Annotated in this window: 54 protein-coding genes (2 of these 54 only partly in view); 33 read left to right on the top strand and 21 right to left on the bottom strand. The window is 36.1% G+C overall.

The features are described from left to right. Together MKS83_RS06840 and MKS83_RS06835 are read left to right on the top strand one after the other, a co-directional pair. Positions 1–551, top strand: partial view of a DUF6766 family protein gene (locus MKS83_RS06840; protein ID WP_240582524.1) — the 3' portion only. Its footprint begins 103 nt before the window's first position; only the last 551 of its 654 coding nucleotides appear in the window; its start codon lies off the left edge, out of view; its stop codon occupies positions 549–551. Between the two features lie 13 nt (positions 552–564). Beyond that, positions 565–1,179: a hypothetical protein gene (locus MKS83_RS06835; RefSeq protein ID WP_240582523.1), complete on the top strand. Its 615-nt coding sequence runs from the start codon at positions 565–567 to the stop codon at positions 1,177–1,179. 545 nt (positions 1,180–1,724) lie between these two features. On the opposite strand, the gene MKS83_RS06830 is transcribed toward MKS83_RS06835, so the two are convergent. The 5 genes from MKS83_RS06830 to MKS83_RS06810 form a co-directional block, all read right to left on the bottom strand. Beyond that, the gene (locus tag MKS83_RS06830) at positions 1,725–2,132 is read right to left on the bottom strand and encodes a cytochrome C (protein WP_240582522.1); all 408 of its coding nucleotides are present in this window, start codon (positions 2,130–2,132) and stop codon (positions 1,725–1,727) included. A gap of 10 nt (positions 2,133–2,142) precedes the next feature. After that, complete coding sequence (locus MKS83_RS06825) at positions 2,143–2,406, bottom strand: hypothetical protein (RefSeq protein ID WP_240582521.1); 264 nt, start codon at positions 2,404–2,406, stop codon at positions 2,143–2,145. Between the two features lie 2 nt (positions 2,407–2,408). After that, the gene (locus MKS83_RS06820; RefSeq protein WP_240582520.1) at positions 2,409–3,404 is read right to left on the bottom strand and encodes a cbb3-type cytochrome c oxidase subunit II; all 996 of its coding nucleotides are present in this window, start codon (positions 3,402–3,404) and stop codon (positions 2,409–2,411) included. A gap of 11 nt (positions 3,405–3,415) precedes the next feature. Beyond that, positions 3,416–5,167 carry a cbb3-type cytochrome c oxidase subunit I gene (locus tag MKS83_RS06815; RefSeq protein WP_240582519.1) on the bottom strand — a complete coding sequence of 584 codons (1,752 nt, stop codon included), beginning with the start codon at positions 5,165–5,167 and terminating at the stop codon, positions 3,416–3,418. A gap of 103 nt (positions 5,168–5,270) precedes the next feature. Further along, on the bottom strand, positions 5,271–5,486 hold the full coding sequence (locus tag MKS83_RS06810) for a hypothetical protein (RefSeq protein WP_240582518.1): 216 nt from the start codon (positions 5,484–5,486) through the stop codon (positions 5,271–5,273). A 180-nt stretch (positions 5,487–5,666) separates the two neighbouring features. On the opposite strand from MKS83_RS06810, the gene MKS83_RS06805 reads away from it, so the two are divergent. Continuing rightward, positions 5,667–7,142 carry an alpha-amylase gene (locus tag MKS83_RS06805; protein WP_240582517.1) on the top strand — a complete coding sequence of 492 codons (1,476 nt, stop codon included), beginning with the start codon at positions 5,667–5,669 and terminating at the stop codon, positions 7,140–7,142. Between the two features lie 2 nt (positions 7,143–7,144). On the opposite strand, the gene MKS83_RS06800 is transcribed toward MKS83_RS06805, so the two are convergent. Both MKS83_RS06800 and MKS83_RS06795 read right to left on the bottom strand, forming a co-directional pair. Next, entirely contained in the window at positions 7,145–7,225 is an 81-nt protein-coding gene (locus tag MKS83_RS06800; RefSeq protein ID WP_240583171.1) for a hypothetical protein, read from the bottom strand. Between the two features lie 44 nt (positions 7,226–7,269). Beyond that, positions 7,270–7,740: a Crp/Fnr family transcriptional regulator gene (locus MKS83_RS06795; RefSeq protein ID WP_240582516.1), complete on the bottom strand. Its 471-nt coding sequence runs from the start codon at positions 7,738–7,740 to the stop codon at positions 7,270–7,272. Positions 7,741–8,044: 304 nt separating this feature from the next. Here MKS83_RS06795 and MKS83_RS06790 point away from each other — a divergent pair, with 304 nt between their 5' ends. From MKS83_RS06790 to MKS83_RS06775, 4 genes are all read left to right on the top strand, one after another. Then, positions 8,045–9,214 carry a zinc-dependent alcohol dehydrogenase gene (locus MKS83_RS06790; protein ID WP_240582515.1) on the top strand — a complete coding sequence of 390 codons (1,170 nt, stop codon included), beginning with the start codon at positions 8,045–8,047 and terminating at the stop codon, positions 9,212–9,214. A 38-nt stretch (positions 9,215–9,252) separates the two neighbouring features. Then, entirely contained in the window at positions 9,253–10,050 is a 798-nt protein-coding gene (locus MKS83_RS06785; RefSeq protein ID WP_240582514.1) for an SDR family NAD(P)-dependent oxidoreductase, read from the top strand. 123 nt (positions 10,051–10,173) lie between these two features. Next, a complete protein-coding gene (locus MKS83_RS06780) occupies positions 10,174–11,436 on the top strand; it encodes an NAD(P)/FAD-dependent oxidoreductase (RefSeq protein WP_240582513.1) in 1,263 nt (420 codons plus the stop codon). A 123-nt stretch (positions 11,437–11,559) separates the two neighbouring features. Beyond that, the gene (locus MKS83_RS06775) at positions 11,560–11,730 is read left to right on the top strand and encodes a lmo0937 family membrane protein (protein ID WP_157798743.1); all 171 of its coding nucleotides are present in this window, start codon (positions 11,560–11,562) and stop codon (positions 11,728–11,730) included. A 180-nt stretch (positions 11,731–11,910) separates the two neighbouring features. Here the strand turns inward: MKS83_RS06775 and MKS83_RS06770 are convergent, their stop codons facing one another. Both MKS83_RS06770 and MKS83_RS06765 read right to left on the bottom strand, forming a co-directional pair. Then, positions 11,911–12,297, bottom strand: coding sequence for a low affinity iron permease family protein (locus MKS83_RS06770; protein ID WP_240582512.1), 387 nt, complete (start codon positions 12,295–12,297; stop codon positions 11,911–11,913). Between the two features lie 271 nt (positions 12,298–12,568). Then, positions 12,569–12,979 carry an NUDIX hydrolase gene (locus MKS83_RS06765; RefSeq protein WP_240582511.1) on the bottom strand — a complete coding sequence of 137 codons (411 nt, stop codon included), beginning with the start codon at positions 12,977–12,979 and terminating at the stop codon, positions 12,569–12,571. Positions 12,980–13,189: 210 nt separating this feature from the next. On the opposite strand from MKS83_RS06765, the gene MKS83_RS06760 reads away from it, so the two are divergent. Genes MKS83_RS06760 through MKS83_RS06735 form a run of 6 tightly spaced genes read left to right on the top strand, consistent with a single transcriptional unit; the run spans position 13,190 to position 20,472 of the window. Continuing rightward, positions 13,190–14,665 (top strand): response regulator, encoded by a 1,476-nt coding sequence (locus MKS83_RS06760; protein WP_240582510.1) that lies wholly within the window; start codon positions 13,190–13,192, stop codon positions 14,663–14,665. 4 nt (positions 14,666–14,669) lie between these two features. Further along, positions 14,670–18,278, top strand: a complete 3,609-nt coding sequence (locus MKS83_RS06755; RefSeq protein ID WP_240582509.1) for a response regulator — start codon at positions 14,670–14,672, stop codon at positions 18,276–18,278. Between the two features lie 15 nt (positions 18,279–18,293). Beyond that, positions 18,294–18,659 (top strand): response regulator, encoded by a 366-nt coding sequence (locus MKS83_RS06750; protein ID WP_240582508.1) that lies wholly within the window; start codon positions 18,294–18,296, stop codon positions 18,657–18,659. Then, positions 18,660–19,490 (top strand): CheR family methyltransferase, encoded by an 831-nt coding sequence (locus tag MKS83_RS06745; protein WP_240582507.1) that lies wholly within the window; start codon positions 18,660–18,662, stop codon positions 19,488–19,490. Between the two features lie 13 nt (positions 19,491–19,503). Beyond that, a complete protein-coding gene (locus MKS83_RS06740) occupies positions 19,504–20,073 on the top strand; it encodes a chemotaxis protein CheB (protein ID WP_100376126.1) in 570 nt (189 codons plus the stop codon). Between the two features lie 27 nt (positions 20,074–20,100). Continuing rightward, entirely contained in the window at positions 20,101–20,472 is a 372-nt protein-coding gene (locus tag MKS83_RS06735) for a response regulator (protein ID WP_100376125.1), read from the top strand. A gap of 91 nt (positions 20,473–20,563) precedes the next feature. Here the strand turns inward: MKS83_RS06735 and MKS83_RS06730 are convergent, their stop codons facing one another. The 4 genes from MKS83_RS06730 to MKS83_RS06715 form a co-directional block, all read right to left on the bottom strand. Further along, on the bottom strand, positions 20,564–22,684 hold the full coding sequence (locus tag MKS83_RS06730) for a cation:proton antiporter (protein ID WP_240582506.1): 2,121 nt from the start codon (positions 22,682–22,684) through the stop codon (positions 20,564–20,566). Positions 22,685–22,690: 6 nt separating this feature from the next. Next, entirely contained in the window at positions 22,691–23,254 is a 564-nt protein-coding gene (locus MKS83_RS06725) for a hypothetical protein (protein ID WP_240582505.1), read from the bottom strand. Positions 23,255–23,402: 148 nt separating this feature from the next. Next, positions 23,403–23,708 carry a hypothetical protein gene (locus MKS83_RS06720; RefSeq protein WP_240582504.1) on the bottom strand — a complete coding sequence of 102 codons (306 nt, stop codon included), beginning with the start codon at positions 23,706–23,708 and terminating at the stop codon, positions 23,403–23,405. Between the two features lie 157 nt (positions 23,709–23,865). Next, positions 23,866–25,185 (bottom strand): aspartate kinase, encoded by a 1,320-nt coding sequence (locus tag MKS83_RS06715; protein WP_240582503.1) that lies wholly within the window; start codon positions 25,183–25,185, stop codon positions 23,866–23,868. Positions 25,186–25,829: 644 nt separating this feature from the next. Here MKS83_RS06715 and MKS83_RS06710 point away from each other — a divergent pair. Genes MKS83_RS06710 through MKS83_RS06700 form a run of 3 tightly spaced genes read left to right on the top strand, consistent with a single transcriptional unit; the run spans position 25,830 to position 32,093 of the window. Continuing rightward, positions 25,830–26,678: a hypothetical protein gene (locus tag MKS83_RS06710; RefSeq protein ID WP_240582502.1), complete on the top strand. Its 849-nt coding sequence runs from the start codon at positions 25,830–25,832 to the stop codon at positions 26,676–26,678. Positions 26,679–26,680: 2 nt separating this feature from the next. Continuing rightward, positions 26,681–28,099, top strand: a complete 1,419-nt coding sequence (locus tag MKS83_RS06705) for a hypothetical protein (protein WP_240582501.1) — start codon at positions 26,681–26,683, stop codon at positions 28,097–28,099. A gap of 1 nt (position 28,100) precedes the next feature. After that, positions 28,101–32,093, top strand: a complete 3,993-nt coding sequence (locus MKS83_RS06700) for a hypothetical protein (protein ID WP_240582500.1) — start codon at positions 28,101–28,103, stop codon at positions 32,091–32,093. A gap of 633 nt (positions 32,094–32,726) precedes the next feature. Here MKS83_RS06700 and MKS83_RS06695 read toward each other — a convergent pair. Further along, positions 32,727–34,268, bottom strand: coding sequence for a membrane-binding protein (locus MKS83_RS06695; protein WP_240582499.1), 1,542 nt, complete (start codon positions 34,266–34,268; stop codon positions 32,727–32,729). A 120-nt stretch (positions 34,269–34,388) separates the two neighbouring features. Continuing rightward, positions 34,389–35,195: a hypothetical protein gene (locus MKS83_RS06690; protein ID WP_240582498.1), complete on the bottom strand. Its 807-nt coding sequence runs from the start codon at positions 35,193–35,195 to the stop codon at positions 34,389–34,391. Between the two features lie 363 nt (positions 35,196–35,558). Between MKS83_RS06690 and MKS83_RS06685 the strand changes: the two genes are divergently transcribed. The 13 genes from MKS83_RS06685 to MKS83_RS06625 all read left to right on the top strand — a co-directional run bounded on the left by MKS83_RS06685 (position 35,559) and on the right by MKS83_RS06625 (position 50,097). Continuing rightward, entirely contained in the window at positions 35,559–37,796 is a 2,238-nt protein-coding gene (locus MKS83_RS06685; protein ID WP_240582497.1) for a histidine kinase, read from the top strand. Positions 37,797–37,803: 7 nt separating this feature from the next. Further along, positions 37,804–38,427: a response regulator transcription factor gene (locus MKS83_RS06680; protein ID WP_240582496.1), complete on the top strand. Its 624-nt coding sequence runs from the start codon at positions 37,804–37,806 to the stop codon at positions 38,425–38,427. A 277-nt stretch (positions 38,428–38,704) separates the two neighbouring features. Next, on the top strand, positions 38,705–39,583 hold the full coding sequence (locus MKS83_RS06675) for an ROK family protein (RefSeq protein WP_240582495.1): 879 nt from the start codon (positions 38,705–38,707) through the stop codon (positions 39,581–39,583). Continuing rightward, the gene (locus MKS83_RS06670; RefSeq protein ID WP_240582494.1) at positions 39,583–41,856 is read left to right on the top strand and encodes a GH92 family glycosyl hydrolase; all 2,274 of its coding nucleotides are present in this window, start codon (positions 39,583–39,585) and stop codon (positions 41,854–41,856) included. Before MKS83_RS06675 ends, MKS83_RS06670 begins: the two co-directional genes overlap by 1 nt. A 40-nt stretch (positions 41,857–41,896) precedes the next feature. Next, entirely contained in the window at positions 41,897–42,394 is a 498-nt protein-coding gene (locus MKS83_RS06665) for a phosphoheptose isomerase (RefSeq protein WP_240582493.1), read from the top strand. Between the two features lie 104 nt (positions 42,395–42,498). Next, positions 42,499–43,395, top strand: coding sequence for a helix-turn-helix domain-containing protein (locus MKS83_RS06660; protein ID WP_240582492.1), 897 nt, complete (start codon positions 42,499–42,501; stop codon positions 43,393–43,395). A gap of 101 nt (positions 43,396–43,496) precedes the next feature. Next, positions 43,497–44,300 (top strand): enoyl-CoA hydratase/isomerase family protein, encoded by an 804-nt coding sequence (locus tag MKS83_RS06655; protein ID WP_240582491.1) that lies wholly within the window; start codon positions 43,497–43,499, stop codon positions 44,298–44,300. 4 nt (positions 44,301–44,304) lie between these two features. Further along, positions 44,305–44,871 carry an NAD(P)H-dependent oxidoreductase gene (locus MKS83_RS06650; RefSeq protein ID WP_240582490.1) on the top strand — a complete coding sequence of 189 codons (567 nt, stop codon included), beginning with the start codon at positions 44,305–44,307 and terminating at the stop codon, positions 44,869–44,871. 337 nt (positions 44,872–45,208) lie between these two features. Then, positions 45,209–46,030, top strand: coding sequence for an SDR family NAD(P)-dependent oxidoreductase (locus tag MKS83_RS06645; RefSeq protein WP_240582489.1), 822 nt, complete (start codon positions 45,209–45,211; stop codon positions 46,028–46,030). A 108-nt stretch (positions 46,031–46,138) separates the two neighbouring features. Then, on the top strand, positions 46,139–47,047 hold the full coding sequence (locus MKS83_RS06640; protein WP_240582488.1) for a helix-turn-helix domain-containing protein: 909 nt from the start codon (positions 46,139–46,141) through the stop codon (positions 47,045–47,047). A 102-nt stretch (positions 47,048–47,149) separates the two neighbouring features. Next, positions 47,150–48,565: an aldehyde dehydrogenase family protein gene (locus MKS83_RS06635; RefSeq protein ID WP_240582487.1), complete on the top strand. Its 1,416-nt coding sequence runs from the start codon at positions 47,150–47,152 to the stop codon at positions 48,563–48,565. 66 nt (positions 48,566–48,631) lie between these two features. Then, the gene (locus tag MKS83_RS06630) at positions 48,632–49,441 is read left to right on the top strand and encodes a helix-turn-helix domain-containing protein (protein ID WP_240582486.1); all 810 of its coding nucleotides are present in this window, start codon (positions 48,632–48,634) and stop codon (positions 49,439–49,441) included. A gap of 116 nt (positions 49,442–49,557) precedes the next feature. Beyond that, entirely contained in the window at positions 49,558–50,097 is a 540-nt protein-coding gene (locus tag MKS83_RS06625; RefSeq protein ID WP_240582485.1) for a carboxymuconolactone decarboxylase family protein, read from the top strand. Positions 50,098–50,195: 98 nt separating this feature from the next. Here the strand turns inward: MKS83_RS06625 and MKS83_RS06620 are convergent, their stop codons facing one another. From MKS83_RS06620 to MKS83_RS06595, 6 genes are all read right to left on the bottom strand, one after another. Next, a complete protein-coding gene (locus MKS83_RS06620) occupies positions 50,196–50,828 on the bottom strand; it encodes a nitroreductase family protein (protein WP_240582484.1) in 633 nt (210 codons plus the stop codon). A gap of 64 nt (positions 50,829–50,892) precedes the next feature. Next, on the bottom strand, positions 50,893–51,336 hold the full coding sequence (locus MKS83_RS06615) for a nuclear transport factor 2 family protein (protein WP_240582483.1): 444 nt from the start codon (positions 51,334–51,336) through the stop codon (positions 50,893–50,895). 188 nt (positions 51,337–51,524) lie between these two features. Beyond that, entirely contained in the window at positions 51,525–52,067 is a 543-nt protein-coding gene (locus MKS83_RS06610) for a nuclear transport factor 2 family protein (RefSeq protein WP_240582482.1), read from the bottom strand. Between the two features lie 138 nt (positions 52,068–52,205). After that, a complete protein-coding gene (locus MKS83_RS06605; protein WP_240582481.1) occupies positions 52,206–52,532 on the bottom strand; it encodes a VOC family protein in 327 nt (108 codons plus the stop codon). Between the two features lie 306 nt (positions 52,533–52,838). Beyond that, positions 52,839–53,696, bottom strand: a complete 858-nt coding sequence (locus MKS83_RS06600; RefSeq protein WP_240582480.1) for an SDR family oxidoreductase — start codon at positions 53,694–53,696, stop codon at positions 52,839–52,841. Positions 53,697–53,813: 117 nt separating this feature from the next. Beyond that, positions 53,814–54,392, bottom strand: a complete 579-nt coding sequence (locus MKS83_RS06595) for a Crp/Fnr family transcriptional regulator (RefSeq protein ID WP_240582479.1) — start codon at positions 54,390–54,392, stop codon at positions 53,814–53,816. Positions 54,393–54,554: 162 nt separating this feature from the next. Here MKS83_RS06595 and MKS83_RS06590 point away from each other — a divergent pair, with 162 nt between their 5' ends. From MKS83_RS06590 to MKS83_RS06575, 4 genes are all read left to right on the top strand, one after another. Beyond that, positions 54,555–55,379 (top strand): SDR family NAD(P)-dependent oxidoreductase, encoded by an 825-nt coding sequence (locus MKS83_RS06590; protein WP_240582478.1) that lies wholly within the window; start codon positions 54,555–54,557, stop codon positions 55,377–55,379. Positions 55,380–55,637: 258 nt separating this feature from the next. Further along, positions 55,638–56,471 (top strand): alpha/beta fold hydrolase, encoded by an 834-nt coding sequence (locus MKS83_RS06585; protein WP_240582477.1) that lies wholly within the window; start codon positions 55,638–55,640, stop codon positions 56,469–56,471. Positions 56,472–56,527: 56 nt separating this feature from the next. Beyond that, complete coding sequence (locus MKS83_RS06580) at positions 56,528–57,418, top strand: helix-turn-helix domain-containing protein (RefSeq protein WP_240582476.1); 891 nt, start codon at positions 56,528–56,530, stop codon at positions 57,416–57,418. Positions 57,419–57,599: 181 nt separating this feature from the next. Further along, on the top strand, positions 57,600–57,671 hold the start of the coding sequence (locus tag MKS83_RS06575; protein WP_240582475.1) for an NADP-dependent oxidoreductase. The gene runs 864 nt beyond the window's last position; 72 of the gene's 936 nt are visible here — the first part of the coding sequence; its start codon is at positions 57,600–57,602; its stop codon lies beyond the right edge, outside the window.

Below are 57,671 nucleotides of genomic sequence, written 5' to 3'. Positions count from 1 at the left end.
AGAATAAGGAATTGATGGAAAATGGAGAACAAGCATTGAATATAACGCAATACCTTCAAAGTGGCCATTTTATTCAGGCTACATTTGAAAACTGGGAAAGTGAATTTCTACAGATGATGCTGTATGTATTACTCACAGTCTCTTTACGACAGAAAGGCTCCAGCGAATCCAAGCCTTTGGAAGGAGAAGAGGAGGTGGATAAAGAACCTCAACCTCATCCCAATGCTCCATGGCCCGTAAAGAAAGGAGGAATATGGCTCAAAATATATAAACATTCATTATCATTAGCCTTTGGTATATTGTTTTTGATAAGTTTTATCCTGCATTTCTACGGAAGTCTTAAAGATTATAATACGGAGCAGATTTCAAAGAATGAACCTGTAGTTTCTGCATTGGAGTATATTTCAGAATCCAGGTTCTGGTTCGAATCTTTCCAGAATTGGCAAAGCGAATTTTTAGCCGTGGCATCTCTGGTGATTTTATCCATATGGCTGCGGGAAAAAGGCTCTCCGGAATCTAAACCGGTGGATATGGCCTACGATGAAAATTAAAAATAATACGATTATGAAACCTAAAGAAATATTTGGAGTACCTGTTCATAAGAAAGGAAGCTTCCATGATACGGAAGCTAAGAAAGACTATGCCAATCCGGAAGAAGTACACGAAGGATTCAATAGATTAAAAGAAAGATTCATGCTGATAAACAATTGGAAAAGCTATTGTGGTGAAGGCTTCGCCGATTTTAAACTTTTTGATTCAGAAGGTGAAATGGTGGACAGGTATCCATTAATTGGAGATTATGTAAGAATAGATATTCCGGGTCCGGGAACGGTTGAAGCCAAAGGTTATGACTGGGTAGAGATTACAGATCTGTTTGAAGAACGTACGCATGGTATTTGCCTTGATTTTGTAATGATGACGTGCAGACCTTCGAAAAATCCACAGGATAAAACTTCTGGTCATATTTTACACTTTTACTCAGATGAGGCTACCTCTACATTTGGAATCTTTAAAGGAAGAGATTTTATCCAGGCCGGAATTTATGGCAGAAATGAAACACCAAATATGGATGCAGAGTTTATAGACAAGGCAAGAAATCTCCTGATTGCTGCAGGCGGAATGATTGGAATTTCAAAGATTCAGTGGAAGACATTAGTAAATGGATTTCTGGATTTCTAATGCAGATTGAATATTTAATAAAATAGAGACAAAGATATTAGTTATTGAAAAAAATAATTTCCAATCAGAATACAGGATTGAAAATCTTCTAAAGATCTACTGAACTGTAGTGGATTATAAAGAAAAAATTACCGAATTTTTCTTATAGATAGAAAATAAAGCCAGTATCCCATAAACAGGAGTTGAAATCCGGCATCAATAAGATAACTTCCATTAATAACACCGTTTAAATAATAGTAAATATCAATAATAAATAGTCCCAGACAACAGGATATAATGCTTAATATAATAACCGGATTTTTTTATCATTAAACGTAAGATAGAAAATAAGCAGGCAATAAGGAAGAAGTAAAATACTTACTGTTTTTACTAGCCATAAATCTGTTTTTTCACCGGTTATCATCAAAAAGCTTTTCATATGGATAAGGGGCCATATCAAGGTAAATAAATAATAAATTGCCTGAAAGCAAGGAAATATTTTGAACTTTTTCATACCGTATGGTCTTAAGATTATTCTTACAATAGGCAGTTATCAATGTCATAATTTACTGGATATTGGCACTGGTTATTTCGTAATAAAGAGCCCAGCCGATAAATAAAATAATAATTATCCATATCCAGAAAGGGATTGTTTGTGGAGTTTCGCTTCCGTTAATGAGGAAACTCTTTTGATTCCCTTTATCATAAGCGTTAATCATTAATGACAGGGTGCCATCTACAACATCTTTATTTTTTAGCCCTTCTATTCTTATGGCCGGCCCATTGGCTACTGTAAAATGAATGGTTCTGATACCCTCTCTTCCTGTAGGCGAATGGCTTATAATCTTTAGAATATGTTCTCCGTCGGTCAGTTTTTTAGTATCCAGATCAAAGACAATAGGAGTGTCCAGCTCGGCAATAGGTGCCGGATCATTATCTATGAAAAGGAAAACCTTACTTTTGTCTTTAGTCATAATTCATTTTTTAGGGTAAAACAGAATATTTGATATGGTCTTTATTCTTTTCTCCGGGTTTAATCAGGTACTTTACCGAATAAAAAAAAGCTAAAATTGTTATCAGGGCAACAATACCTATGATAAACCAGTCCCAATCGCTTTCAGGGCCTGTTCCATGGGTATATTCCTGAGTTATCTTCGGTTGTCTGAGCTTGCATGCATCACAGGCAAACGTATAGATTGTAAAAAAGACCGAGATCCACGTGATGAGGTATTTTACAGAAAATTTCATAATTATTTAATTTTATCCATGATTACTTTTACTTCTTCTACAGTCACTTTTTTGGCATTATTGCCCCAGCTTGTCCGTTCATGGTTCATAATGGCCGTAAGGTCTTCCGGGGTGAAATTGGCATTTGTCCCTACAGGCGGCATGGTTGCAAACTCGGGTCTCGGATCGTAACCTTTCATAATGATAGTGACATATAGTTCCAAATCTCCGCCGTTGACTACAGGACTTCCTTTTAATGGTGGAAATGCTCCGGGAACACCTTCACCGTTTGCCTGATGACAGGATGCACAATTGGCTGTGAACAGTTCTCCGCCATCAGGCAGATTTTCTCCTCCCTGACTTCCTCCAGCTTCTTTTTTCTGCTGTTTATAGAGAAACGCAGGAACCATTGATTTGTCCGTATAATCAGTTTGTTTTAATGATTTCAAATAAGCCACCAGCCATAGAGCTTTTGGGGTGGCTACAATTTTTTTCCTTTTATTTTTTAAAAATTTCTCCGGGACTTTTACTTCTACATCTCCTGGCTGTAAATAGTCTCTTTCGATAAAAAGAAATTCATAAGAAGGCATAATAGAAGCTTCTACCGCCGCTCTGGGCTGATAAAGATGAATGAGATGCCATTCTGAGCTGGGTTGTCGCTCTCCTACATTCGTGAGGTCGGGGCCGGCTCTTTGGGTTCCCATAAGGTTGGCCGTGTTTCTCCAGAAATCGGTTCTTCTGTTAATGGCAAAATCTGCAGGAATACTCGGTCTTTTACCAAAAACATTATCCATTTCCACACTTCTTACCTGCTGGGTATGACAGGCAACACAGCCATTTTCTATATAAACCATTTTTCCGGCTCTCTCATCTTTTGTTAGCATTTTTGCCTGTCTGGGTAAAGGCTGATTAATCTTCTGATTTTCCATAGCAGGAATAATCGCGATATAGAACGTAAGAAATAAGAACAAGCCTAATGCCGAGCCGAAAAGGATTCTATGGTCATTGAGAAGCATCATAACTGTAATTTTTAAGATTTAAACTCTGTATTTCCAAGCTGTCTTTTGGTGGCCAAAATTTCGGCAGGAGTTCGGGGAATCCGGAGATTCTCCTTTATCCTTACCATCCGGTAAAAATTGTAAGCAAAAATGAGATGGGAAATCCACATAAATGTTCCGCCGATTGCTCTCCACAGCCAGAAAGGAAACATATTGATAACTCCGTCTATAAAAGGTTTTTTCTTAATCCACATCAGGCCGGTCTGTGTTCCCCCTATCATAAGAGCAATCACGTACATCAATAATCCGATCAGGGCTAACCAAAAATGAATACCAACCAATAATTTGGGTGGTTCTTTTCCTGTAAGTCTCGGAATTAGCGTGTAAGAAAATCCCCAGATCATAAAGGTGATAATTCCGTACATGGTAAGATGTGAATGTGAAACGGTAAAATCTGTAAAATGCCACAGAAGATTTGTGTACCGGAAAGCTTCTACAGTTCCCTGAAACGAACCTGTAAAATAAAAGATGATAGCCATGAAATAAAAAGGCAGGGTATAGCTGGTCTTTAGCTGATACCACGCTCCGTTAAAGGTCAGAAGAAAATTGGTGGTTCCTGCTGCAACGGGAATCAGCATTCCCATGCTGGCAATAATAGCGGTGGTCTGCAGTCTCCAGGGAATGGCGCTGAAAATAAAATGATGTGTTCCAATCAAAGTATAGAACAAAATGTGGGTCCAGAATGCCAATGCTCCAAGACTGTAAGAGTAGATAGGCTTATTAAGCTGTTGGGGAAGAAAATAATACATCAGACCGAGATTGATCATCATAAACCACATACCGATCGCCTGATGCATATAATATCCCTGGGTAATGGTTTCTCCGACGCCGTTCTGCCATACAGGAATATAACCTACTAAAATAACGACCACAATGAACATAAAGCCGGAAATAATATACCAGTTTGAAATATAAATTTCTTTAACAATTCTTTTGGCAACAGGCTTAAAAAGATGATGTGTCGAGGTAGCTACTCCTATTCCAAAGGTGATCATAATAGGCCAAATATATTCACGGTATTCTCCTCCGCCATTATTAATTCCTGAAAGCAACGATATTGTTCCGGCAAGAACGGCAGTATTCATGAGAATTAATGAAACATATCCCTGTTTAATATTATAATTTTCAATATTGCTGACCCTGGTTACAACGTAATAGGATAGCCCAACCATCGCAAGAGAAGCCCATCCCCAGAATACAGCATTGGTATGTGCCGGACGGAGCCTTCCGAAGCTTAGCCAGCTCGTGTGCTCAACATCAGGAGCTACATATTTTATTCCGGCATACAATCCGAAAGAGGTCCCTATAAGAAGCCAAAATATGGCAGTTCCTAAAAACCAGAGAATAAGCCGGGTAAGCTCCGGAGATACATAATTAAGAAAAGATGAGGTTCTCCTTTTAGTAGGAAAAAAACGAAATTCTTCTACCGAATTAATATTCCGGATGACTCCCTTTTCATCAGTAGCAGGAACATGTCCGGAAAGTTGATTTTCAGGCTGCTGAAAATCAAGCTCTTTTTCTCTTCGTTCATATTCATTAAGTTCTTCAGGGCTGAGATTTTTTATTTTTTTTTGAATTTCTGAATATTCTTTTCTTCGTAATATCTGGGAATAGACGGATAAAAACTTCAGCACAACGATAACCAGACCAGCAATAATGATGATCAGCAGTAAAACAATGGTAATCTGAATTCCGGGCTGATTAAATAATGAGGTTTCTGCCATAACGAAATAGTATAGAAGGTACGGAGAGTTTCTAAATCATAGGTGCCTTTGAGAGATAGAGCATCAATTTCGTTTTCATAATAAGAAAAACGTGGGCGAATTCCTATTTACTGTTTTTAATGGAATCTACATCGTAAGAGACACTATCCATAGGAAGTGTCTGATCCCCGGAATCAGGCGTTATAGGAGCAGTACCCGAAACCATGCTGTCTCCTGTATTTAAACTGTCAATGTTGGTAGCTCTGGGTTGGGGATCTTTGGTACAGCTGACAAAAGTAAGACAGCACGTAAATACCATGAATAAGAATAATGATTTCATAACTATATTTTTTTGGTGTTGATCAAAGATAGAAATTGAAAGAAATGTAGTTTTATGACTGGCGTCATATCAGACCGAATTGTTTTTTATGGATTAAAAAGTAAACAATATGATTGGAATCATTTTTTTTAAATTTTTTATGTAGGAAATTTATTTGATGAATTTTAATAGAAAAAATTTATGAACGGAGTGATCATACAATACTTTCATTGGTACCATTCTGGTGAACTGTGGAATGAATTTTCAGAAAACGTACAGTATTTAAAAGACTTGGGATTTACGGCTGTTTGGCTGCCTCCGGCAATGAAATGTAGCTTAGGAAAAGAAGGAAGAGGGTATGATGTTTATGATTTGTATGATTTAGGCGAATTTGATCAGAAAGGAGGAATCGCAACTAAATATGGGACAAAGGATGAATATCTTAATGCAATAAAAGTAGCGCAAAAAGCGGGAATTTCTGTCTATGCTGATATTGTACTCAACCACAGAATGGGAGGAGATGAAGAAGAAGAGATCACCATACACGAAGCAAATAGTGAAAATCGGAATGAAATAATTGATGATCCCATCCAGGCAACTGCATATACCAAGTTCACATTTCCTGCCAGACAAGGAAAATATTCTGGTTTTATATGGAATTACATGTGCTTTAGCGGTATAGATATTATTAATAAAGATGGAGAAGAGCGAAAAGGGATCTTTAAGATTCACAATGGATATAGTACCGAATGGGCGAAAGATGTAAGTTATCAGCTGGGCAATTATGATTATCTGATGGGCGCAGATGTAGAATATCGGAATCCTGAGGTAGTAAAGGAAATGAAAAACTGGATAAAATGGTATCTGGAAACAACTGGAGTAGATGGTTTTCGTTTAGATGCTTTAAAGCATATTTCTTCAGATTTTTTACAAGACTGGATTTCCTATATAAAGAATGAGCTCAAAGCCGATTGTTATATATTAGGTGAATTTTGGAAAGATGAAGCGGAGAAAATAGCCTTTTTTTCAGATCATATGAATGATCTGGTTTCTTGTTTCGATGCGCCTTTGCATTATAATTTTTTTACAGCCTCAAAAGAAGGAAAATATTATGATCTTAGCCAGATTTTGAAAGGAAGTTTCCTGGAGAAAAAGCCCGTATTTTCCGTCTCCTTCGTAGAAAATCATGATACCCAGCAGCTACAGGCTCTGGAGTCTTCAGTTCAAAACTGGTTCAAGCCAATCGCTTATGCAATTATTTTATTATCAGAAGAGGCATATCCATGCGTATTTTATCCGGATCTTTTTGGGGCAGAATATACCGATATGAAAGATGGAGAAGAAATAAATATCGTTATCCCAAAAGTAGAAATTTTACCAAAGCTATTAAAGGTAAGGCAATACTTTGCCTATGGGGAACAGGTAAATTATTTTGATCACCCGAATTGTATTGCATGGGTGAGAAGAGGAACTCCGGACAACCCCGGTTGTGTTGTCATATTATCCAATAGTGAAGATGGATACAAAGAAATTGATTTAGGAACACAGCATTCCAATACCATATATATTGATTTTTTGGAACAAAGAAAAGAGCAGGTAAAGACGGACGAAACCGGAAAAGCTGTTTTTTGTGTCAACCCGCCTCGGTCTCCGTTTGGGTTAAAAAAGAGTAGATAATACTAATAATATATTTTTCTGTTTTCTATTTTTAAAATCTTTTCCTTTTCCATTTTCTTAATGGTCCGGATTACCGTTTCTATTCTAAGCCCCGTAAGGTTTGCTATTTGACGACGGGTAAAGGGAACTAAAATGAACGCTTGGGAATGGCAGAATTATAGCCTTTCACATAATCCATGAGTGCCCTGATTTTATATGCAGGATTTGAAGAAGTAATGCTAAACAGCATCAGATATTTGTAATACAACCTGTCCGATAAGCATTTGAACATGTCAGAAGATACTTTTTTATTTTCGTTGACCAGGTTAAGGAAATCCGATTTTGAAAGTTTTATAATGCGACACTCTGTGGTAGCTATAGCATTCATGGGATAAGGCTGGTCACTAAAAAGCAGAGATTCTCCAAAACTTTGACCGTCAGAAAGAATATTTTGTGTAAATTCTTTTCCGTCTTCATGATAATTGTTTAATTCAACATTACCATTCACAATCTGAAAATAAAATTTCGGCTGGCTTCCTTCACTAAAAATAACTGTATTAGCAGGGTAGGTCTCGTATTCGCCACCGAAAGCTATTAAAAGATCTTCACTGATAATCATATGTTAATGTTTTGTAGGTGGTTTTTAAGGGGATTAGTGTTGTACTTATCAAAAAATAAGCCAAATAGTTGGAAATAAAGTAAGCTGAAATATATTATGAGCATGGGGTAATAAAAAGAAATGATGAGCGGTTCTGAAAAAATGAAGGGTTGACCGTCAAAATTTCCAAAGGGAACCGATAATGATGATAATGTATCCAATTATGACTCCAGTCATAGTGAAAAAAATCAGCCTGTTGTAATTTTGAGTAACAATAGATGTCAGAATATAGCGACACACCAGTATCACACCAAAACATTAAAATATGAAAGCAGCAGTTATTCATTCACCAGGAGTCATTACATGCGATACCGTAGATGACCCAATGATTAAAGAATCTCATGATATCATTCTGAAAGTTACTTCAACGGCTATTTGCGGAAGTGATCTCCATATGTATTCCGGAGGTATTCCCCAGGCAAGACCTATGGTAATGGGGCACGAATTTATGGGTATCGTGGAAGAAGTAGGGCAGCATATTACCAATCTCAAAGTGGGAGATAGAGTAGTAGTTCCGTTTCCCATCTCATGCGGAACTTGTTTTTTCTGTCAACATGATCTTCCGACAGCCTGTGAACGCAGCAATCCTGAACACTATGGACCGGAAGGAGGAATACTGACGGATAAAGGCGGTGCTCTTTTTGGGTACTCAGATCTGTATGGAGGATATGATGGAGGACAGGCTCAATATGTAAGAGTGCCGTATGCACATATTGGCCCAAGAAAAGTACCGGAAAATCTTACTGATGAGCAGGTATTATTTCTTACAGACATTTTTCCTACAGGCTATACCGGGGTTATGTGGGGCGAATTAAAAGGTGGTGAGACAGTGGCAATATTTGGTGCAGGACCTGTTGGATCAATGGCGGCCAAAACTGCTATTCTGCACAATGCAAAAAAAGTAATCGTTATTGATACCCAACAATACAGATTAGATAAAATTAAAGCATTAACAGGCTGTGATATCATTTTATGGGAAGATGCAGATCATGTAGTTCAGCAGATCCGGGATATGACTGACGGAAGAGGAGCAGATCTCTGCATTGAAGCAGTAGGCTTTGAACCCGACAGAGATTTTATAGACAGAGCTAAAGCAGTTTTAAACTTTGAAAAAGGTTCCATTAAGGTATTGGAAGCCTGTATGAGTGCTGTAAGACGTGGCGGAATTGTCTCTGTTCTTGGCGTGTATCCTGTTAATTACGACAATTTCAAGTTAGGGCAGATATTTGACAAAGGAATTACGGTGAAAGCAGGACAATGTAATGTTCATGCCATTATCGACCAGTTGATGGATCATGTGGTAAATGGACGTGTAAAGCTAGACGATATTATAACGCACAGACTGTCGTTGGATGAGGTTGCCAAAGGATATGAAATATTCGATAAAAAGTTAGACGGCTGTGTCAAAGTAGTTCTTGATCCCTGGAAAAATTAAAATTTGAAAAAATATTCACCCACATTAAAATAAAAAATATGGAACGTAAAAATCAATATGCCCTTATTACAGGGGCAACCAGCGGAATCGGCTATGAATTGGCAAAGCTATTTGCAAAAAATGGGTACGACCTTGTAATTGTTGCCCGTAATCATGATGAACTAAAAGAGAAAGCAGATGAGTTCAAAAGTTTTGGAGGCAATGTAATCACAATGGCCAAAAATCTTTTCCTGCAGGATGATGTCTTTTCATTGTATTCGGAACTGAAATTAAACGGAATTAGCCCGGAAATTCTTGTTAATGATGCGGGTCAGGGCGTATATGGCAAGTTTCAGGAAACGGATATCCATCGGGAGGTTGATATTATTAATTTAAACATTGTTTCTGTTATTATACTGACTAAGCTGTTTTTAAAAGATCGGTTATCAAAAGGATCCGGGAAAATTCTCAATCTCGCTTCAGTAGCCAGTAAAGCTCCGGGACCATGGCATTCGGTATATCATGGGACAAAAGCATTTGTTTTATCGTGGTCTGAAGCCATTAGAGAAGAACTGATCGACTCAGGTATTACCGTTACAGCATTATTGCCAGGTCCTACAGATACTGATTTCTTTAATAAAGCTGATATGAATGAAAGTAAAATTTTGGAAGATCCGGGCAACCTTGCTTCCCCTGAAGAGGTAGCCCTTGATGGATATAATGCCCTTATGAACGGTGATGATAAGATAATTTCAGGATTTAAAAACAAATTATCTGTAGCTATGACCAATATGTCCACAGACAGTATGGCAGCACACAGAATGGGAGAAATGCAGAAGCCTGTTAACAAGACATAAGACAATTATGCTGAAAATCATTTTTTAGCTGAAATGAAAAACACCAATACTTTTTGAACTCAGGTTCAGATATATTGTTTTCTAAATGAACACTATTTGTTATTTAAGTTTTATCCATTGCATATGAAAAAGCACATTGTCATTGTTGGCGGAGGATTTGCCGGGATCAATCTGGTGAAATCTTTGGTAAACGATAATAGATTTATAATAACATTAGTAGATAAGAATAATTACCATTTTTTTCCGCCGCTTATCTACCAGGTTGCCACTTCTTTCATTGAAGCTTCTAATATCAGCTATCCGTTCAGAAGATTGTTTTCCAACTATAAAAATGTACAATTTTATATGGGAAGTCTGGTAAAAGTAGTTCCGGAAACAAAAAATATAGAAACAGATAACGGAAAACTGGATTATGACTATTTGGTTCTGGCATTAGGTACAGAATCTAATTTCTTTGGAATGGAAAATGTTCAGAAATGTGCATTGCCCATGAAAACAATTGATGAAGCCTTGTATCTGAGAAACTATATTCTGCTGACCCTTGAGGAAGCGGCAAGGAATAAAAGCATTAAAGAAGCTCCAAAGCTGCAGAATATAGTAATCGCCGGTGGTGGTCCTACCGGAGTGGAGCTTGCGGGAATGATCGCGGAAATGGGACAGTATATTGCGGAAAAAGAATATCCTGAAATTAACCGGAGTTTTTCCAATATCTATCTTATTGATGCTCTTCCGGTTCTGCTGTCTCCTATGAGTAAGATTGCACAGGAAGCCGCTTATACTAAATTGCAAAAATTGGGAGTTAAAATTATTTTAAATGTGGCTGTTAAAGACTATACCGATGCAAAAGTAATATTGGCAGACGGAAGGGTTATCGAAACAGAAACATTAATATGGACTTCAGGAGTAATCGGAAGGGAAGTAAAAGGTCTCCCCGAGGAAAGTATAGGAAAGGGAAGAAGAATTTTAGTAGACGCATACAATAAAGTTCAGGGATTAGATAATGTATATGCTGTAGGAGATATTTGTCTGCAAATGACAGAAAAAACATATCCTAAAGGTCACCCTCAGTTGGCACAAGTAGCCATTCAGCAAGGGAAAAATTTAGGAAAAAATTTGAAGAGAATTGAAGACGAAAAGGTTTTAGTTCCTTTTAGGTATAATGATAAGGGAAGTATGGCAATTATTTCAAAATTCAATGCGGTTGTGGACCTTCCTAAATTTTCTTTTAAAGGGTTTCCGGCCTGGCTTACCTGGCTTTTTATTCATATTATTCCTCTGGTAGGCTTTCGTAATAAAATTCGATTGGCCTTTGACTGGTTAAGGCTTTTTATAACAAATAATCCTTCTATTAGGTTGATTTTAAGACCTAAAAAAAGTAATACTTAAAGAAAATTCCCAACAAGAATGTTGAGAAAAAACATACAGCATAAAACTTTAATTAATAAGCTTTGCATAAAAAAAGGCATAAAATATGCAGATAGTAATTGTATAATTAAAAAATTGACAGTTATGAGAAGTATATTATGGTTAGTAGCAGTCATTTGTATTGCTGTATGGCTTTTAGGAATGTTAGGGGTAATACCGGGGATAAGTACTGGATATTTGGTACACATATTACTGGTAATTGCTATAATTGTGGTTTTATATAATATCATTACTGGTAGAAAACCTCTGGATTAAGATCTTTCATTACATAAGTAATGAGTTTACTTTTATTTATGTTTAAATCCCCCTCCTTAAAAAGAGGGGGATGATGGAAAAAAATGTGAATGAAAGGTAGCTAAAGATAAAAAGAAACTTTTCCTGTAAGTATGATTCAAGTCACATACTCTACAAAATCATACTTTCCAAAAATATTTTTTATTCTTCTTCTTTGGAGGTATCTCTATTGCGAGAATTCCTCAGTTTTTCATAAAATTTGTGAATCTGATCCAGTTCTTCCTCCGTTAAATCTTCTATATCTACAATACGATTATTGGCATTTTCGTGTGCTGCAACAAGTTCGTTCAGTTTAATCTGGATTGCTTTTGAATCTTTATTCTGGGCTTTCTGAATCAGAAATACCATAAGGAAAGTTACAATGGTTGTCCCGGTATTGATCACCATTTGCCATACTTCGGAAAATTTGAAAAACGGCCCTGTAGCGGCCCATATAATTACCAGTAGACTTGCCCCGATGAATGCGCCCGGACTTCCTGCAAAGTATGCAGCCTGATCAGCAAATCGATCAAAAAAATTCTTTTTCATAATCTAATGTGAATTTTACAATAATTTTTAACCCTAAATTCGGGAAGAATTATCATAAAAAATATGATCTCAATCACTGTGATCAAAAAAGAATATCCAGGTTCTTGTAGAATTTCTATTCCAGAGATTCGAATGCACACGTGGAAGTGAGGGGAAGAGGAAATTAAAGGTAGAAGAAGTGACTGTCAATTAGAAGCGTAAAAATTAAAGAAATAATATCTTAATATTGAAAGCTTAATAGGCTTGGAAAAACAATATTTTCCTTTGAAATTTAAGAAGAGCTGATCAGATCCAGACTTTTTAACTGGTCCAATATAAGAGCAACAACCGCTGAGGTTCTATGACGGTCATTAAAATCGATCCATTCAAAAGATTCTATCTCGCTTGAAGCTTGAAGTGTACCTGAATATTCTGCAAAATAGCATGTCATTCTTACCAGAATATCTTCATCTTTACCATCAGCCGGAGCTTCAAAGGTATCAAAATAGCGTATCGAATCTTCTTTGATTTCAACGTTGAGCTCCTCCATGATTTCTCTTTTCAGGCATTCAGTATCAGACTCATTGGGCTCTCTTTTGCCACCCGGTAAATAGAGTTTTGATTTCAGTTTGGAAAGTGCGGTAAGAACTTTTTTGTCAGAAATGCTGATCAATGCTACTTTATCAATAATCTTATTTTGCATAGAGTAAATTTAATGAATAAATATTTAAGGATGACAGGATGGTTATACTGCTTTTTTGCCCAAATAATTAATCAGGTTTTAATATTTTTTAATTATAGAAAATAATAAATGTAAAACCTTGGATAATCCCTGAAAAATTGCCGTTTTTTAAAATATTGTAAGTATTTTTGAAATCAAACGACGCGTAACTCATAATTCATTCTAACTTCTATGATTTTAATTGTTGATGACAATCAAAGTAACCTGTATTCTCTACAAAAATTACTTGAATCCAAGGATTTCAAAGTTGAAACAGCCGGTTCCGGTGAAGAGGCACTTGGTAAAGCATTAAAAAACGATTATGCTTTAATTATTTTAGATGTTCAGATGCCGGACATGGATGGTTTTGAAGTGGCAGAATCATTATCAGGATATAGCAAAACAAAAGATATTCCCATTATATTTCTGTCTGCTGTAAACACGGATAAAAAATTTATCACACGTGGTTATGCCTCCGGAGCCAAAGACTATGTGACCAAGCCCGTAGATCCGGAAATACTTTTACTGAAGGTAAAAACTTTCTATAATCTCCAGGAGCAGAATATCGCTATGAAAAAAACGCAGCAGAACCTTGAGCTGGAAGTGAAAGGAAGAAGGGAATCGCAGGTCACGATGAAATCTCAGATCGATCATTTCCATTTAATGCTTGAATCTCTTCCCCAGATTGCATTTACACTCAATGAAGACGGAATTGTTGATTTTGTGAATGGTAAATGGTATCAGTATTCAGAAAACGAACAGAATTTCCCGGAAAGTCATCCTGATGATGCTAATATTAGAGAAGAATTTGAAAGATGTAAAAGAAAAGGAAAAGCTCTTGAACTGGAGGTTAGAATCAAAAATATTATATCTCTTGATTATCGTTATCATTTGTTGAGGGTAACTCCGGTATACGATGAACACCGGATTAAAAACTGGGTCGGAACTTTTACGGATATTGATGACCAGAAGAAGATAGAAAAGGAAAAAGATGAATTTTTAAGTATTGCAAGTCATGAATTAAAAACTCCTTTAACCAGCATTAAAGCCTATGTACAGCTCTTAGAAAGAAAGCTGAAGCTTGATAAAGAAAGTTCAGAAGCGGGATTTGTAACCAAGCTTCAGGGCCAGATTGAAAAGTTAAATGCACTTATTACGGATCTGCTGGATGTTTCCAAAATTGAAAACGGAAAATTAAAGATTAATAAAAAGCCCGTAAACCTGGAAACCGTTATCAGTAACGCTATTGATACCATTCAGCAAACCCATGAGGAACGAAAAGTGAAGATTGAACGCGAAGGGGTGAAGCCGGATATTTTAATTCCTTTGGATGAAATTCGTATAGAACAGGTACTGATCAATTTCCTGACGAATGCCATAAAGTATTCTCCCCATAACAATCAGGTGATTATTACAACTTTTGTGGATGAAGAAGCACAGGAAGTAAGAGTAAGTGTAACCGACTTTGGAATCGGAATTCCTGATTTTAAACAGGATGCCGTATTTAAAAAGTTTTATCGTGTGGAAGAATCTTCACTCCAGTTTCAGGGAATGGGTATAGGATTGTTCATCTGTTCCGAAATCATTAAACAACATCATGGGACTGTTGGGGTCTCGAGCGTTTTAAATGAGGGCTCTACCTTTTATTTCACCTTACCATTAAATTAGTTTTATGCCAAAAAAAATTATACGAAATCTCCAGTTTGGAGTAGGCCTTTCACTATTGATTTTGATAGCCAGTTCACTCGCTTCCTACTGGAGTATCCAGAACCAGATGAATCATCGGGAGAATCTTTCCAAAAGCAGGTTGGCAATGACAGCAGTAAAAGATGTCTTGGTATCCTTACTGGATGCAGAAACAGGAAACCGAGGTTATCAGCTGACCGGAAGAGAAGATTTTCTTGAGCCTTACAAGAGGGGCATGAGAGAATATCCTAAAGCTATGGTTCGCGCAGAATCATTGGGCCTGGATGATAAGAACCAGCAGGACAGGCTTAATAGCTTAAAAGTTTCAGTTAATCAGGTAACAGATAATCTGAAATATTTGGTTGAACAGAGGCGGAGAGGTAATATAATGACTCAGCAACAAATCGTTACGAGTAAAGATTATATGGACCAGTGCCGTAAAATTGTCAATGATTTTGTACAGTATGAAGAGAGCCAGCTTGAAATTAAAAATAAAGACCTAAACCGTTCATCCAATACTACTGTTCTTTTCATTCTTTTTTCTGCTATAGCTGCTGTGGTAGTCACTGCATTCTTCTATATTAAAATGAGAGCAGATCTTATCAGAAGAGATAAGCTAGAAAGAATGCTCAAGGAAAAAGACCAGGAAATGACACGTCGTGTAAGTGCTATCCAGAGGATTGCCAATAGAGTAGCTAACGGTGATTATACCGAAAAGGTTGTTGATAATGCAGGAGGTGACCTTGGCGATCTTGCAGAATCTCTCAATTACATGACCGAATCTTTAAAAAATTCTTTTGAAAAAATTAATAAAAGTGACTGGAGACAGAAGGGACTCGCTTTACTCAATGAATCTCTTGTTGGGAACAAGTCGGTGAAAGAGGTTTCTAATAGGGCTTTAAAGCAATTGATAGAATATGGTAAATGTATCAATGGTTCTTTGTATTTGTATGATGAAGGCGTTTTAAAACTTAATAAAGCATTCGGGTTGGAAGCCAATATGAAAAAGACTTTCGAGCCAGGAGAAGGAATGGTTGGCCAAGCTTTTATTAACGCTAAAACTCAGGTCTATAATAATCTTCATGAAGATGATTTTGTCGTAACTTTTGCCAGCAGTACGATCAAAATCTATGGAATTATATTGCTCCCAATCTTTGCAGACGGGCACATAATAGGTGTGTTGGAGCTTGGATCCACGTCTAACTTTGAAGAGGACAGAATTGCCTATTTTGAAGAATGTTGTGTAAACATCGGAATTGCACTGAGCGCCGCAAGAGGCAGAGAAAAAGAACAGCAGCTGTTGGAAGAAACCCAGGCTCAGTCTGAAGAGCTTATGGTTCAACATTCCGAACTCGAGAATCTGAATACGGAACTGGAAGCTCAGACTCAGAAACTTCAGGCTTCGGAAGAGGAATTAAAAGTACAGCAGGAAGAACTGATGCAGGCAAATGTTGAGCTGGAAGAACGTTCAAGGTTGCTGGAAGAAAAAAATCATCTGATTGCCGAACGTAATAATGAGATTCAGAAAAAAGTAGAGGAGCTGGCTTTAAGCACCAAATACAAGTCTGAATTCTTAGCCAATATGTCGCATGAATTGCGTACTCCTCTTAATTCGATCCTTCTTTTATCAAGATTAATGGCCGAAAACCCGGAAAAAAACCTTAATGAAGACCAGGTAGAATCAGCTAAGGTTATTCAAAGTTCCGGTACGAGTTTATTAACATTGATTGATGAAATTCTTGATTTGGCCAAGATAGAATCCGGTAAGATGACTCTTGAATATCAGGATGTGTATATTGAAGAGGTGGTTAAAGATTTGAAAAGTCTTTTCAATCCTGTATTTCAGGAAAAACGTCTTCCGTTTAAAATTCAGATTGAACCCGATGTTCAAAAGGTTATTGAGGGAGACCGCCTTCGTATCGATCAGGTATTAAGAAATCTTTTGTCCAATGCTTTGAAATTTACATCCCAAGGAAGTATTGATTTACATATCAGAAACCATTCTGAAAAACCTGGGTTTATCATTTTCTCTGTGAAAGATACTGGAGTAGGGATTGCAAAAGACAAACAGAAAATCATCTTTGAAGCATTCCAACAGGCGGATGGATCTACAAAAAGAAAATTCGGAGGTACAGGATTAGGGTTATCAATAAGCCGCGAAATAGCAAAACTTCTCGGAGGCGAACTTACTTTGCAGAGTGAGCTTAATAAAGGAAGTGAATTCAGCTTTATTATTCCTGTGAATGCTGTACCTGAAAACAGGCAGGTTGAAACAGAAAATGATTTGGTAGAGATTATCCGTGAGGATGTTGAAGAAATTCAACATATACTTGATGAAACCGGAATAGACACAGCTCAGGTAAGTAAGCTTGAAATTCCTGAAGATGTAGAGGACGACAGAGAAAATATTAAGGATGGGGATAAAGTAATTCTGATTATCGAAGATGATATCAATTTTGCGAAAGCTTTATTAAAATATGCCCATTTACAGGATTATAAAGGTGTTGTTGTGGTAAGAGGAGATCAAGGGCTTTCAGCTGCTCAGAAGTTTAAGCCAAATGCCATCTTATTGGATGTTCAGCTTCCTGTAAAAGACGGATGGAAGGTGATGGATGAGCTAAAATCTCATACAGAGACCAGACATATTCCGGTGCATATGATGTCTGTTTTGCACGTTAAAAAAGAAAGTCTAATGAAAGGTGCGGTTGACTTCATCAGTAAACCGGTAGCTCTTGATAAAATGACCGATGTATTTAGAAAAATTGAAGAAGCTTTAAAAAAGGGCCCTCAAAAAGTTCTTATTGTTGAAGAAAATGCCAAACATGCCAGTGCATTATCTTATTATCTGAGTAATTTTAATATTTCTCTTTCTGTAGAGCACAATGTAGAAGACAGTGTCAAAGCGTTGACTTCCAATCAAGCTGATTGCGTTATTCTGGACATCGGAAGCTTAAAAGGAAATAAATACCAGGTAATAGAATCCATAAAAAGTTATGAAGGCTTGGAGAATCTTCCGATTATTATTTTTACGGAACACAATTTATCAAAAGAAGAAGAATTGAAAATAAAGCAATATGCTGATTCTATTGTGGTAAAAACGGCGCATTCTTATCAAAGAATCTTGGATGAGGTGGGATTATTCTTACATTTGGTAGAAGAGAAAAACAACTCCGCTGAGAGTACCAGAGGAAAAGCTCTGGGATCTCTGACGGAAGTGCTAAGCGGGAAAAAAGTTCTTATCACGGATGATGATGTAAGAAATATCTTTTCTTTGACCAAAGCGCTGGAAAAATATAAAGTTGACGTTATTGTAGCAATGGATGGAAAGCATGCGCTTCAGCAGCTTCGTGACAATCCGGATATAGATGTTATTTTAATGGATATGATGATGCCTGAAATGGATGGCTATGAATCCATTATGGAAATCAGGAAAATACCGGCATTCAAAAAGCTACCTATTATCGCGGTGACTGCTAAATCCATGATTGGAGATCGTGAAAAATGTCTTAATGCAGGAGCTTCAGATTATATTTCAAAGCCGGTAGATATTGATCAGCTTTTGTCATTGCTTCGAGTATGGTTATATGAAAGTTAAACAGATAAAATTCTGATGAATAAGAAGATTTTAATAGTGGATGATGATCCACGTAATATATTTGCTTTAAAGCTAACCCTTAAAGCACGTGGTTATGCCGTTGAGACCTGTGCAATGGCTCAGGAAGCTTTCGATATTCTGAAGTCTGAATACGATTTTTCTGTTATTTTGATGGATATGATGATGCCCGAAATAGATGGCTATGAAGCCGTCAGAATAATAAGAAACACTCCTGAAATCAAAGATATTCCCATTATTGCAGTGACTGCACAGGCAATGCCTGAAGACCGTCAGAAATGTATTGAAGTGGGTGCGAATGATTATATCTCAAAGCCGATTGATGTAGATCTTTTGTTAACTGCAATAGAAAAACTTATCTAAATGCTGGAACCGAATATCATAAAAGATCAGGAGGTAGAATACCTTATTCATGATGTCTATGAGATGTATGGCTATGATTTTTCGGGCTACAGCAGAGCTTCCCTTAAAAGAAGAATGAATAGAATATGTCTCCTGGATAGGTTTACCAGCTTCGCAGAGCTCAGATATACGATTATGAATGAACCTGAATATATAACGCGTTTTGTAGAAGAAATCACTGTAAATGTCACAGAAATGTTCAGAGATCCTCTTTTTTTTAAAGCTTTAAGAGAAGACATATTACCGCAGCTTGGCACCTATCCGCTGATCAGGATATGGATTGCCGGCTGTTCAACAGGTGAAGAAGCCTATTCTATAGCCATTTTGCTGAAAGAAGCCGGGCTTTATCATAAATCTCTTATTTATGGTACGGACTTGAATCCTTCTGTTTTGGAAACGGCAAGAGCGGGTGTTTTTCCTTTACAGCAGATGAAACAGTATTCTGAGAATTATATGCTTTCAGGAGGAATTAAAGATTTTTCTACGTATTATACCGCTAATTATGATAGTGTGAGGTTTGACAAAAGTTTACAGGAAAAATTGATTTTATCTACCCATAATTTGGTCTCGGACAGCTCTTTTAACAGCTTTCAACTGATTATTTGCAGAAATGTTTTGATTTATTTTGACAGGGAATTACAGGAAAGAGTTTTCAATTTGTTTGATAATAGCTTGGAAAATCTGGGATTTTTGGCGCTGGGAGCGAAAGAAACCCTTAGGTTTTCTACTATAGAGAGGAACTATCATCAGGTCGAAGAACAGAAAATCTGGAAAAAAATTGATCATCATTAAATAAATTTAGAGATTGGAATCACAGGGTACCATAGAGTTAATTGTTATCGGAGGATCAGCAGGGAGTTTGCAGGTCATTATACAAATGATCAAAAATCTTGATGACACAGTAGATATTCCCATTGTACTGGTTGTTCATCGCAAAGCACAATCTGGTGATATTTTGCGTACCTTGCTGGAGCAGTTTACAAGAAAACCGGTTGTTGAAGTTGAGGACAAAACTGAGATTAAGAATAATGTCATATATATTGTTCCCGCAGACTATCATTTGCTGTTTGAAAGCAAAAAATATATGTCATTGGACAGTTCGGAGAAAATGAATTATTCCCGTCCTTCCATTGATGTTACTTTTAGAAGTGCGGCAGAAATTTATGGAAAAAATATGATAGGAATTCTTTTATCAGGGGCAAATGCTGATGGAACCGAAGGATTGAGCTACATAAAAAAGTATAAAGGAAAAATCTGGATCCAGGATCCTGAAACAGCAGAAGTGGATTATATGCCTAAGCATGCCATGGAAGAAATTGATTATGATCTCATCATAAGACCGGATAGTTTAGCGAATGATATCAATCAATTATAATATATCAAATGAATTAAACATAAAAATATGGAGAATAAGAAAATTTTAATATTTGATGATGATGCTGCTATTTTAGAAGTAGTTACTATCATCTTTGAAGAAAATGGCTACGAAGTCAGGATTTCGGAGACTTCACACGATATTCTTGAAAAAGTAGCTGAATGTAGACCGGATGTTATTTTAATGGATAACTGGATTCCGAAGATCGGAGGCGTGGAAGCTACCAAAATCCTTAAAAACAATGAAGAATTTAAGCATATTCCGGTGATCTACATGACAGCAAATAACAATATTGCTGCTCTGGCATCGGAAGCTTTGGCAGATGATTATATTTCAAAACCTTTTGATCTGGATGATCTTGAAGAAAAAGTGGCAAAATATATCATAGAACAAGTATAAAATGTCAAAATAAAAGGTAAATAGCAAACTGCTATTTACCTTTTATTTTTCATCGTTAATTTAACGAGCAATTTAAAAATTCATTAAAATGTTATTTAAAAATTTTAGTGATGATCTTTCCGATTTCTATAAAGTCAACATGATTTCCTACCGACCTTTTTTCAGTATTAGTATTGTCAAATTCAGAAAAAGGAAAAATAAGCAGATAATTTTTATCGATCAAATGTCTGTTCAGCAATTCAGGAATCAGTCTCATCTGAGGAATATAAGATCTCATTCCTCTTTTTGCCATAAAAATAATAAGCGCTTCGTTATCTCTCAGTTCCGTTGCCGTTTTTTCGCCATCTTTCCATTTATTTAGGATGATGAATTCCGCTTCAATATTGGCTTTTTTTATAATTCTCTGCAGGATTGCTATAATTTCTTCAGAAGCATAAAAAGTGATGGTTGCTCCGGAATTGCGTGCAATATTCCATACTCTGAGCAAAGCATGGAAAAATCCGGCTTCGCGGTGTGCATTCTCCGGAATCATAACAGCGTATCTTTTTATGGTAGATAAAGGTTGTGCGGCGTGGTAAACCATTACATTCACATCATCATTCTGTAGATATCCATTATAAAGATTATAGACAAAGGACGGAGAGAAGCCTTTATCATCTTCCAGCCCAATGATGAGGTCTGTAATATTTTGTTCTTTAATGACGTTGTTTATTCCGTTGATCACGTCATTATCATATCTTTTTAAAGACTGTATTTTTACATCTGCGGCAGCGGCAACATCAGTAGCCTGATGTAATAGTTTCTCGGCATTTTTTACGGACGATTCATTTTTATCTTCATTAATGACATTTAAAGCAAACAGGCTTTCCAGATTGGTAGGTGCTTTAATTAAAATCCCAAGATTAACCATTCTTTCCACTGTTGTTTCATAATTCAGTGCCAAAAGAATATTTTCCTGTTCGTGGCTGTTTCCGGATACGGTCTCTTCATTATCTTGCTCTGCAATTTTTTGTGCATTAGACATCGATATAAATGATGAAATAGTACATGAGATGAGAATTAATAGAATACTCCCATTTAAAACGTGTTCATTTAATAATCTGACGGGTTCTCCTGTTTCACTTTCAGAAAGAATAATGTTATATCCAACCATTACAGAAGCTAACGTGGCAGCAGCAGATGCGGAACTTAATCCGAAAATTAACAGACCTTCTTCTTTGCTAAGCCTGAAAGTTTTTTGGGTCATAACAGCAGAAAGATATTTTCCTCCTATAGATGCAATAAGCATAATTGCCGCCACTTCTAAAGTTTCCCAGCTTTTAAAAAAAACTTTAAAATCAATCAGCATTCCGACACTGATAAGGAAGAACGGAATGAATATCGCATTCCCTACAAATTCTACGCGGTTCATCAATGAAGAAGTATGCGGAATAAGCCTGTTCAAAGCCAGCCCCGCAAAGAATGCGCCTATGATTGCTTCAACGCCTGCAAATTCTGCTAATAGGGCAGCAAGGTAAATCATTACCAAAACAAAGATATATTGGGAAATTTTATCATCTACCTTTTTGAAAAACCATCGTCCGATAATCGGGAATATCAGCAGTACAACCAACGCAAATGCAATAAAAGAAACTGAAAGTTTGACCCAGAATTCTGTCTTAACATCTCCCTGAGACATTCCTACAATAATCGCAAGGACCAAGAGTGCTAGAATATCGGTAATCATTGTTCCGCCCACGGTGATGTTCACTGCGGAATTTTTTGATATCCCTAATTTGCTGACTAAAGGATAAGCTATTAACGTGTGTGATGAAAATAAACTTGCAAAAAGTATGGAAGTCAGTACCGAGAAATTCAGAATATAGACGCCTCCCAGATACCCTAAAATAAACGGTACAGTAAAGGTGTAGATTCCAAAAGTGAGACTTTTCCATTTATTTTTTTTAAAATCTCCCATATCTATTTCCAGACCCGCCAAAAACATGATATAAAGAAGCCCGGTTGTTCCGGTCACAACAATACTGCTGTCTCTTGCCAGAATATTGAATCCATTGGGACCAATAACTGCTCCGGCTATAATTAAACCCAATAAATGAGGAACTTTAATCTTATTCAATAAAAGTGGTGCTGCCAGAATAATGATAAGAACCAAAAGAAATTTCAGTACTGGATCTTCAACGGGAAGACTCGTATGTAGGGTAAGTAAAGTCATGAACATTTATTTTTTAGAACGTATCAGCTCAACTGAGAATTTTGCCATACAATTGTCAACAGCTATAGTTCTTGTTCCCCGGATTTTATCTGCCGAAATATCATTGAGCAAAACATTCATATCCACCTTTTTCTTAGCAGTAGAATCCGTTTTGAAATTAAGCTTGATCTCGTTATTCTCAAAATTACCGGAATATGATCTTACCAAATTATTATTGTTGATGATTTTTGTGAATAGCTGAATAGAGTCACTGGCAAATTCCCAAATATCGGTTCGTTGATCTCCGACAACATAATCGCTGCAGTTAGATTCAGTACAGACCACTTTTCCGGTCCATGACCCAGCAATACTATCAGGCCATTTAATAATTTTGATTGAATCTGCATGTTGTGTATTAAAAATGCTGTCTCTCATTTTCAGCAGAGCATTGTATTCTGCTTCCTTTTGGGCAAATAATTTTTCTTTTTCCAAGAGCTGCTGCTCTTTTAAAGCTAATTCTTTCGTTTTATCCTTGTTATTGCAGTTTACAAGCAACAATAAAAGAAGATTTAAAAATATTAGATTTTTCATAGAAGTACGTTGCTGCCTAAATATAAGAAAACTTACGGCTAAATCCAACTTACGTGAAATGAAAGAGTAAAGAAAGATGAAAATAATGACTAATTTAATTGCCAATAAAGCTTTTCAGAATAAAGATAATAGTTGATTTGCCTAAAAATTAAGAATAAACAGCAACGATGATCCCGTTACCAATCGTGCCGGTATTGTCGGAAATTTCGAAATCCATTCCGGTATACAATTTATCCAGAAATAATTCCGCATTGATCAGTGTAACATCCACACTAACAGAGTCTCCCGGAAAAATAAGCTCCTCCTCTTCAAAAGTCTGAGCACCAATATAAGTCTGCAATTCAAAAGGAAACAGAAATGTTGCCCGAAATCCTGTAGATACAGGACTTACCAGTCCTCCTTTTTCAGTGGAGTAATAATTAATTAGCGCTTTAAAGTTTGGAAGTTTTTTCATTAAAGCAAAGCTAGAAAAGAATTTTTAAACTTTACGAATATTTATGTTCCACTTTTATTATATAGCTATGTACTATTTTTATAGAACATACATATCAAAAATCACTTTACTTGTAAAGTGATTTTTGATAAAATAAGTTAAAATAAGTTAAAATAAGTTAAAATAATCTGTTGTGTAAAGATCTTAATGCTTCAATTTTGTGAGTGGAAGGAACCAGCAATGAAATATTATTTTCGCTTCCTCCGTAAGAGATCATTCTGATAGGGATATGTTTTACGGCATCCGAAACAATGCTTGCATATCCGTGATTGCTTTTTCTGAAATCTCCGACAATACAGATGATCGATTGATCATTGTCAATTTCAACGGCAGAAAATAGTTCCAGTTCTTTTATAATTTCAGGAAGAGAGCCGGTTTCATCTATGGTAAGTGAAACGGCTACTTCAGAAGTTGTGATCATATCAATAGGAGTTTTGAAACGTTCAAAAACTTCGAAAACCTTTCTCAAGAATCCATATGCCATCAGCATTCGGGAAGATTGAATACGGATCGCTGTAATACCGTCTTTAGCAGCGATGGCTACAATCTGATTCTGATTGCTGGTTTCTCCTGAAATCAACGTGCCTTGTGCTGTTGGGTTCATTGTATCCAGTAATCTTACAGGAACATTGTACTTTCTTGCCGGGAAAACGCTTTGGGGATGCAGGATTTTAGCTCCAAAATAGGACAGCTCTGCGGCTTCATCAAAATTAAGCTTGGCGATGGATTTTGTATTTGGTACATATCTCGGATCATTATTATGAAATCCGTCAATATCTGTCCAGATCTGAATCTCTTCAACCTGTAGTGCCGCACCTATTAATGAAGCAGTGTAATCAGAACCTCCACGGCGAAGATTATCAATTTCCCCTTCAGCATTTTTGCAGATATAACCTTGCGTGATAAACAGTTTTTCCTCAGGATATTTTGAAATTTCCACACTTAGATGCTCTTGAATATATTCGATATCGGGCTCGTTGTTTTCATCAATCAGCATAAAGTCCAGCGCCGGTAACAGTACAGAAGTGACTTCAATTTCTTTTAAATGCAAATGGAAAAGGGTAGTTGAAATGATCTCTCCTTGAGCCAGAATGATTCGTTCAGCAGTTGAGGTGAAATTTTTATTCTTAAATTGATAAAATAAATCGAATATTTTGTCAATGAACTCGGTAGCTTCTAAAATACCTTCTTCCGTTTTAAATAATTGATGAACAAATTTTTTATATTGCTCATAAAGCTTGTCAATGTGTGCGTAAGCGGCTTGAATGTCTTTTTTTGCATATAATGCGGATAAAGTTACCAAATCATTAGTGGTTCCTGATACGGCTGATAAAACAACCAGGTGTTTGTTTGCTGCCTGAGAACTGATAATAGGTAATAACTGCTCAATCCTTTCCGGACTTCCAACCGAAGTGCCTCCAAATTTTAAAACTTTCATAGTATAGGTAAAAATGTTAATTATTAAAACAAAAAAAAGAGCTTGTCGTGATGACAAGCTCCTGTATGTGGGTTCTAACCAAAGGAAAATGACTCACGACGTTCGACGTAAGTACTGTTTCTTTCCCTTTTTTAAGTTAGATAATATCATTTCTTTTTTTTGCTGGGCAAATATAGAAAATAAAATTTATGTTTTTAAAATTTTTAATCAATTGCTCTTACATTTTTTCACGACCTCTAAAAATCCGGGTACAAGTGTGATGGAATACATGATAGTTTTTCATCTGTTGAACCCTTGTACAGAAAAATCGTTCTGAATTTACCAAAATGAGATTCGGGACTTGCTGCAACTACAGAATAGAGACCCCAAAAAACTTTCACAGGAACGAAAAAAAAGTGAATTTTGAGCATTGAAATTACAATCAGTACCATTCAATTTCAAAAAACAAAAGGTACTGCAACTACAGAATAGAGAGGTCAAAAAACTTTTATAAAAGCCGAAGAAATATAAAATTTGAATTCTTAAAAAAAGATGAGTCATCATTGAGTTCAAAAATATTCGCAAAAAACGCAGGTGGTTTTGTAACCCACTATTGAACCTCTCAAATTATCAATTTTTATCAAAACTAATTATCAAATAATCAAATGAGTACACCACTAGATATAATTTTCAGTTGGTTTGAAGCTGGAGATTTTCCAACAGAGGCACAATTTAAAGAAACGTTTTCATCCTTTTATCATAAGGATAGCTTAATTCCTATAGAGAATATTGAAGGGTTTGAAGAAATGTTTCAATTGTTTGCGAGTGCAGAAGCATTTAAAGAGCATTTAACAGATCCAAAGGCTCATTCGGAATTTCTGGCTCTGCTTGATGCCAGTAATCTAGCCCCGGCTCATATAGAGAGTTGGAAGAGTAAGCTCGGCATTGGCAATATTGCCACGATTGATAGTTCCGATCAACTGGGTAATGTGTACACCAAAATACAGGTAGATGGCTTTGTAGGTAAGTTGAAAGATGTGGATAAAGACTTAACATCGGAGATCGAAAAGATCAAAAGGTTACTCCTTTCCAATGATCCTTCTTTGGATGAGCTTCAGGAAATCGTAAACTATATCAAAGAAAATAAGGAACAGATAGAATTGCTTAAAGAGGCTGTTATCAACAGTTCAGATGATAAAATCCGCCTTATTGGAAGTTATTCAAACTGGGGACCGGTCACTTATCAAAATCAGTTCAACGATTTGTTGTATGATAAAATTAAAACGATCGAAGACGACACCAGTTCCGAAAAAAACAAATATGAAGAGAGAATTAGGGGAGACTCTAGAATAGAACATAATCTTGATACATTAAGTTTTGTGATTGATGCCTATGACACGGTTACCATGTTTACAATACCCCTTAAGGTGAGAAGAATAGACACTAATACTATTGAGGTACTGTTTGATTCTGTACCACCCAATATAATTCAGTTAACAATCAAAAAAATATAATTATGGACATTAAATACGCTTATTACAGTAGTTCCGTAGGATACAAAATCGAAGGAAAAACAGACAATGATATTTTAACCGCAGGAGGAGGTACAAGATCAATCAATTCTTTTTGGCATGACGGAAACTTAAATCCGCTGGATTATGTACCCAAAACACGAACGTTAACAATTAACGGTACCTCTTATGATTTGTCAGCAAACAGATCATTTACAACACCGGACACAATTACGCGTCTGAAAGGTGGTGCATCAGGATCTTTGGTTTCTGGAGATGTGACCCTTGCAGCAGGTTCTAACGTGACGATTAATCAAACCGGGAATACTATCACATTAGCTGCTACCGATACAACGTATAGCGCAGGTAATGGTCTGACATTAACAGGAACTTCATTTTCCTTGCCAGTCGCTACTTCAGGTACAGGGAATGTAGTTACAGGAATTAGCCAGACCACCAATGGAATAACGGTGAATCTTGGTTCGATGCCTACTTCATCTGATTTGGCCAATTATATTCCATTGTCTCAGAAAGGTGCTACAAACGGGGTTGCTACATTGGATGGAGCAGGGCAGGTTCCGGCCTCTCAATTACCATCTTACGTGGATGATGTTTTGGAGGGATATTATAAAACTGCTGACGGAAAGTTCTATAAAGAAGCAGCATATACCAATCTTATTGCCGGTGAGACAGGAAAGATTTATGTGTCTCTTGATAATAATAAAACCTATCGATGGACCGGTACAACGTTCGTCTATATCACTTCAGGAGCTGTAGATTCTGTAAATGGATTAACAGGTGTTGTAGTTTTAAACAAATCTCACGTAGGTTTAAGCAATGTTGATAATACGGCAGACGCCGCGAAAAATGTCCTTTCCGCCACAAAATGGACTACAGCTCAAACCATTACGCTTTCCGGAGTTACCGCAACGGCACAAACCATTGACGGTTCCGGAAGTGTGACCATCCCTATTACTGCAGTTCCTGCAACACTATTAACGGGAACCGCAGCAATCAATACAACCGGATCAGCTGCAAAACTGACAACAACCAGAACAATTTCTGCTACAGGTGATGCTTCGTGGACGACAACTTTTGACGGATCAGCAAATGTTACCTCTGCATTGACATTGGCAGCAACAGGAGTAACCGCCGGAACTTATGATCAGGTTACTGTTGATGCTAAAGGTAGAGTTACTGCCGGAAGTAATACTTTAAAATCGTACACGACTGCTATTTCCGGAACGGCAAGTATAGCGCACAATTTAGGAACTAGAAATGTAGATGTTGTAATGTATGATACTGTAACATTTTACAAAATTGAAGGCAGGATAAAATTAACCGATCCTAATAAAATAGATATCGAATTCGATTCTGCTTTACCTAATACTGTGTCAGTAACAGTAACCCGTAAAGATATTTAACATGGACATAAAATACGCATATTATAATACCTCTAAAGGCTATAGGGTATTGGGCGGTACAGCCGTCCACTTTTTAAAGGCTGATGGTTCTTTAGATGGTACAGAGTATATTGATAAAACTTCATTTCAGGATATAACAGGTATTAAATCATTTAATACCTATTTAGGTGGAGATGTAGGGAATAACAGATTATGGGTAAGATCTAGCGATGGTTCAAACCCTGCAATGTCATTTACTAAAGATGGTGTAGATAATGCACAGTTATCATTTAGTGGATATGAATTTCAATTTATAAATACAAATAGTACAGGATATTTTCCAGTTAAAGCAAATGGATATACAAAGAATGGTTCATCTGATTCATATGTACTAACGGGAGGAGGAGGCCATAAATTAATCTCTGACTTTGCTTTAGCTGGTAATTTATCAGGATATGTTACGTTATCTACAGAACAAAATATTAATTCTCAGAAAACATTTTTAACAGGATATGACACTTATACACCAGATGGTTTATTTGATGTTAATGCAAAGCCATTAAGAACAACTACTCCTTCAAGCAATAGAATTCTATTAGGTTATAGAGATTATGGCGGAGGTCAGTATTATCCAAGAATAGGATTTAAAAATGATGCATCACTTACTAATTGGAGTTTTGGTTTAAATGGTAATGATGTTACATTAGGTATTAACAATTCAGCATCAACAGATACATTTACATTTTCACCTAATGGAAATTTTTCAATAAATGGAAATAATGTTTGGCATTCAGAGAATTTAGAAGATTACCATCAATATGGATTAGGTACAGTAGTAGAAGTTGGAGCTACAGATATAGATAATGTATCTAAGACTTCAATATTAGGTATTAATGATAGTACAGCAAATAGACCATCAGGCGTAGGATATGGTTCAGTATGGACGCATCGAAAATCTGCAACGGAGTTTACACAATTGGCTACAGAAATTTTCTCAGGGCAATTATTTACTAGAGGAAAATCAGATGCATATGGATTTACTCCTTGGAGAAAGCAATGGGATTCTGTTAATTTTGATCCATATTCTAAAGTAGATAAGTCAGGTGATATTATGACAGGGAATTTAACAGTACCTAATCTTGTTCTATCATCTAATAGTATTTACAGTCAAACTCTTAATGGCTCTCAAATCATTGCAGCACTTAGTGATATAATGTATGTTGGTAATGCGGCAGGGTTGGATTATTTGGTCTTTCAATCAAAGTACGAGTTAACGCATTACCAAAATGGTGTTGCAGGTGTTATTTGGACTGCCCATAACTTTAATCCTGAGTCAAAAGCTAATGCATGGGATAATGCTACAGCAATAGGATTTAGTGGTGGAAATGTACCAACTAATGATGGTTCACAATATCCATATATGTACCATTCTGTTGCAGGAGGTGCTATTGCTTTAGCTACACAAGGATGGGTTAATAATACTTTTGCTACCCTTGGTAGTTTAAACAATAAAGTAAGTAAGTCTGGTGATAACATGACAGGTACTTTAAGTTTAACTAATGGTGCAAATATCAGAATTAATGGTGCAGATTCTAACTGGATTCAATCTTACAAAGAGACAACAGGTAATGTTGGGATTGTTGCAGGATTCGAATATGCGCATTATTCAACTCGATGGAAAGTTGGTAATAAAAGGGGTGATAGTATTGATTCATTAGGTTATTCTTTTGAATTTTCAAATGACGGTGGTGCAAATTATACTGAGAAAGTGAGAATCCAACCCGATGGTAATATAACAACCCAAAGTTTTGGAAGTGCAAATCTTTGGAATTATGCATATCAACAAGTTAGTAATAAAGTAGATAAGTCAGGAGATACTATGACAGGCCAATTAAATGCTCTTACAATTTCTGCTCAGAATGCTACGGATAAACTTATTTATGATAACATAGAAAACTATGGTTCACCATTAACAATTAATGCAAATGCTAGTTTAGGTATAAGCTTACAAGCTAATGGTAATAACATGTTTTATGTTGGACCATCTTATTCTGAATTCCTTAATGACCTGTATATAACATCAGGAAAAGTTATTTCTAATTATAATACTAATTCTAATCAATGGGGAAGAGCATATACTCATGGTTTAGTTGATAGAGGAGTTGCTTTTGTATCTAATGTTGACGCTAATAATTTAGCTAATGAGACAGGAATCACTTCAATAGAAACAGGTAATGGTTCAGGAAATACCAATTTTCCTTTTTATGGTTATGGGAATTTTCTGAAAATGTCAAGTAGATCATTTACGTCTGAATTTGTTCATCAAAATGACGGGAATTTATATCATAGGAACTGGTATTTAGCTGGTAATCCAAATGATTATCCTTTTAGAAAAATTTGGGACGATATAAATTTAGAAGACTATCATCAATATGGTTTAGGTAAACTCTATTTAGAATCTTTGGCTGATGCTGATACATACTCTGGAAGAAATACAGGATTTTATTCTCTGAATGTTTCCTTACACGCACCATTTCAATATGGTACAGTTCTGAAAATGATGAGAGATGATAATGAAGGCGGAGAAATTGCAGTTTCAACATTAGGTGCAAATCTAGCCTTTAGAGAGTATGTAGGTGGAGCTTACTCACAATGGTATTATACATGGCATACAGGGAATTTTAATCCGGCACAGTATGTTACACAAACTTCTTTAAATACACAGTTAGCTAATTATGCAACATTGAATGGAATACAGACTTTTACTAATACTAACACATTTTCACAAAGTCCTGTTATTCCAAATGGTACTTTAGGAACTCATGCAGTTAATTTAAATCAGCTTAATGATAAAGCTGATAGAAATGGTGGTAATGCTACTGATACTTGGGTAAATTCAGCTAATGGATTACAAACTAATCCAACTATAGTTGGAAAAATGTTTAATACAAATGGTCAATCTGATTTAAGAAATGCAACTTATGGTCAAGTAGCTGGATATATTAATGAATATGGAATAGCATCAGGTAATCCAAGTGATAATTGGTTTTATAGAATGAAATTTCTTCATCAAAATACAGGAGGATATTATGGTGAAATTGCTATACAAATGACCAGTGCAAATGGATTCTATTATAAAAGATATGAAAATGGTAATGATTATAGTTGGGTTCAAGTTTGGGATAAAGAGAATCTTTCTCAAGCAACTATTAATAACTGGAATATAGCTTATGGTTGGGGTAATCATGCTAATGCAGGATATGCAACTGGAACATGGGTTAATACTAATTTCATTCCTAAGTCACATCCTGTATATAATATAACTCAAGCAAATATTAATTCATGGAATGCAGCAGCATCAGGAAGCTCTCATACACATTCCAATTTGTCTTATCTAAATAATATTGATCAATGGCTAGGAGTAGGTCAAGCACCAAGATTTAACAGTGTTTTTTTAATGGATGCCTTTGGGTATGGTCAATTAGTTCTTGGAGAAGGGAATATAGGAGGAGAATCAGGATTAGTTGATATAAGTAATAAAAGGTTTTATGCTGGTAGAATAAATGAATATCTTAAATATGGTTCATCAATTGACGGGTTTGAAGGATTAAATATTCATTTTGATGAACAGTTACTTGGTATAGGAAGAGAGTTAGGTAACCACGAAGACAAAGTTCAATTAGCAGGAGATCTATCAGTAGATACTATTGATATTAATCACAATTCTAGGCAGTTGATTCTTAATCCTGTGTATAATACTGATGGAGATGTAAGACATTCAAGAAATGCTCATATTTATATTGTAACAAGAAATGCTGTAACCTTACCAGACAAACCAATATTAGGACAAAGAATTGAGATCTTTAATTATAGTGACAGTGATATAGAAGTAACTCATAGTAATGTAGGTACAATGTTTAAGGTTCCTGGTTTTTGTAAAGTAACAGGTATAGCCGCTAATAAAGGATTCAGATTTGATGCAGAACCAGTTTATACAAAGCAATATGATATCTAAATTAAGAAGTATGTACGTACTGTTTTTAAACTTTTGCTAGAAATCATAAAGAGGTAAAAATCGTATAAGAGACAGACGAGATTTAGTAATGAGTAGATTGAATCGAATAATTATTTATCATAAAAATACTTGATACTGCAACTACAGAATAGGAGGCTAAAAAACTATTATGATAATCGAAAATTGTTCAAAAAAAATCTAGAATTCTATTTAAGGACAATAAGTCCATGAAGAATAGGCTTCCCAAGAAAGACAGCAGCCGTGTGATTTTGTTTGGTAAATAGTAGATAACAAATTAAAAGCTGGTAATATTTATTTTGATAAATAAAGTAGAAATTCAAAAGGCTGATCGTAAGATCAGCCTTTTGATGTAATTTAATTTGCTTCATCAATAACTGTTGAGGTTCTTTTTACTTAGACAGCTTTGATTATGAAAGAAGATTAAAGTCTAAAATTTATGAATATACAAAAAGATAAATATCAAGTGAATAATTGCCACCCAAATCGCAGAAATTTGAATTTGGACTGTTGTTTTGGAGATAAAACTATAAAGCCCTTTGTATTTAATTTGATTTGGTGAAATACTTCCTGCGATTGGTTGGTCTTAAAATCATCTGTTATATATTTAGATATTTATAAAGATTCATAAAATTCATACTGAAGATCATCTTCTGTAATCTGGGTGTTTAATGAATTGTAAGGATCCTGGTCTTCCTCCATTTCTGCAAGAACTTTAGATTCCTGAATTAATTTTCCTTCCTGGCTGAAAAGCTTTATCAACACCCATTTTCCATTACGCTCGAGCTCCTTTAAACCGTGTTGACATTTATATTTAATTTTTCCGCTTTGAAGTACGTCATCTTTTACAACTGCTTTATTGGCAGCTTTTCCCTTAACATACTGTACAATCTGTGCTGTGAAACCACTTTCCTGGTCAACCGGCTGACTATACGTATAGGCAACAGTTCCATTTTCATCATAAACAGTAGAATTGTATACAGTTTGATCCTTATTGATCTTTGTTTCTTTTTTTAATTTTCCATCTTCTCTGAGAGATTTTGAATTCACTAAAACGCCATCTTTATATTGCTGTTCGATAAGACCTTCGTAAAGAGTACCCGTATCAGGCATATCATCTTTATAAGTTATTGCTCCTTTCAGTTTTCCGTCCGGATCATAATATTTGATGTCCTGGATCATTTCATCCTTTAATGTCTGTTCGTAAGACAATTTTCCATCTTCATCAAAAAACTTTTTAAGAACGGAAGCTCCGTTTTTATAAGTATCGATAGAAGTAAAACCTGAATACAGATAATTGAATTGGTAATCCTCGCCTTCAAACGGTTTATAGAAATCGTTTTCTTTGTCGTAGATGTAAGTCAGATTACCTATTTGCTTACCGGTTTCGTCATAGGTTTTCTTAAAGCCGTCTTTTCTGCTTTTCTTTTCTTCCTGTAGTATGCCGCCTTTTTTGGAGTAGATGATACTTTCCGTTACTATTCCGTCTTTATTTTGCTTTTCAATTTTAGCAACTTTCATCGGATCATAATAATACTCTACCGTTACATTATCCCCGGAATTTCCAGAGTTATTGGAGCCAATATATTTTCCTTTTTCACCATAAAATTTAGTTTCATACGACCCTTTTTTATTATCGGTGATGATTTCATAACGTATTCCTTTTATATCTTCGTCATAAACCACCGACCTGAAATTATCCGGAGTGTCATAGGTTGTAACCGTATTATTATAAGACATTTCTTCCGGATTTTTATACATGTAAATCTTACCTGTAAAAGTGCCGTCTGCTTTATAAGTCAGATCCTCCAGAATTCTTCCCTGTTCATCAAAAGTTTTAGCCGGCCCAATCTGGTTGCCTCCGGAAAATGTCCCTGTACTCAATATCTTACCTTCAGGATTGTACCATGTAATTTTACCTTCGAAGACTTCACTTCCCGGTGTGGCATCAGAAACAAGACCTTCCATTTGAAGCGTTCCATTTTTATAATAATCTCTGATTAAAGTAAGTTTTCCTTTGCTTTCTGTTTCACGATAATATTCCATTTTGCCTGGGGTGGTTTTTTCCCAGTATTCATCAAAATAGATTTTTTCCTGTGCATTTACGTGAATGCTTATGATCAGGGCAAGAATCGCTGATGTAAATAATTTTTTCATGTTTTTTTAAGATTTAGGAATATAAAAAAGCCATAAAGAATATATGTGCTTTTATTAAATAATCGAAAGAAATTGCTTTTAGGGCTTATTGTAACTAAGTAAATGTTACCAGTTGATATTTTAACAATCAAATTGGATATCTGCTTCCGATATTTTTTTAATTAATTTCCCTTTGGTTGCTCTGGAAGAAAGGTATAAAATCACTTGTTCTTCTTCGTAATCTCTGTTGGCACCAAAAATGAAGTCAGGTTTTCCATCCTTATCAATATCCCCGATAAAAAGAAGCTCAACAAAAGTGTCATTAAATGATTCTTCTTCTAAGAAAAGCTGTTCCGGAGCATTAGTTGTTGATATATACAGTTTGTAATTTTTTACATTTTGAAATATTTCCTCACCATTATCGGTGGTTATTTTTTCCGATGAAAGTACCTTACCTTCTGCACGCAATGTATATTCTTGATTGGCAAAACGGAATTTCAATTTCTCTTTTGGCCAAATTTTATTTTTCCCGATTGTAATGGTCTCTACTTCACCAAGTGCCAGTTGAGGACTGTTCATCAGTAAAATTGAATTGTTTTTAGAATGAATAATTTTTGTAGAATCCCCGGAACATTCGGAAAAACCTCTGACAATATTATAATCTGCTTTACCTAAATAATATTTTCCATTCTTTTTGTATAAGTCGAGCCAGTTCTTTGTTAATTCATTGACTTCATTTTCTTCCCCTTGGTCCCGATATTCTTTAGGAATGAGAATTTCGAAAGTATCATTTATTTTTTCAGTTACTGCGGGTTTGAGTTCGGTAGTTTTATTATTTAAATGATTTTCTTTTTTATCATTGTTCGTATGGTGCTCGGTTTTTTCTGTTTTATCTTTACAGGAAAACAGTACAATCAGGGTTGATAAAAAAATAATTCGCTTCTTCATTGTTTACTTTTTTGATATGCTTAAAATACGCAAATCCTGGGACTCTAAAATTCTAATTCGTGTTTGTAATTATTGGTATTACATATCATTTTATATTTCTTCATCATTTGTGTTTTTAGAAATATCTTGGGCAAATTTGAGGAAAATTAACCTCTAAAAAAATCCCTGATTTCAGCTAATTTTTAATGAATGAAATAGGAAGGGCAAATTAGCTGAAATCAGGGATTGAAAAATTGAATAAGAATAACGATTTTTGACATCACTCTATTGACGGTATATACTGTCATATTATAATTGAAATATGAAAAATAACCCGGAAGAAATGATAAAGTGATAACTTTGCACCCTTTCATCACCTAAAAAATGCTGATCAAAATTTTTTCTTTTTTTCGTTTCTTCATTATTTTTATATGTCTTGTATTAACAGGCCATGGCGCATCGGCACAGAAATTGACCAATAACCTGGAACAGCAATACCAAAAATACAAGCCGGGAACCATCCAGCGAATGATGATAACCGGAAAATATGCACAAGCCCTTTTCTTTAATAAACAAGAAAATAAAGCTTTTGCCATTTTAAATGAAAATATTGCTTATGCCAAAAAGGAAACAGACGGAAAATATGCTGCTTATTTATATACAGTTGCGGCAATAAATTATAAGCTGTTGGATAATGTTAAAGCCTCTGAAAATGCGTCCAGGCTTGCCCAATTCTATGAATTAAAAACAAAAGATCAGGAAACAAAAGGATATGTAGCCTATGGACTGGGTTGGATCTGTGCCCGTAATAATAAAGAAGCCGAAGCAATCCGCTACTTTTTAAAAGCCTTATCATTCTATGAAAAATCCACTCATTCTGAAAGCTTAAACGGTAGAAAAGCATCTGTATACCGGGAACTTAATAGTATTTATGCCGATTGGAATGAGTATGAGCTGCAGGAAAAATACAGTAAGTTATCATTGGAAATTGCCTTGCAGCAAAATGACCCGATGGGTTTGTTTGAGGCTTATATGGCTATGGGATACGTGTATGAAAAGCGGTATGAATCTACTGAAAATAAAGCTTTTATCCGCAGTGCAGAGTCATACTATATCAAAGCGATAGATACTTATAATGCCAATAAGACACGTATGCCGATTCCTTCCCATCTTTCTTTTGTGGCGATAAATCTGGCTAATTTGTATTTAAATTACTTCCCTGAATCCTACAAAGGCAAAGCGCTGTATTATGCCAATTTAGCTAAAGCCCAGGGTATTGCTACAGAAAATCATGACCATGTAGCTTCCGCAAGCGGTCTTCTGGCAGAAATAGCCTTACAGAATGGGAATAATAAAGAAGCAAAAGATTATCTGTTAACAGCACTTGCAGAATCAGAATACAGTAATGATACTAATCCGCAGATCAAGCTGGCCATTTTTGAAAACCTTTCCCAGCTCTTCCAAAATGAAAATAATTTTAAAGAGGCCATATTCTACCAAAAGAAATATATAGAAATCTTTAAACAAATCTATGATCAAAAGAATGCGGCTTTAGGCAAAAAACTGGAGGTGCAATATGAAAGGGAGAAGCAAAAGCAGCAATTGCTCCGCTTACAGTTAGCCTCTCAAAAGCAGGAACAGCAGCTTAAAGAAATGAGCTGGCAAAGTTTACGGCAGGCTCAGAAATTGGAAAATCTTGAATTAACGAAAGAAAATCAGCTTAGAAAACTGAAATTTACTGAAATAGAAAACAGTAAAAAAGCCCAGGAACTTCGTTTGTCGCATCTGGAATCCTTTAATAGAAAACAGGAAGTGGATCTCTATAAAGAACGGATCAGTTATAAAGAGAAAATCAATACATTTTATATTGGTTTGACAGCTTCAGTTTCTTTATTGCTTGTACTTCTCCTTTATGCTTATTTTCAGAGAACAAAAGGCATCAGGCAAAAAGAAAAATTACATCTTCTTGAAATGGAAAAAATGACGCAGAGTTCGAAAATATCTAATCTTACATTGATGCTAAAAGGCCAGGAACAGGAGAGGGAAAGAATTGCCAGGGATCTGCACGACGGTCTCGGAAGTTTGCTTTCCGGAACCAAAATGAATCTATTTTTATTAAAAGATAAATCAAAGGATGAAGATCAGCCACAAATAGAAAGGTCAATGGCACAGATTGATATTGCCGTTGACGAACTGCGCCGCGTTGCCCATAATCTTATGCCGGATCTGCTGCTGAAGTATGGACTTCAGGAAACGTTGACGGAATATGTGTCCCGAATGACCACCCCGAAGCTGGATATTGATGTTCAGTTTTTATATTATACAAACCAGCTGCCGCCGGAAAGTCAGTTGTTGGTGTACAGGATTGTTCAGGAATTGGTCAATAATGCTGTAAAACATGCTGCTGCAGAGCAAATTATTATTCAGTTCATCGAAAATGAATCCGATTACGTCATTATTGCAGAAGACGACGGAAAAGGATTTGACACAAGTATTCTGAATCATCTGCATTCTGCAGGATTTCACAATATACGTTCGCGGGTTGAGTTTTTGAAAGGAACAATGCAGATAGAATCTCAAATCAATATAGGAACCAATATTGAAATCAAATTTCCCAAATAAAAAGATTATGATTAAAATTGCTATAACCGATGATCATCCATTACTGTTGGAAGGCCTAAAAAATATTCTTTCCCAGCAGGAGAATTTTATGATTGTTGGCTGCTATTCCTCTTCAACTGAACTTTTTAAAGGAATGGAAAACAAGGCTTTAGATGTTTTATTACTAGACATTAACCTGTCCGATGGCAATAGTATAGATTTGATTAAACCCATATTAAAAAAATATCCGGCTATTCAGATCATGATTTTGAGTGTGCATAATGAGTTTGCAGTGATCAATAGTACTCTGGAAGAAGGTGCTATGGGATATATACAGAAGAATGCTTTGGTCTCAGAAATCATTTTAGGAATACAGACCATACTTAAAGGGGAGAAGTTTTTATGTAATCAAACTAAAAAAATTGTAGAGATGAAAGCGAATTCCGGATTAAATACGATACCTAAATTAACCCGTAGAGAAAAGGAAATTTTGCAGGAAGCATCTTTAGGTCTTACCACAATTCAAATAGCGGATAAGCTGTGCATCAGTCCACATACAGTAGAAAGTCATCGCAAAAACCTGATTGCCAAATTCAAAACCACAAATATAAGTACTGCAGTAAAATTAGCGATGGAATACGGATTAGTCTGACGATAATGAAATATAAAATTTTGGACACTTATAAAAATTATGTGGCACTATTGATATGTAATAGTGTCACATAATTTTTATCTGGTCTCTCAAATAGTATTTTAATCATAAAAGGCGGAAGAATATATAACGGAAAAACTAAAATTAGGATTTAGAGTTTCAGTCTGGAATAGGCGACAATAAGCAATGTTTGCATTAAAATACTTAACTTGCTTTCTTGTTTGTCTATTTATTTAATTTCATAATAAACTGCTAAGCAAAACAGATTAAGAAAATAATGCAAAATATACTGGGAATTGACATTGGAGGTTCACATATCACGATTGCTCAGGTGCAGCCTGAAAAACGTGAAATTATTGCTTCAACTTATATCAGGGAACATGTTGATTCTTTTGAATGCAGGGAAGTTATATTTTCCAAATGGGTTTCCGCAATAGAAAGAGGAGCTAAAGGTCTCACAAAAGAAGGGCTTTTGATAGGTATCGCAATGCCCGGACCTTTTGATTATGAAAAAGGGATTTCTCTTATACGGCAAGGGAAATATATTGATATTTACAGGATTAATATTAAAGAAGAATTGGCTAAAAGATTATCCATTTCTGAAGATCAGTTCCATTTTGTGAATGATGCTGCAGCCTTTTTGAAGGGTGAAGTATTAGGAGGCTGTGCCAAGGATTATAAAAGAGTTTTTAGTGTAACTTTGGGGACGGGATTTGGAACCACTTTTTATGACGGGAATAAAGCAACTGATGAAGCCTTATGGAATTTTCAGCTAAAAGATTCCATCTGCGAAGACTATTTGGCAACACGATGGTTTATCAACCGTTATACAGCATTAACAGGTGAGCAAATCTCAGGAACCAAAGATTTATTGGAAAAACCAAAAGAAATACAATCCAGAATGTTTGATGAATATGCAGACTCTCTTGCAGAGTTTGTCATAAAATATGTTAGGTTCTATGATCCTGATGTTTTGGTTATAGGAGGGAATATAGCGAAAACATACCCTTATTTTGAAGAAAAATTTAATAAGAATTTAGTGAAAAATAATATCAGTATGCCTGTTAAAATTTCTGCTATTTTTGAAGATGCTGCTATTTTGGGTGCAGCCAGTTACGTCTTGAAGAAAATACAAAGAATTAATAAAAATATATAATGAAGCCTCTATTTTCAACTTTCTTTATTGTATTCAGTATTTGGGTGTTTGGTCAGGAGGTTTCTCCTGTTGATTATGTAAATCCTTTGATGGGAACGCAGTCCAAACCATCTTTATCCAACGGAAATACTTATCCGGCAATAGGACTTCCCTGGGGAATGAATATCTGGACACCGCAAACGGGTAAAATGGGTGACGGATGGTCTTATACTTATGATGCAGACAAAATAAGAGGCTTTAAACAAACACATCAGCCATCTCCCTGGATGAATGATTATGGGGCTTTTGCCATGATGCCAGGAGTGGGAAAATTGAAATTTAAAGAAGAAGATAGAGCGAGCTGGTTCAGTCATAAAGCAGAAGTAGCAACACCTTATTTTTATAGTGTTTATCTGGCAGACATCAATGTGACTACAGAATTCACGCCTACAGAAAGAGCTGCTTACTTTAAATTTGATTTCCCTAAAACGGACAGCGCGTACGTTGTAATCGACGCTCTCAATAAAGGTTCTTACATAAAGATTCTTCCCAAAGAAAAAAAAATTATAGGCTATACCACCAAATATTCCAGAGGTAAATATGAAAACTTCAAAAACTATTTTGTTGTTCAGTTTGATAAAGATTTTGATGTAACAAGAGGCTGGAAGGATGATAAATTTATCAATGACCAACTGGAAATTACAAGTGATCATGCAGGAGCAGTTGTTGGATTTAAGCTTAAAACCAAAGATGTTGTTTATGCAAAAGCAGCCTCTTCATTCATCAGTTTTGAACAGGCAGAATTGAACTTAAACAGAGAAATCGGAAAACGTGGTTTTGAACAGGTAAAAGCAGATGCTAAAAATATCTGGAACAAAGCTTTAGGAAGAATTGAGGTGAAAGGAGGGACAGACCAGCAAATGAGGACCTTTTATTCCGCTTTATACAGAACTTTATTCTTTCCGCAAAAGCTTTATGAGATTGACGCTCAAAATAAAATAAAACATTGGAGTCCTTACAATAGCAAAATAGTAGACGGAAGAATGTTTGCCGGAACCGGCTTTTGGGATACTTTCCGTGCTTTATATCCTTTTCTGAATTTAGTCTACCCAAGTATCAACGTTGAAATGCAGGAAGGGCTTGTTAATGCTTATAAAGAAGGAGGACTTTTACCGGAATGGAGCAGTCCCGGATATTCTGATATCATGATTGGAAACAATTCAGCTTCCGTAGTAGCAGATGCTTATATAAAAGGACTTCGCGGTTATGATATCGAAACTCTTTGGCAGGCGGTAAAACATGGAGCCAACAATGAAGGTCCGATCAGTGCAGTGGGACGAAAAGGAGTGGAGTACTACAATTCATTAGGATATGTTCCATATGACGTAAAGATCAATGAAAATGCTGCCAGAACTTTAGAATATGCATACGATGATTTTTCCATTTATCAATTGGGAAAAGCTTTAGGAAAGCCGGAATCTGAAATTGAAATCTATAAAAAAAGAGCATATAACTATAAAAATGTATTTGATGCGGAATCAGGGTTAATGCGGGGGAAAAATAAAGACGGGAATTTTCAGTCACCTTTCAATCCTTTTAAATGGGGGGATGCCTTCACCGAAGGAAACAGCTGGCATTATACATGGTCTGTTTTTCAGGATATTGACGGATTATCAAAATTAATGGGTGGAAAAAAGAAATTTGAAGCCAAACTGGATGAGGTTTTCTCATTACCGCCAATTTTTGACGATAGTTACTATGGAAGCGTCATTCATGAGATCCGTGAGATGCAGATTATGAACATGGGACAATATGCGCACGGTAATCAGCCTATCCAGCATATGATTTATTTATACAATTATGCCGGAGCTCCTTACAAAACACAATATTGGGTGCGACAGGTAATGGATAAATTATATTATGCAACGTCTGATGGATATTGCGGAGATGAAGATAATGGGCAGACTTCCGCATGGTATGTATTTTCAGCATTAGGATTTTATCCGGTAACACCGGCAACGGACCAGTATGTTCTGGGAGCACCATTATTCAGGGAAGCAACAATTCATCTGGAAAATGGTAAGAAAATTGAAATAAAAGCACCTGAAAACAGTGCTAAAAACTTTTATGTAAAATCATTAAACATGAATCTTCAGCCGTACTCCAAAAACTGGTTGAGCCATAAAGAATTGATACAGGGAGCAGTGTTAGAATTCCAAATGAATAACCAGCCCAATAAAGAGAGAGGTTCGCAGGAAAAAGATTTCCCGTATTCCATGTCAAAAGAAAAATAAAATAATAAATAAACAGAAGCAATATTTAAAGAAATAAAAAATGAGTGCAGAAAAACAACAAATATTTGAAAGAGTAGAAAAAATGCTGACATCACAAGGTTTTAACATCGTTACGAAAGATGACACAAGACCTTGGGGCGGTTTTTTTGTAATTGATGAAAACCAGGCTCAGGATTTTGCCAATCAGTATTTTGATAAAATTGATGTAGAAAACCTGCGAATAGGCGGAAAATTGAGCCCTAAAATTCTTTTGGTTGCCCCAAAAACAAGATTAAGCTGGCAATATCACAATAGAAGAGCCGAAATATGGCAGGTGGTGGAAGGAATAGTCGGTGTGAAAAAAAGTAATAACGATGAAGAGGGAAATTTAATAGAATATCATCCTAAAGATCAGATAAAACTTCAACAAGGAGAAAGACATCGCCTGATAGGTTTGGAAGATTGGGGTATTGTTGCTGAAATATGGCTACATACAGATAAAGATAATCATTCAGATGAAGAAGATATAATAAGAGTGCAGGATGATTTCGGACGATAACACCGATCCAGATCTGCATTATCAAAATTTTAGGAGATTACGGTTTAAATATTACTTTTCTAAATTAAAAGTAAATGATATAATAATTTCGCAACTTTGTTCCTATGAAAACTTTCAGCGACCTTACAAATTACAATAAATACCTGAATCTCACAGCTCCTTTGCATCCATTGATGGACAGCAGGGTCTGCAAGCAGGCCATCCCCAATTTTCCGCAGACGAGCGGTGAAATTCAGGTTAATTTGTTCAAAATTTCGCTGAAGAAAAACTTTACCGGAGATATCAATTACGGAAACAATAAATATTATACCGAGAACGGATTGATGCTTTTCAGCGAGCCGGGACAGGTCGTTTCCTGGGATAGTCTGACTTTCTGGGACGGTTACGCATTTGTTTTCCATCCTGATCTCATCAAGCAAAATCCTGTTGCTGCCAAAATCCATCAATATAAATATTTCAGTTATGAGATCAATGATGCGTTGTTTATGACTGCGGAAGAAGAAGAGACTATTACCTGGCTTTTTACAAAAATTCATATGGAATTGGTGGAAAATAAAGCCAATGCCAACATCAATATTATTCTGTCGCTGTTAAATGCCGTGCTTTCTTACGCCGATGTTTTTTATGAAAGACAATTTAAAGACAAAGCAACAAAGACCATTTCAGTTTCTTCAAAATTAAAAAGCTTCCTGCAAAACCATTATAACGATCTCTCAAAACCCGTTTCAAATTTTCCTACCGTCTCGTCTGTTGCCGAAGAACTTAATATGTCTTCCAATTACCTTACAGACCTTATCCGTGCAGAAACCGGGAAAAGTACCATCAGTTTCATTCAGGAATTTGTCATTGAGCAGGCCGAAATATTATTGCTTCAGACCAATATGAATATTAGCGATGTAGCTTACCAATTAGGTTTTACGAACGTTCCTTATTTCTCAAGATTCTTTAAGAAGGTTAAAGGTATTTCTCCTACAGAAGTCAGAAATCAGAGAAAAGGATAAGATATTCCCCGATTTGTGTTAAAAATCCAGCATTTGTGCAATTAATTTTGAACAGACAAAAAAGTTATGTCTTAAGATTTACATCAATTAAAAGTATTATTATGATTTTTACAACACAGAAAATAACAGAAAGCTATTGGAAAGTAGCCATTAATCATCCTCCGGTAAATGTATTTGACCCTGAATTTTCGGTTCAGTTAAGAACATTAATGGATGAATTGGAAGCCAACGAAAATTTAAAAGTGGTGGTTTTTGAAAGCGCCAATCCAGAATTTTATGTCGCTCACGCAGAATTGGTCAATATTTTTGATTTTCCGAAAGGTGAGGGAAAAACCGGACTTTCAAAATCTTGGCCCGATATTGCCAAACGTCTCGAACAGGCTCCGTTTGTAAGCATTGCATCGATCAGAGGAAGAGCGAGAGGGTTGGGAAGCGAATTTATTCAGGCTTTCGATATGCGTTTTGCAAGCAAGGAAAAAGCCGTTTTTGCACAACCGGAGATCGGAATCGGTTCTTTTCCCGGCGGCGGCGGACTGGAACGTCTCCATTTATTGACAGGAAAAGCAAGAGCTTTGGAAATTATCTTAAGTGGTGACGATTATGATGCCCAAACTGCCGCAGATTATGGTTGGATTAACCGTGCATTTCCTGATAATGAACTGGATGTATTCGTAGAAAACTTAGCCAAAAGAATCGACTCATTTGATTTGAAAATCATCAAAAAAATAAAGGCAACGATGAACGAAAGGGTGATTATCCCAAAAAATGAACATATTATGGAAACACAGATAGCCTTCTTCACATCATTAACAGAGCCTGAAGCAAGAACCAGAATTAAAAAACTGTTAGACCAGGGATTACAAACTTATGGCGATGTTGAACTTAATCTTGGAAAATATTTATAATTCAATGAAAGCATTAATTATCAACGGACACATCAAATGGCCGCAAATTGCAGAAGGAAATCTCAATAAAACCATTTTTGAAAAAAGTAAACAGGCTTTCAACGAAAAAGGCTACGAAATTCTGGAAACGGTCATTGATAATGGTTACGAAATTCCACAGGAGATCGAAAAATGGACAAATGCCGATGTTATCCTGTTTCATTTCCCGATCAACTGGTTTGGAATGCCCGCAAAAACAAAAGATTATATCGATAAAGTTCTGATGAGCGGCTACGGAAAAATCTATGCCGGAGATGGCAGGAATAGTGGCGGAAACTACGGAACTGGCGGTCTTCTGAAATCTAAAGGAATCATCGTTAATACCTGGAATGCTCCCGAAGAAACTTTTGGAAATGCAGGTCAGCTGCTTGAAAGTTTTTCGATGGAAGACTTTACCAGACCTTTCACAGCGACACTTCAGTTTGTGGGCGTTCAGCCGTTACCGACGTTTGCTTTTTATGATGTTTTCAAAAATCCGAATATCGAACAGGAACTGGTTTCTTTTGAGGAACATCTTAGAAATCATATATAAATTTATTTAAACTGATTTCAGAATTAACCGCAAAAGTCACAAAAGATCATTACGACAGCGAGTAGAATATTTAAAGCTCTCAAAAGAATAAAAATCGAAGATTTTTTTTAACTATTGTGATCTTTTTCTTTTATAGTTACCAACTTTAAATAAAAGTTTAGCTTATCGTTTGAGACTTTTGTGGTTAAATAAAAAGTTTAAACAGACTTATTAAATAGTCAAAAGCTTCCGTAATTCTGTGCTATTCTTCCGCTGATTTGAGCTACAGGTTTAGCTTTGATGCGAGATAGCTTTGTCTTATCAAAATTAAAAAACAAAACAATTAAAATTTTTAAAAATGGAAAAGACAATTTTTATCACAGGAGCATCAAGAGGATTTGGAAAACTTTGGACAGAAGCATTCCTTAAAAGAGGCGATAAAGTAGCGGCAACATCAAGAAATATTGAGGCTTATAAGGATTTGGCAGAACAATATCCTGACACTTTTCTTCCTATTTCTTTAGATATTACCAACAGAGAAGCGGTTTTTGAAGCGGTAAATAAAGCCAAGAATCATTTTGGAAATCTGGATGTTGTTATTAATAATGCCGGCTACGGTGTTTTCGGAGCGGTGGAAGAAGTGGGTGAGAAAGTGACAAAAGATGTTTTTGAAGCCAATGTTTTCGGGACACTTTGGGTTACACAGGCGGCTTTGCCGATTTTCAGAGCACAGGGAAGTGGTCACGTGATTCAGCTATCAAGTGTGTTGGGTGTTTGGAGCTTGCCGACTTTAGGAATTTATAATGCTACGAAATTTGCAGTGGAAGGTTTCAGCGAAGCTTTGGCAACAGAAGTAAAACCATTCGGAATTAATGTAACGATGATTGAGCCTAACGGATATACAACCGATTTCGGTGGAAGTTCAGCCGTTCACGGAGATGCCATTCCGGCTTATGATGCTTTGAAATCAAGCTTGGGAGAAGCTGAAGGATTATTACCGGAAGATTACGGAAAGCCGGAAGCAACAGTTCCTGCGATTTTGAAATTAATTGACAGCGAAAACCCGCCACTTCGTTTATTCTTAGGAAAAGTAGGATTAAGAAAAACAGAAAGAGTATACGCAGAAAAACTTCAGGTCTGGAACGATTGGAAAGAGGTTTCAGAAGCGGCGCATGGATAAATCAGTTACTATACAAAACAGAAGTGCTTGTCATTTCTGTTTTGTAATTTATTAAATTTGATAATTACTAATAACCTTATTGAAATAAATCTTTAAAAACATTTAAATATGGAAAAAATCAATCACTATAAAAGTATCACAGAGCTGCACGAGAAAAGCGGTTTCGAGCCTCCGAAAAATCCTCTTTTGAGTTTGATGACCTGTAAAGAACTGATGACGTACTCTGTCGGGGAAGACCGTTTTACCGGAGATTTTTATATGATTGGTTTAAAGAAAATAAAATCCGGTTACGTGTTGTATGGCAAAACCAAGTACGACCACAACAACGGTTCCGCAGTTTTTATGAAGCCTAGACAGATTATTGAGGTGCAAAATGTACAGTTTGCCGAAAAGGGTTTTGTAATGTTTTTTCACGAAGATTACCTGTCGGGACATCCGCTGAATGAGCAAATCAAAAAATACGGCTATTTTGAATATGAAATCAATGAAGCACTTCATATTTCGCCTTCGGAAGAAGTGATTATGTGGGAATTGTATGAAAAGATCAGAAGAGAATATGAGGAAAATTCTGATGAATTCAGCAGGGAAATTATTCTTTCGCATATCGATTCTATTTTAAAATATTCTGATCGTTTTTACAAAAGACAGTTCATCGATCGCAGTTCCAACGTTTCCGGAACAATGGTTAAAAAATTCCTTACGGTTTTAGATAATTATTTTAAGGAAAATAAACACATTGAAGATGGTTTGCCTACCGTCAATTTTATGGCGAATGAATTAGCTGTTTCACCCCGGTATTTAAGTGATATCCTGAAACAGGAAACCGGAAAAACAGCATTGGAGCACGTTCACATTTACTTAATTAAAGAAGCAAAAAATCTGTTATTGAGCTCAGAAAATAATGTCGCAGGAATTGCCTACGATTTAGGCTTCGAAAGTCCGTCTTACTTTACCCGATTATTCAAAAAAGTGGTGGGGGTAACGCCTGTTCAGTATAAAAAGGAAGCGGTTAAGTAAATTCAGGATGATAATCTGAACTTTTTTACAAACTAACATTGAGCTTTTTTACAAAGTTTACCTTTCGTTTCTCATCTAACTTTGTCCTATAAAATTTTAGAAATGAAAACAGTAAACAAAATTTACATCAATGGCGAGTTTGTAACGCCTCACGGAACAGAAACTTTAGAGTTAATCAATCCGTCTAATAACGAAAAAATAGGAGAGATAATTCTAGCCGACGAAGTTGATACCAGAAACGCCATCGCAGCAGCGAAGGAAGCTTTCAAAACCTTCTCAAAGTCTACAGTGGATGAGCGAATTTCTTATCTCGAAAAACTTAAAGAAGCGGTAGAGAAAAGAAATCAGGAACTCATTGACATAATGATCGAAGAATACGGAGGAAGCAAACAGTTTGTCATTTTAAGCAGTAATAACACCAACAGCTGGTTCGATTCAATGATAGATTCTATCCGAGATTTTGAATTTGAACAAACGATTAATTCTTCAAAAGTTCTTTTACAACCGGTGGGTGTTGTGGGAATCATCACCCCGTGGAATGCCAGTAACAGTTCTGTTTGCAGCAAAGTTGCCACAGCGATTGCGGCAGGTTGTACAGTAGTTATCAAGCCAAGTGAAATGAGCGGTTTGCAGACTCAGGTTTTGATGGAAGCCTTTCACGATGCAGGTTTGCCAAAAGGAATTATCAACTTTGTGACAGGTTTGGGAAATGTAGTCGGGACAGAATTAACTATTAATCCTAATGTTTCCAAGATTTCTTTCACAGGTTCGACGGCAGTTGGAAAATTGATTACAAAAACAGCGGTCGATACAATGAAAAGAGTAACTCTGGAGTTGGGAGGAAAATCACCCAATATTATTTTGGATGATGCCAATCTTGAAGAAGTTGTTCCGACAGCGGTTTTCGGAGCGTATATGAACAGCGGACAGGCCTGTATCGCACCGACAAGACTTCTGGTTCCTGAAAATCAGATTGATAAAGTAAATCAAATCGCCAAAGCAACGGCAGAAAAAGTGGTGGTAGGATTGCCTCAAAATGATGACACAAATGTGGGACCGATGGTGAGTGTAAAACAATTTGAAAGAGTTCAGAATTACATAAAAATAGGATTGGAAGAAGGGGCAACTTTATTAGCCGGAGGAGAAGGCAAGCCTGAAGGATTGGAAGCCGGAAACTTTGTAAAACCGACCATTTTTACCAACGTAAGCAATACAATGAGAATTGCTCAGGAAGAGATTTTTGGCCCTGTGTTGTCCATTATCCCTTATAAGACGGAAGAGGAAGCGATAGAAATTGCAAACGATACACCTTACGGTTTGGCGGCTTACATCAGTTCATCTGATGTTGAAAAAGCTCAGAAAGTAGCTTCGCAGATTGATGCCGGAAGAGTTTGTATCAACGGTTTCAAGCACGATCCGATGGTTCCTTTTGGCGGTTTCAAACAGTCTGGAATTGGTAGAGAATACGGTGTGTATGGTTTGGAAGCTTATCTTGAACCTAAAGCTGTTCTGCAATAATATTTTGTACATTTGATAAAGCGTTGTTTCAAAAAATGACGCTTTGTTTTTTAGCATTCAATTAAAATGGAAAAATCTGATATTGTCTATTCCTGCTATCACGAGGTAAGCCGGAAAGGTGAAAATTTTGTTCCTCAGCACGTCCTTGCTTTTCAAATTTCGGGACAATTTGTGTTATCTGACGGTCAGGAAAAATACATTGCGAAGGAAGGTGATTTTAATTTAATCCGGAAAAACCAGTTGGTGAAATTTACCAAATGTCCGCCCGAAAACGGAAGTTTTGAAAGTCTGAATATTTATCTGAATCAGGAGGTTTTACAGACTATGGCAAAAGAATATCATTTTTCATCCAACCATTCTGAAACTTCAAAACCTATGGTTTCTATAGAAGTGAATGCTGTGCTTCAAAATTACATCACCTCATTGCAGACCATTCTTGAAAATCCGAAACTGTTGACCAAAGATTTTATTGACCTTAAAATTAAAGAGTTATTATTCATTTTAATCGAGATTCAGCCTGAGCTCAAAAATATTCTCTTCGATTTTTCAGAGCCTTTTAAAATTGATTTGGAATCTTTTATGATTCAAAATTATAAATACAACGTCAATCTCGAACGTTTTGCTTATCTCACAGGAAGAAGCTTAGCAACTTTCAAACGCGATTTTGAGAAGATTTTTCACTCTTCACCGCACAAATGGATTTTGCAGAAACGGCTGGATGAAGCTTATTTTTTAATGAGAGAAAAACAGCAGTCGCCTTCGGAAATTTATGTGGATTTAGGCTTTGAAGATCTTTCTCATTTTTCTTATGCCTTTAAAAAGCAGTTTGGATTTAGCCCGAAAAATATTCTTGAAAAACAAACTGCTTCACTATAATTCGTTTTTCATATTGTAATTCTGTGCTATTCTTCCGCTGAAATGAGCTACACTTTAGGCTTAAAGCAGATTTAACTTTGTATCAACAAAATGAAACAATTTTAAATCATAAAAAAATGAAAACAATTTCAGTACCCGAAAAGGAACAGCTAAGTTTTGGCACGCAGAGCATTTTAGAATCTGTAGAGAAAAAAATGGGGAAAATTCCTAATCTGTATGCAACCATCGGTTATTCTTCATCCGCTTTAAAATCAATGTTGGAAACCGAATCGTCTCTGGCTCACGATTCATCGTTTACCGCAAAAGAAAGAGAAGCTATCAATCTAATCGTTTCACAAGTCAACGAATGTGATTACTGTTTGGCGGCGCATACGACTTTAGCGAAAATGAGAGGCTTTACAGAAGAAGATACGCTGGAAATCAGAAAAGGAAATTTTTCAGAGGGTAAATTAGACGTTGCGATTAAGTTGGCTCACTCCATTGCAAACAATAAAGGCAATGCAGGAAACGGAGCTTTAGAAAATTTTTTCAACGCAGGATACGATGAGAAAGCTTTGATTGAACTGACTGCTTTGGTGGCGTTGAGAAGCTTTACCAATTATGTGTTTGCCAATACTCAGATTCCTATTGATTTTCCTTTGGCACAGGCTGTTTAAAAAGTGTTTTAATAATAAGTATTTAGTTTTAAATGGGAGCCTTCCGGATGTATTTTCGGAAGGCTTTTTATAAATATGAGCTTCATTAAAATTAATGATTAAAGAAAAGTCACAAACTCCTCAAATGGTTTGCGTACTTTTTTCTGATTAAGATTCCAGTCATTTTTTGTGTCTCTGTAGCCTAAAGCCAACAGCATTGAACTTCGTAAACCTTTGGATGAAAGTTGCAAAAATTCATCAAGTCCAAACGGGTCAAAGCCTTCCATTGGTGTCGAATCTATTCCTTCGGAAGCCGCCGCAATAATAGCCAAACCCAGCGCGATGTTCGCCTGTTTTGCTGCGTGATGAAAGTTTTCTTCGATGCTCATATTTCCGAAAAATTGTTTTGAAAATGCTCTTTGTTTATCATAATGAGCAGAATCTACACTGCGTTTTTCTGTAATATAATCGAATACGTTATCAATTCTTTCTTTGGAATATTCGTCCCAAACAGCGAAAACTAAAAGATGCGATGACTCTACTATTTGAGGCTGATTCATTGCTATCGGTAATATTTTCTTTTTAATTTCGGGATCACTGATAACGATGATTTCGTAAGGCTGTAATCCAATTCCTGAAGGTGCTAAATGAGCCGCTTCCAATATGTTATTGATTTTTTCTGAAGAGATTTTCTCTCCCGTCATTTTTTTTGTGGCGTATCTCCAGTTCAGTAATTCTATGATATTTTTCATTTGATTTGATTTTAACATCAAGGCAAATGATGAGGTATCACTTGCCTTGATAATTTTAAAGTATTTAGAAGATGCCCAATTGACTTAAAAGTATCGTTGCAGCCGTGTAACAATGAAATGATTTTATTTTTCCATTCTCGATTTTGAAAACATCACAACAAGGGGTCTGTATGGTTTTATTTGTCACAGGAATAGTTCCGGAAGGTAACTCAAGCGGGCCTTTATGAGTTCCGTTTAAAGATAATTCTACTACTACTGTGTTCTCATTTTCCAATACGTAAAGATCATACAATTCCCTGTGCATATCCAGAAAAGCTGTTGCATAAATATCCACCGTTTTCCCGATGTCTTGTCCATAATACTTTGTTCCCGCAGATACGTTCCAGAAATAGCCGTCTTCTGCAAAAAGATCTACAAAACCTTGTGTATCCTGTTCTTCTGCGATTCTGTACAATTCACGGATTAATGTTTCGTTGGCTGAATTTTGATTGATTACTGATGCTTTCATAATATTTATTTTAAATGTTAAAGATTAAGTTTGATTAATTTTTTCAAAAGTTCTTTTTGTCATTCTGAATGGAATTTTGCGTAGCATTATGGAATGAAGAATCTTTTAATAATTTGAGATTTTTCGACTTCACTTCGTTTCGCTCAAAATGACAGTCTGTAAAGTTGAAATTAAAAATTTAAGAGGATTTAATTTTTGTTATCTACAAAAACATATAGTTTCACAGCTTTTCCGTTTTCAAAAACGAATAAATCCATTCCAGTAACAGCGTCAGGTTTTTCAGGAGTTCCGTTTTGCCAGTAGAGTCTTGCAATGTTGTGATTAACGTCTATTGCTTTGATATGGGAAAACTTAGAATTTGGACTTTTCTGCTGCAATCCATCCACAAAACCATTGATTTCTTTGTGACCTACTGCGATAAAGTGACTGTCGACCATTTCAATATCATCTGCGTAAATTTTTGACATTAATGCTTCTCGTTTTTTAAGGTCTCTCTCGTTCCAGATTGCTAAATGTCCCTCTACTAAAGATTTAATTTCTGCCTCAGAAACCGGTTTGGCATCTGATTTTTTGATTTGAGTTTTTACTGCATCTTTCGGTGACCATAAAATTGTTGCCGGATTTTTTTTCTCATAGCCTTTTCCATTCGGGTAAGAAACTAGTTCCATTTTAGAGCCCCACGGTGTTACGAAATACACCCAAGTTTCACCTTCTGTATCTCCTGAAGGCATCAAAAAAGGATCTCCTAAAAATTGTACACCTTTGCTTTTAAGATACGCTACACTTTTGCTGATGTCATTGGTGTAAAAAGCAATATGACTTGCTCCGATGTCGTCTCCTCCCGGTTGTTGAGAATTGCCTTTGTTGTCTTAATATTCGAACAATTCGATGTTGGCTCCTGTACCTGCTTTTACCATTTTGATCGTTACCGGGCCGGTTTGGGCATTCATATGATTACTCTTTTTCCAGGCATTATCCAACGGAATCGGACCTAAAGTGGTTACTGCTGAAAATCCTAAAACGTCTGTGAAGAAATTTACCGCCTGTTTCATATCCGGAACGTTGATTCCCACGTGGTCGACTCCAAGAATTCCTGTTTTTTCCTGTGCTGAAGTGTTTGAAACTGCTGTTGATAATAAAAGGGCACTTGCTACTGCTGTTGCGTTGGCTTTAATTTGTTTTTTTAAATTACTCATTGTGATCATTTTTTATTGTTATTGTATGAAGCAAATGTCTAACATTCGGAAGCCTTCTTTCATTGACAAAAGCTTGAAAAAAAAGCAAACAAATGTCAATGAAATGGAAGATTTCGAGTACCAAACTTTCATTATAACCCAGATTGAGCGACGTGTTTGAGCTTTTTTCCAGGTTTAGGCTCGGCGGCAAAGCCGCCGAGCCTAAACCTGGAAAAAAGTGAGTAGCGAAAGCGGGAAATAGCTCCAAATAAAAAAGGCTGGAACGAAATATTCCAACCTTACCAGTTATGATTTAAAAAACTTTAGTTATTCGCTGTATTTTGCCAACCATTTTGCTTTCAATTCGGCTCTTGCATTGATGAATTCCAAATCTGTTCCCTGTGCAACAGCATCCAACGGAAAACGTAACGGACGAGAACCTTCTTTCATTTGAATTAGTTCCAGAATTCCGTCTGCAATGGTTTGTGGATTCATATTGAATTCCTTCATCTTACCGAATAATGCCGCACCAATGGCGTTGAACTGTTCTGTCGCAACAGGGTCATAAAGTGTAGCAATTTCAGGTTTATCGGCATTAACTCCAGCTTTTTCGCCTGTATTCATTTCTGTAGGATAAACTCCGGGCTGAATGGAAACGTTGTCGATATTGAATTGTTTCAATTCGTCCTGCAAGCCTTCTGTAATGCTTTCAACGCCGAATTTCGATGCAAAATAGGGAATCATAAAAGGTGAGGTATGAGCGCTTGCTCCGGAAGTAATGTTGATAATCAAACCACTTTTATGTTCTCTCATAGAAGGCAGTACAGCTTGATAAGTTCGGATAACGCCATAGAAATTTACTTCAAACATTTGACGGATTCTGTCCAGACTATAAGCTTCCAATAATCCGAAACCTGAAACGGCTGCATTATTGACCAACACATCAATTTTACCATATTTTTGAATTACTTTTTCGAAAGCATTGGTGACAGAAGCATCGTCGGTTACATCGATTTCAACGACTTCTAAATTAGGCAGTGCTCCCAATTCTTTAGCTACGGCTTCATTTTTTCCTGAAACGCCGCGCATTCCTGCAATTACGGTGTATCCTGCTTTTGCTAAAGTGATTGCTGTTAATTTTCCAAAGCCTGTGCTTGTTCCTGTGATAAAAACTGTTTTGTTCATTTTGTCTTATTTTTAATTGTTATTTTAATAAGGCAAAGATGTTACAAGATAAGGCCTTTTTCCATTGACAAAAGCTTGAAAAAAAAGCAAACAAATGTCAATGAAAATGAAGTGTTTTTATTTCTTAACCATATTCCTACGCAGTCTGGTAAGGGTTTCTGGAGTGATTCCGATGTAAGATGCAATCATATGTTGAGGAATACGATTGACAATATGAGGATATTTTTCAAGGAAATTCTGATATTTTTCTTCCGCCGTAAAACTGATATTAGCTAAAATTCTACCCTGTGAAACAATAAAGCTTTTCTGGATAATCTGATTGACCATTTGATTCAGTTGAGGGATTTCTGTACAAAGCTTTTCAAAATCCGCTTTATCTATTAAAATCAATTCTGTCGGTTCGATGGCATCAATATTCAAACGAGAAGGTGTTCCATTAATTAAACTTTCCCGGTCGCCTGTCCAGTAATTTTCGGGAGCGAAGTTGATGATGTGTTCTGTTCCGTTTTCAGCAATAGAAAATGTTTTTACCAAACCTCTGCAAATAAATGCGTTATAATGCCAAACTTCTCCTTCCTGACAAAGAAACTGTTTCTTGCGGAGTTTTTTGGTTTTGCAGACAGATTCTATTAATTGTATTTCCGGATCGGAAAGTTCTATTTTGTCGGTAAGGTATTTTAGGAAAATCTCGAACATTTATTAATGGTTATAGAGCAAATTTAATTATTATATCTAAAATTAATCGATTTTAAATTCCAAAACGTATTTCTGTGCTATTTTTCAGCTAAAATGGGCTACCCATTCCGTTGGGTTTGATGATAACTTTGCTTCATTCAATAACACTAAAAAATTAAAACAATGAGTAAAATAGTTTTTATCACAGGAGCATCAAAAGGATTCGGAAAATTATGGGCAGAAGCACTTTTGGAAAGAGGTGACAAAGTAGCGGCAACAGCAAGAAATATTGCTGCACTGCAGAATTTGAAAGATAAATACGGAGACAATATTCTTCCTTTAAAACTGGATGTTAATAACCGTACAGAAGTTTTTGAAGTAACGGCACAGGTAGAAAAACATTTCGGAAGAATTGATGTCTTGATTAATAATGCAGGTTTTGGTTTATTCGGAACGACGGAAGAAACGACGGAACAACAGGCGAGAGAACAGATGGAAACCAACTTTTTCGGTTCACTTTGGGTGGCACAAGCAGTTTTACCTATTATGAGAAAACAGAAAAACGGACACATTGTTCAGATTTCCAGCTTTTTGGGATTAACGACTTTACCGCTTTTAGGATTGTACAACGCATCAAAATTTGCAGTAGAAGGCTTAATTGAAACCATCGGTTCGGAAACAGCACATTTGGGAATCAAAACCACTTTAATTGAACCTAACGGATTTGCAACAGATTGGGCGGGAGCTTCAGCAGTTCAGACTTCTTCGGATATTATAGATTATAATCCGGTGCGTGAAGCATTTGCAGAAACGGGCGATAATCCTGACACTTGGGGAAAACCGGAAGCAACAGTAGAACCTGTTTTAAACCTTATCGACAACCCAAATCCTCCGCAAAGATTATTGTTTGGTAAAATTGCTTATCACGTTGTGAATGAAGTTTACACGAAAAGATTAAATGATATTCAAAACTGGAAAGAAGTAAGTATTGCGGCTCACGGTCATTAATTTAAAAGTTTTTTGTCATTCTGAAAGGAGCGAAGCGGATTGAAGAATCTCTATTATTCAATTAAAGTATCTTTCAAATTATGTGGAGATTCTTCCTTCGTCAGAATGACAACTTGTTGAAATTTAATCTCAAAAGAAATTACTTAGTAAAAAGCTACAACGTTTTTTCGTGCTAATGTTCCGCTGATTTGTGAAATTAATTTCAACCCAATATTCTCAACTTTGAATCATTAAATAACAAACAAAATCTTAATATTTATGAAAACGATAGCCTTAAACGCAGAAACACAATTTGCAGAAATCAACAATAACAAAATTGCTTACAGACAATTCGGAACCGGGGCTCCCTTGTTCTTTGTGAACAGATTCAGAGGAATTATAGATACTTGGGACCCATTGTTTTTAGATTCTTTGGCAGAAAAAAATACCGTCATTCTTTTTGATTATCCGGGCATCGGAAGTTCAGAAGGAGAGCTGCCTTTGGATGTTATAGAAGTGGCAAATACAGTTCCGGCTTTGGCAGACCATTTGGGAATCGATAAGTTTAATGTGTTGGGTTGGTCTTATGGCGGATTGGTGGCGCAGGCTGTTACTTTTCAGAATCAGGAAAGAGTATTAAAAACTGTTTTAATCGGAACCAATCCTCCGGGAGAAAATGCAATCCCAATTGAGCAGGTGTTTTTTGACCACGCTTTAAAACCAATTAACGATTTGGAAGATGAATATTATCTGTTCTTTGAGCCGGCTTCAGAACAAAGCAGAAAGGCAGCCCAGGAATCTCACGACAGAATAGCGCAGAGATTAGAGCGTTCGTTAATTCCTTCTACAATGGAAGTTTTCCAGAGATATATTGCAGGTTCAGGAACAATGAAAGAAGATAAACTGAACTTCAGAGAAGGCTATAAAACCCTGAAATCTCCCGTTTTGGTTATTTCCGGGGACCACGACATCAGCTTTGCAACAGAAAACTGGTTTCCGCTGTTGAGAAATGCACCTACAATGCAGCATATTATTTTAAATGATGCGGGACACGGTCCTCAACATCAATATCCGGAGCTTACGGCAGGATATATCAACCTTTTTTTAGGATAGTATAATTTCTGTTTTAGTTTCGGTAAAATTAATTTAACTTAGATAAAATTAAACCGATGCAACATTACAAAACCCTCACCGAATTACATTTGGGAAATCATTGGGACGCTCCGGAACATCCGCTTTTCAGTATGATTGGCTGCCAGTCGGAGTGCAAATTGGGGAACAGAGAGTTTACCACAGATTGTTATGTGATTGCTTTCAAAAAAATAAAATCAGGGATTTTTATGTACGGCCGCACACCGTATGACCACGACAACGGCTGTCTGTTTTTTGCGAAACCAAGACAGATTATCGAGATGAAAAATCTTGAGTTTGAAGAAAAAGGCTATATGCTGATGATTCACGAAGATTACCTGAACGGCCACGAGCTTTTTAAAGAAATTGAAAAATACAGCTTTTTTGATTACGAAGTAACGGAGGCTTTGCATCTTTCGCCAAAAGAAGAGCAGATTATCCTGGAACTTCACTCGAAAATTCAGAGCGAATATTTTAATAATCCTGATGAATACAGCCGTGACATTATTTTAAGTCATATTTCATCAATTTTAAAATATGCGCAACGCTATTACAAACGACAGTTTATCGACAGAGCGCAAGTGACAGGAAAGACGGCTTCAAAATTCAATGACGCACTGAGAAAATACATCGGCGAAGGTTTATTGGAAAAAAACGGACTTCCGAATGTTGCTTTTTTAGCCGACCAGCTTTTTGTGTCGCCAAGATATCTGAGTGATTTGTTAAAACAGGAAACAGGAAAAACCGCAATGGAACTGATTCACATTTTTATGATATCCGAAGCAAAAAACCTGTTGAGGTTGGGAGAAAAAGGAGTCGCTGAAATCGCTTACGAATTAGGCTTTGAAAATGCTTCTTATTTCACAAGATTGTTCAAAAAACAGACGGGAATGAAGCCTTTGGAATTCAGGAAGTTGCAGATGAATTAAATTTTAAATAATCATATTTTAGAAAAGACTGTTTCAGAAAATGGAACGGTCTCTTTTTATTTCTGTACTGTAAATCTGTGCTATTCTTCCCCCGAAATGGACTATTTATTAAGCTGTAATGCTTCTACCTTTGACTATCAAAATCATTGAAAATTAAATAACATTAAAAAATACCAACATTATGAAAGCAATTGTATTAAAAGAAGCCGGAAGCGTAGACAATTTAGAATACGTAGAATTGGCAAAACCAACC

It is taken from the genome of Chryseobacterium sp. Y16C (assembly GCF_022488405.1).
GTDB lineage: Bacteria > Bacteroidota > Bacteroidia > Flavobacteriales > Weeksellaceae > Chryseobacterium > Chryseobacterium geocarposphaerae.
Note: the sequence above shows the minus strand (reverse complement) of the source record. Positions and strands in the feature narration are given on the sequence as shown.

Coding starts and splice junctions, on each gene's coding strand:
- MKS83_RS06605 (WP_240582481.1), bottom strand. CDS start 52,532: ATGAGTAATTTAAAAAAACAAATTAAAGCCAACGCAACAGCAGTAGCA.
- MKS83_RS06790 (WP_240582515.1), top strand. CDS start 8,045: ATGAAAGCAGCAGTTATTCATTCACCAGGAGTCATTACATGCGATACC.
- MKS83_RS06725 (WP_240582505.1), bottom strand. CDS start 23,254: ATGAAAAATCTAATATTTTTAAATCTTCTTTTATTGTTGCTTGTAAAC.
- MKS83_RS06675 (WP_240582495.1), top strand. CDS start 38,705: ATGCAAAATATACTGGGAATTGACATTGGAGGTTCACATATCACGATT.
- MKS83_RS06735 (WP_100376125.1), top strand. CDS start 20,101: ATGGAGAATAAGAAAATTTTAATATTTGATGATGATGCTGCTATTTTA.
- MKS83_RS06665 (WP_240582493.1), top strand. CDS start 41,897: ATGAGTGCAGAAAAACAACAAATATTTGAAAGAGTAGAAAAAATGCTG.
- MKS83_RS06750 (WP_240582508.1), top strand. CDS start 18,294: ATGAATAAGAAGATTTTAATAGTGGATGATGATCCACGTAATATATTT.
- MKS83_RS06810 (WP_240582518.1), bottom strand. CDS start 5,486: ATGAAATCATTATTCTTATTCATGGTATTTACGTGCTGTCTTACTTTT.
- MKS83_RS06760 (WP_240582510.1), top strand. CDS start 13,190: ATGATTTTAATTGTTGATGACAATCAAAGTAACCTGTATTCTCTACAA.
- MKS83_RS06710 (WP_240582502.1), top strand. CDS start 25,830: ATGAGTACACCACTAGATATAATTTTCAGTTGGTTTGAAGCTGGAGAT.
- MKS83_RS06715 (WP_240582503.1), bottom strand. CDS start 25,185: ATGAAAGTTTTAAAATTTGGAGGCACTTCGGTTGGAAGTCCGGAAAGG.
- MKS83_RS06805 (WP_240582517.1), top strand. CDS start 5,667: ATGAACGGAGTGATCATACAATACTTTCATTGGTACCATTCTGGTGAA.
- MKS83_RS06580 (WP_240582476.1), top strand. CDS start 56,528: ATGCAACATTACAAAACCCTCACCGAATTACATTTGGGAAATCATTGG.
- MKS83_RS06610 (WP_240582482.1), bottom strand. CDS start 52,067: ATGCCTTCAGGAGATACAGAAGGTGAAACTTGGGTGTATTTCGTAACA.
- MKS83_RS06685 (WP_240582497.1), top strand. CDS start 35,559: ATGCTGATCAAAATTTTTTCTTTTTTTCGTTTCTTCATTATTTTTATA.
- MKS83_RS06775 (WP_157798743.1), top strand. CDS start 11,560: ATGAGAAGTATATTATGGTTAGTAGCAGTCATTTGTATTGCTGTATGG.
- MKS83_RS06620 (WP_240582484.1), bottom strand. CDS start 50,828: ATGAAAAATATCATAGAATTACTGAACTGGAGATACGCCACAAAAAAA.
- MKS83_RS06700 (WP_240582500.1), top strand. CDS start 28,101: ATGGACATAAAATACGCATATTATAATACCTCTAAAGGCTATAGGGTA.
- MKS83_RS06780 (WP_240582513.1), top strand. CDS start 10,174: ATGAAAAAGCACATTGTCATTGTTGGCGGAGGATTTGCCGGGATCAAT.
- MKS83_RS06655 (WP_240582491.1), top strand. CDS start 43,497: ATGATTTTTACAACACAGAAAATAACAGAAAGCTATTGGAAAGTAGCC.
- MKS83_RS06765 (WP_240582511.1), bottom strand. CDS start 12,979: ATGCAAAATAAGATTATTGATAAAGTAGCATTGATCAGCATTTCTGAC.
- MKS83_RS06690 (WP_240582498.1), bottom strand. CDS start 35,195: ATGAAGAAGCGAATTATTTTTTTATCAACCCTGATTGTACTGTTTTCC.
- MKS83_RS06830 (WP_240582522.1), bottom strand. CDS start 2,132: ATGACTAAAGACAAAAGTAAGGTTTTCCTTTTCATAGATAATGATCCG.
- MKS83_RS06745 (WP_240582507.1), top strand. CDS start 18,660: ATGCTGGAACCGAATATCATAAAAGATCAGGAGGTAGAATACCTTATT.
- MKS83_RS06730 (WP_240582506.1), bottom strand. CDS start 22,684: ATGACTTTACTTACCCTACATACGAGTCTTCCCGTTGAAGATCCAGTA.
- MKS83_RS06785 (WP_240582514.1), top strand. CDS start 9,253: ATGGAACGTAAAAATCAATATGCCCTTATTACAGGGGCAACCAGCGGA.
- MKS83_RS06795 (WP_240582516.1), bottom strand. CDS start 7,740: ATGATTATCAGTGAAGATCTTTTAATAGCTTTCGGTGGCGAATACGAG.
- MKS83_RS06825 (WP_240582521.1), bottom strand. CDS start 2,406: ATGAAATTTTCTGTAAAATACCTCATCACGTGGATCTCGGTCTTTTTT.
- MKS83_RS06595 (WP_240582479.1), bottom strand. CDS start 54,392: ATGTTCGAGATTTTCCTAAAATACCTTACCGACAAAATAGAACTTTCC.
- MKS83_RS06670 (WP_240582494.1), top strand. CDS start 39,583: ATGAAGCCTCTATTTTCAACTTTCTTTATTGTATTCAGTATTTGGGTG.
- MKS83_RS06835 (WP_240582523.1), top strand. CDS start 565: ATGAAACCTAAAGAAATATTTGGAGTACCTGTTCATAAGAAAGGAAGC.
- MKS83_RS06705 (WP_240582501.1), top strand. CDS start 26,681: ATGGACATTAAATACGCTTATTACAGTAGTTCCGTAGGATACAAAATC.
- MKS83_RS06660 (WP_240582492.1), top strand. CDS start 42,499: ATGAAAACTTTCAGCGACCTTACAAATTACAATAAATACCTGAATCTC.
- MKS83_RS06600 (WP_240582480.1), bottom strand. CDS start 53,696: ATGAACAAAACAGTTTTTATCACAGGAACAAGCACAGGCTTTGGAAAA.
- MKS83_RS06815 (WP_240582519.1), bottom strand. CDS start 5,167: ATGGCAGAAACCTCATTATTTAATCAGCCCGGAATTCAGATTACCATT.
- MKS83_RS06615 (WP_240582483.1), bottom strand. CDS start 51,336: ATGAAAGCATCAGTAATCAATCAAAATTCAGCCAACGAAACATTAATC.
- MKS83_RS06770 (WP_240582512.1), bottom strand. CDS start 12,297: ATGAAAAAGAATTTTTTTGATCGATTTGCTGATCAGGCTGCATACTTT.
- MKS83_RS06590 (WP_240582478.1), top strand. CDS start 54,555: ATGAGTAAAATAGTTTTTATCACAGGAGCATCAAAAGGATTCGGAAAA.
- MKS83_RS06720 (WP_240582504.1), bottom strand. CDS start 23,708: ATGAAAAAACTTCCAAACTTTAAAGCGCTAATTAATTATTACTCCACT.
- MKS83_RS06625 (WP_240582485.1), top strand. CDS start 49,558: ATGAAAACAATTTCAGTACCCGAAAAGGAACAGCTAAGTTTTGGCACG.
- MKS83_RS06755 (WP_240582509.1), top strand. CDS start 14,670: ATGCCAAAAAAAATTATACGAAATCTCCAGTTTGGAGTAGGCCTTTCA.
- MKS83_RS06635 (WP_240582487.1), top strand. CDS start 47,150: ATGAAAACAGTAAACAAAATTTACATCAATGGCGAGTTTGTAACGCCT.
- MKS83_RS06695 (WP_240582499.1), bottom strand. CDS start 34,268: ATGAAAAAATTATTTACATCAGCGATTCTTGCCCTGATCATAAGCATT.
- MKS83_RS06630 (WP_240582486.1), top strand. CDS start 48,632: ATGGAAAAATCTGATATTGTCTATTCCTGCTATCACGAGGTAAGCCGG.
- MKS83_RS06680 (WP_240582496.1), top strand. CDS start 37,804: ATGATTAAAATTGCTATAACCGATGATCATCCATTACTGTTGGAAGGC.
- MKS83_RS06645 (WP_240582489.1), top strand. CDS start 45,209: ATGGAAAAGACAATTTTTATCACAGGAGCATCAAGAGGATTTGGAAAA.
- MKS83_RS06585 (WP_240582477.1), top strand. CDS start 55,638: ATGAAAACGATAGCCTTAAACGCAGAAACACAATTTGCAGAAATCAAC.
- MKS83_RS06820 (WP_240582520.1), bottom strand. CDS start 3,404: ATGATGCTTCTCAATGACCATAGAATCCTTTTCGGCTCGGCATTAGGC.
- MKS83_RS06640 (WP_240582488.1), top strand. CDS start 46,139: ATGGAAAAAATCAATCACTATAAAAGTATCACAGAGCTGCACGAGAAA.
- MKS83_RS06650 (WP_240582490.1), top strand. CDS start 44,305: ATGAAAGCATTAATTATCAACGGACACATCAAATGGCCGCAAATTGCA.